General features: G+C 58.8%; 49 protein-coding genes (2 of these 49 only partly in view). 28 read left to right on the top strand and 21 right to left on the bottom strand.

All coding sequences use genetic code 11. From position 1 onward, the window contains the following. Window positions 1-10, top strand: the end of a protein-coding gene (locus tag BSG19_RS24175) for a PAS domain-containing sensor histidine kinase (RefSeq protein WP_092990570.1). 1,892 nt of this gene lie to the left of the window's left edge; 10 of the gene's 1,902 nt are visible here — the last part of the coding sequence; its start codon lies off the left edge, out of view; its stop codon occupies window positions 8-10. Next, window positions 1-620: the 3' portion of a response regulator transcription factor gene (locus BSG19_RS24170; protein WP_092990569.1), read on the top strand. It extends 1 nt beyond the left edge of the window; 620 of the gene's 621 nt are visible here — the last part of the coding sequence; only part of the start codon is in view: it crosses the left edge, with 2 bases visible at window positions 1-2; it ends in the stop codon at window positions 618-620. Before BSG19_RS24175 ends, BSG19_RS24170 begins: the two co-directional genes overlap by 11 nt. A 279-nt stretch (window positions 621-899) precedes the next feature. Here BSG19_RS24170 and BSG19_RS24165 read toward each other — a convergent pair whose 3' ends face one another. Then, the gene (locus tag BSG19_RS24165; protein WP_139274822.1) at window positions 900-1,217 is read right to left on the bottom strand and encodes a hypothetical protein; all 318 of its coding nucleotides are present in this window, start codon (window positions 1,215-1,217) and stop codon (window positions 900-902) included. Between the two features lie 85 nt (window positions 1,218-1,302). Here BSG19_RS24165 and BSG19_RS24160 point away from each other — a divergent pair, with 85 nt between their 5' ends. After that, window positions 1,303-2,202: an Abi family protein gene (locus tag BSG19_RS24160; RefSeq protein WP_092990567.1), complete on the top strand. Its 900-nt coding sequence runs from the start codon at window positions 1,303-1,305 to the stop codon at window positions 2,200-2,202. 273 nt (window positions 2,203-2,475) lie between these two features. Here BSG19_RS24160 and BSG19_RS24155 read toward each other — a convergent pair whose 3' ends face one another. Then, a complete protein-coding gene (locus BSG19_RS24155; RefSeq protein ID WP_092990566.1) occupies window positions 2,476-3,390 on the bottom strand; it encodes a LysR family transcriptional regulator in 915 nt (304 codons plus the stop codon). A 138-nt stretch (window positions 3,391-3,528) separates the two neighbouring features. Between BSG19_RS24155 and BSG19_RS24150 the strand changes: the two genes are divergently transcribed. From BSG19_RS24150 to BSG19_RS24135, 4 genes are all read left to right on the top strand, one after another. Then, on the top strand, window positions 3,529-4,008 hold the full coding sequence (locus BSG19_RS24150) for a carboxymuconolactone decarboxylase family protein (RefSeq protein WP_092990565.1): 480 nt from the start codon (window positions 3,529-3,531) through the stop codon (window positions 4,006-4,008). A gap of 67 nt (window positions 4,009-4,075) precedes the next feature. Then, window positions 4,076-4,828 (top strand): SDR family oxidoreductase, encoded by a 753-nt coding sequence (locus BSG19_RS24145; RefSeq protein ID WP_092990564.1) that lies wholly within the window; start codon window positions 4,076-4,078, stop codon window positions 4,826-4,828. A gap of 33 nt (window positions 4,829-4,861) precedes the next feature. Beyond that, on the top strand, window positions 4,862-5,287 hold the full coding sequence (locus tag BSG19_RS24140; RefSeq protein WP_092990563.1) for a cupin domain-containing protein: 426 nt from the start codon (window positions 4,862-4,864) through the stop codon (window positions 5,285-5,287). A 117-nt stretch (window positions 5,288-5,404) separates the two neighbouring features. After that, window positions 5,405-6,385 (top strand): mechanosensitive ion channel family protein, encoded by a 981-nt coding sequence (locus BSG19_RS24135; RefSeq protein ID WP_244529414.1) that lies wholly within the window; start codon window positions 5,405-5,407, stop codon window positions 6,383-6,385. Here BSG19_RS24135 and BSG19_RS24130 read toward each other — a convergent pair. Together BSG19_RS24130 and BSG19_RS24125 are read right to left on the bottom strand one after the other, a co-directional pair. Then, complete coding sequence (locus BSG19_RS24130; protein WP_092990561.1) at window positions 6,368-6,856, bottom strand: RrF2 family transcriptional regulator; 489 nt, start codon at window positions 6,854-6,856, stop codon at window positions 6,368-6,370. The two genes, BSG19_RS24135 and BSG19_RS24130, sit on opposite strands and share 18 nt — an antisense overlap. 284 nt (window positions 6,857-7,140) lie before the next feature. Beyond that, window positions 7,141-8,118, bottom strand: coding sequence for an oxidoreductase (locus BSG19_RS24125; RefSeq protein ID WP_092990560.1), 978 nt, complete (start codon window positions 8,116-8,118; stop codon window positions 7,141-7,143). 91 nt (window positions 8,119-8,209) lie between these two features. On the opposite strand from BSG19_RS24125, the gene BSG19_RS24120 reads away from it, so the two are divergent. The 5 genes from BSG19_RS24120 to vsr all read left to right on the top strand — a co-directional run bounded on the left by BSG19_RS24120 (window position 8,210) and on the right by vsr (window position 14,794). Next, window positions 8,210-9,151 (top strand): AraC family transcriptional regulator, encoded by a 942-nt coding sequence (locus BSG19_RS24120; RefSeq protein WP_092990559.1) that lies wholly within the window; start codon window positions 8,210-8,212, stop codon window positions 9,149-9,151. A gap of 559 nt (window positions 9,152-9,710) precedes the next feature. After that, the gene (locus BSG19_RS24115) at window positions 9,711-10,793 is read left to right on the top strand and encodes an AAA family ATPase (protein WP_092990558.1); all 1,083 of its coding nucleotides are present in this window, start codon (window positions 9,711-9,713) and stop codon (window positions 10,791-10,793) included. Then, window positions 10,699-13,140, top strand: a complete 2,442-nt coding sequence (locus BSG19_RS24110) for a S8 family peptidase (RefSeq protein ID WP_244529413.1) — start codon at window positions 10,699-10,701, stop codon at window positions 13,138-13,140. Before BSG19_RS24115 ends, BSG19_RS24110 begins: the two co-directional genes overlap by 95 nt. Window positions 13,141-13,370: 230 nt before the next feature. Next, window positions 13,371-14,288, top strand: coding sequence for an HNH endonuclease (locus tag BSG19_RS24105; protein ID WP_003501657.1), 918 nt, complete (start codon window positions 13,371-13,373; stop codon window positions 14,286-14,288). A 2-nt stretch (window positions 14,289-14,290) separates the two neighbouring features. Further along, a complete protein-coding gene (vsr, locus tag BSG19_RS24100; protein WP_092990557.1) occupies window positions 14,291-14,794 on the top strand; it encodes a DNA mismatch endonuclease Vsr in 504 nt (167 codons plus the stop codon). Here the strand turns inward: vsr and BSG19_RS24095 are convergent. The 5 genes from BSG19_RS24095 to BSG19_RS24075 form a co-directional block, all read right to left on the bottom strand. Continuing rightward, window positions 14,714-20,587: a DEAD/DEAH box helicase gene (locus BSG19_RS24095; protein ID WP_092990556.1), complete on the bottom strand. Its 5,874-nt coding sequence runs from the start codon at window positions 20,585-20,587 to the stop codon at window positions 14,714-14,716. The two genes, vsr and BSG19_RS24095, sit on opposite strands and share 81 nt — an antisense overlap. 2 nt (window positions 20,588-20,589) lie before the next feature. Continuing rightward, window positions 20,590-22,509 (bottom strand): hypothetical protein, encoded by a 1,920-nt coding sequence (locus BSG19_RS24090; RefSeq protein WP_092990555.1) that lies wholly within the window; start codon window positions 22,507-22,509, stop codon window positions 20,590-20,592. 125 nt (window positions 22,510-22,634) lie between these two features. Then, window positions 22,635-25,004: a hypothetical protein gene (locus BSG19_RS24085; RefSeq protein WP_244529411.1), complete on the bottom strand. Its 2,370-nt coding sequence runs from the start codon at window positions 25,002-25,004 to the stop codon at window positions 22,635-22,637. Window positions 25,005-25,144: 140 nt separating this feature from the next. After that, the gene (locus BSG19_RS24080; RefSeq protein WP_092990553.1) at window positions 25,145-26,989 is read right to left on the bottom strand and encodes a DNA cytosine methyltransferase; all 1,845 of its coding nucleotides are present in this window, start codon (window positions 26,987-26,989) and stop codon (window positions 25,145-25,147) included. Window positions 26,990-27,100: 111 nt separating this feature from the next. Then, a complete protein-coding gene (locus BSG19_RS24075; RefSeq protein ID WP_092990552.1) occupies window positions 27,101-28,240 on the bottom strand; it encodes an RHE_PE00001 family protein in 1,140 nt (379 codons plus the stop codon). Between the two features lie 188 nt (window positions 28,241-28,428). Between BSG19_RS24075 and BSG19_RS24070 the strand changes: the two genes are divergently transcribed. Further along, window positions 28,429-29,577 (top strand): site-specific integrase, encoded by a 1,149-nt coding sequence (locus BSG19_RS24070; protein WP_092990551.1) that lies wholly within the window; start codon window positions 28,429-28,431, stop codon window positions 29,575-29,577. Window positions 29,578-29,753: 176 nt separating this feature from the next. Here the strand turns inward: BSG19_RS24070 and BSG19_RS24065 are convergent, their stop codons facing one another. The 5 genes from BSG19_RS24065 to repA all read right to left on the bottom strand — a co-directional run bounded on the left by BSG19_RS24065 (window position 29,754) and on the right by repA (window position 37,716). After that, window positions 29,754-32,990: a DEAD/DEAH box helicase gene (locus tag BSG19_RS24065; RefSeq protein ID WP_170866095.1), complete on the bottom strand. Its 3,237-nt coding sequence runs from the start codon at window positions 32,988-32,990 to the stop codon at window positions 29,754-29,756. After that, window positions 32,983-33,807 carry a hypothetical protein gene (locus BSG19_RS24060; protein WP_139274821.1) on the bottom strand — a complete coding sequence of 275 codons (825 nt, stop codon included), beginning with the start codon at window positions 33,805-33,807 and terminating at the stop codon, window positions 32,983-32,985. Before BSG19_RS24060 ends, BSG19_RS24065 begins: the two co-directional genes overlap by 8 nt. Before the next feature lie 238 nt (window positions 33,808-34,045). Further along, window positions 34,046-35,290 carry a plasmid replication protein RepC gene (repC, locus tag BSG19_RS24055; protein ID WP_092990548.1) on the bottom strand — a complete coding sequence of 415 codons (1,245 nt, stop codon included), beginning with the start codon at window positions 35,288-35,290 and terminating at the stop codon, window positions 34,046-34,048. A gap of 155 nt (window positions 35,291-35,445) precedes the next feature. Then, on the bottom strand, window positions 35,446-36,441 hold the full coding sequence (repB, locus tag BSG19_RS24050) for a plasmid partitioning protein RepB (RefSeq protein ID WP_092990547.1): 996 nt from the start codon (window positions 36,439-36,441) through the stop codon (window positions 35,446-35,448). 84 nt (window positions 36,442-36,525) lie between these two features. Then, entirely contained in the window at window positions 36,526-37,716 is a 1,191-nt protein-coding gene (repA, locus tag BSG19_RS24045; protein ID WP_092990546.1) for a plasmid partitioning protein RepA, read from the bottom strand. Between the two features lie 377 nt (window positions 37,717-38,093). On the opposite strand from repA, the gene BSG19_RS24040 reads away from it, so the two are divergent. Genes BSG19_RS24040 through trbI form a run of 12 tightly spaced genes read left to right on the top strand, consistent with a single transcriptional unit; the run spans window position 38,094 to window position 48,422 of the window. Next, the gene (locus BSG19_RS24040; protein WP_092990545.1) at window positions 38,094-38,729 is read left to right on the top strand and encodes an acyl-homoserine-lactone synthase; all 636 of its coding nucleotides are present in this window, start codon (window positions 38,094-38,096) and stop codon (window positions 38,727-38,729) included. Continuing rightward, complete coding sequence (trbB, locus tag BSG19_RS24035) at window positions 38,726-39,697, top strand: P-type conjugative transfer ATPase TrbB (RefSeq protein ID WP_092990544.1); 972 nt, start codon at window positions 38,726-38,728, stop codon at window positions 39,695-39,697. The genes BSG19_RS24040 and trbB overlap by 4 nt, the downstream gene beginning before the upstream one ends. Next, a complete protein-coding gene (trbC, locus tag BSG19_RS24030; protein ID WP_092990543.1) occupies window positions 39,687-40,091 on the top strand; it encodes a conjugal transfer pilin TrbC in 405 nt (134 codons plus the stop codon). The genes trbB and trbC overlap by 11 nt, the downstream gene beginning before the upstream one ends. Next, window positions 40,084-40,383 carry a conjugal transfer protein TrbD gene (locus tag BSG19_RS24025; RefSeq protein ID WP_092990542.1) on the top strand — a complete coding sequence of 100 codons (300 nt, stop codon included), beginning with the start codon at window positions 40,084-40,086 and terminating at the stop codon, window positions 40,381-40,383. The genes trbC and BSG19_RS24025 overlap by 8 nt, the downstream gene beginning before the upstream one ends. 11 nt (window positions 40,384-40,394) lie before the next feature. Then, window positions 40,395-42,863 carry a conjugal transfer protein TrbE gene (locus BSG19_RS24020; protein ID WP_092990541.1) on the top strand — a complete coding sequence of 823 codons (2,469 nt, stop codon included), beginning with the start codon at window positions 40,395-40,397 and terminating at the stop codon, window positions 42,861-42,863. Next, a complete protein-coding gene (trbJ, locus tag BSG19_RS24015; protein ID WP_092990540.1) occupies window positions 42,835-43,644 on the top strand; it encodes a P-type conjugative transfer protein TrbJ in 810 nt (269 codons plus the stop codon). Before BSG19_RS24020 ends, trbJ begins: the two co-directional genes overlap by 29 nt. Then, window positions 43,641-43,868, top strand: a complete 228-nt coding sequence (gene trbK / locus BSG19_RS24010; RefSeq protein WP_092990539.1) for an entry exclusion protein TrbK — start codon at window positions 43,641-43,643, stop codon at window positions 43,866-43,868. The genes trbJ and trbK overlap by 4 nt, the downstream gene beginning before the upstream one ends. Then, window positions 43,862-45,049, top strand: coding sequence for a P-type conjugative transfer protein TrbL (trbL, locus tag BSG19_RS24005; RefSeq protein ID WP_092990538.1), 1,188 nt, complete (start codon window positions 43,862-43,864; stop codon window positions 45,047-45,049). Before trbK ends, trbL begins: the two co-directional genes overlap by 7 nt. A gap of 17 nt (window positions 45,050-45,066) precedes the next feature. Then, window positions 45,067-45,744, top strand: coding sequence for a conjugal transfer protein TrbF (locus BSG19_RS24000; RefSeq protein ID WP_092990537.1), 678 nt, complete (start codon window positions 45,067-45,069; stop codon window positions 45,742-45,744). 16 nt (window positions 45,745-45,760) lie between these two features. Further along, the gene (gene trbG, locus BSG19_RS23995) at window positions 45,761-46,612 is read left to right on the top strand and encodes a P-type conjugative transfer protein TrbG (protein ID WP_092990536.1); all 852 of its coding nucleotides are present in this window, start codon (window positions 45,761-45,763) and stop codon (window positions 46,610-46,612) included. Beyond that, window positions 46,612-47,088 carry a conjugal transfer protein TrbH gene (gene trbH, locus BSG19_RS23990; protein ID WP_092990535.1) on the top strand — a complete coding sequence of 159 codons (477 nt, stop codon included), beginning with the start codon at window positions 46,612-46,614 and terminating at the stop codon, window positions 47,086-47,088. The genes trbG and trbH overlap by 1 nt, the downstream gene beginning before the upstream one ends. A gap of 11 nt (window positions 47,089-47,099) precedes the next feature. Beyond that, on the top strand, window positions 47,100-48,422 hold the full coding sequence (trbI, locus tag BSG19_RS23985; RefSeq protein WP_092990534.1) for an IncP-type conjugal transfer protein TrbI: 1,323 nt from the start codon (window positions 47,100-47,102) through the stop codon (window positions 48,420-48,422). A 323-nt stretch (window positions 48,423-48,745) separates the two neighbouring features. Here the strand turns inward: trbI and BSG19_RS23980 are convergent, their stop codons facing one another. Continuing rightward, entirely contained in the window at window positions 48,746-49,663 is a 918-nt protein-coding gene (locus BSG19_RS23980) for an AraC family transcriptional regulator (protein WP_170866094.1), read from the bottom strand. Between the two features lie 135 nt (window positions 49,664-49,798). Here BSG19_RS23980 and BSG19_RS23975 point away from each other — a divergent pair, with 135 nt between their 5' ends. Then, window positions 49,799-50,539, top strand: a complete 741-nt coding sequence (locus BSG19_RS23975) for an SDR family oxidoreductase (protein ID WP_092990532.1) — start codon at window positions 49,799-49,801, stop codon at window positions 50,537-50,539. A gap of 138 nt (window positions 50,540-50,677) precedes the next feature. Here the strand turns inward: BSG19_RS23975 and BSG19_RS23970 are convergent, their stop codons facing one another. From BSG19_RS23970 to BSG19_RS23950, 5 genes are all read right to left on the bottom strand, one after another. Continuing rightward, the gene (locus BSG19_RS23970) at window positions 50,678-51,877 is read right to left on the bottom strand and encodes an FAD-dependent monooxygenase (RefSeq protein WP_092990531.1); all 1,200 of its coding nucleotides are present in this window, start codon (window positions 51,875-51,877) and stop codon (window positions 50,678-50,680) included. Between the two features lie 52 nt (window positions 51,878-51,929). Continuing rightward, the gene (locus BSG19_RS23965; RefSeq protein ID WP_092990530.1) at window positions 51,930-52,379 is read right to left on the bottom strand and encodes a MarR family winged helix-turn-helix transcriptional regulator; all 450 of its coding nucleotides are present in this window, start codon (window positions 52,377-52,379) and stop codon (window positions 51,930-51,932) included. 163 nt (window positions 52,380-52,542) lie between these two features. Then, the gene (locus BSG19_RS23960; protein WP_092990529.1) at window positions 52,543-53,433 is read right to left on the bottom strand and encodes an EamA family transporter; all 891 of its coding nucleotides are present in this window, start codon (window positions 53,431-53,433) and stop codon (window positions 52,543-52,545) included. 11 nt (window positions 53,434-53,444) lie between these two features. Continuing rightward, window positions 53,445-54,428 carry an alpha/beta hydrolase gene (locus BSG19_RS23955; protein ID WP_092990528.1) on the bottom strand — a complete coding sequence of 328 codons (984 nt, stop codon included), beginning with the start codon at window positions 54,426-54,428 and terminating at the stop codon, window positions 53,445-53,447. Beyond that, entirely contained in the window at window positions 54,425-55,366 is a 942-nt protein-coding gene (locus BSG19_RS23950) for an MBL fold metallo-hydrolase (protein WP_092990527.1), read from the bottom strand. Before BSG19_RS23950 ends, BSG19_RS23955 begins: the two co-directional genes overlap by 4 nt. Before the next feature lie 334 nt (window positions 55,367-55,700). Between BSG19_RS23950 and BSG19_RS23940 the strand changes: the two genes are divergently transcribed. Then, on the top strand, window positions 55,701-56,048 hold the full coding sequence (locus BSG19_RS23940) for a LysR substrate-binding domain-containing protein (protein ID WP_092990525.1): 348 nt from the start codon (window positions 55,701-55,703) through the stop codon (window positions 56,046-56,048). A 20-nt stretch (window positions 56,049-56,068) separates the two neighbouring features. On the opposite strand, the gene BSG19_RS23935 is transcribed toward BSG19_RS23940, so the two are convergent. Next, complete coding sequence (locus BSG19_RS23935; protein WP_092990524.1) at window positions 56,069-57,007, bottom strand: LysR family transcriptional regulator; 939 nt, start codon at window positions 57,005-57,007, stop codon at window positions 56,069-56,071. A gap of 473 nt (window positions 57,008-57,480) precedes the next feature. Here BSG19_RS23935 and BSG19_RS23930 point away from each other — a divergent pair. Beyond that, a partial coding sequence (locus BSG19_RS23930; RefSeq protein WP_139274820.1) for a helix-turn-helix domain-containing protein occupies window positions 57,481-57,671 on the top strand: 191 nt, incomplete at its 3' end.

The following is a 57,671-nucleotide window of genomic DNA, read 5'->3' as shown; positions in this document are numbered from 1 at the left end:
TGGTCGATGACAGAAAGAACAGGCGCCCAACAGTGATCGTCATCGATGACGATCAAAGCGTCCGCGAAGCGCTCAAGGGGCTGTTCGAATCCGTAGGACTAATTGCTGAAACACATGGCTCTGTCAGAGAATTCATGGCCGCAGACGATCCTGAAAAAGCCGGCTGCATCGTTCTCGACATCCGCCTTCCCGGCCAAAGCGGACTTGAGTTCCAAGAAGCGCTGGCGCAGAGCGATCTTCCTCGGTCTGTCATCCTGATAAGCGCTCACGTCGATGTGGCGATGGCAGTGCGTGCAATGAAGGCTGGTGCCATCGACGTACTGACGAAACCAGTCCGTGAACAGGATCTGCTGGAAGCCGTAAACCGCGCAATTGCCAATGATGCAGCGCGCCGAGAGGAAAGAACCTCGAAGACCGCCGCCCAGTTGAGATATACATCGCTTACCGAACGTGAACGCCAGATCCTGACCCTGGTCGTCGCCGGCAAGCTAAACAAGCAGATCGCCGCTGAGCTACAACTCGCGGAGCCAACCGTGAAACTTCATAGGGGTCACATGATGCGGAAGATGAAGGCGACGTCAGTCGCTGATCTGGTCAAGATCGTTGGTGGTCTGTTTTAACCCACTGACTTGACCGTATTGCCGAGAGGTTTAGCAAGATGCTCTCCGCGCCGAGCAATCTTGGCTGGAACGCCAAGGTCATGAAGGCATGTGATCCACCGACCCCGAAATTTGGCCAACCGACGCCTTGCTGGGGTACGTACCGCCGCCATTGTCTTAGCGGAAATAATTTCCGCTTGTTCTCCATCTCAGTCGCACGCGTTGACAAGACTCGAACCGCCGACCTCGTTGATGCAGCCTTCGCTCATCGTGAACGAGTGCTCTTGAAACAAATACTTACTAAGGATTGTCGTGGTCGCCGGCCGGCACCTCACACAGCTTGATTTTGCTGCTCATGATGGCCCCGGCCGGCCGAGGGCATGCCAGGCAGACGGCTTCTCGCTCGACAACTGTTCCATCGAACAATTGGCAGCCGCCTGTCGTTGGCCAGACCCCGAGGATACGCTCGATTTTCGTCAGATCACCCCCTTGCAAGAAATCTTGATTCAGCATCAATGGCTTGGCCTGCAACGCACATAGATGGGTACATTTTTTACCCTTCCATTGTTGCTTTCTTAACAGGATTGCTCCATATCGTTGCTCAACAACACCCGCCACGCCTCGGACGGAACCTCGGTTCCGAAACTGCGCACCCCGGCGGGTTTTTTGTTTTATAGCTATTCGAATCCGCCTATGAAATGGCATGAAGTTCGAAAAGCCCTCCGTCCCCATTCCCGACCAAATTGCCTTGCTGGAAGCAAGGGGAATGGCAGTGCCGGATTATGCCCACGCTGCCCATTGCCTCCAGCATATAAGCTACTATCGGCTACGGGCCTACTGGTTGCCATTCGAGGACGCGCCACAGGCTAGCGGTGCGCATGGGTTTCGAGCTGGAACATCCTTCGACCAAGTCCTGGAGCTCTACATTTTTGATAGGCGGCTGCGCCTCCTCGTGATGGATGCGATCGAAAGGATTGAAGTATCCCTGCGAGGCAGCTGGGCACATCACCTTGCCATGAAATACGGGCCACACGGCTATCTCGATCCTGGTCTCTATCACCGGCCCGATCGATATGCCCAAGCCTTCGCCAAATTGATCGAGGATCTGGCAAGGTCGAAAGATACGTTCATACTTCACTACAGGAACAAATACGACGATCCAGAGCACCCACCGATCTGGATGACAGCCGAAGTGATATCGTTGGGGCAACTCTCGATGTGGTATAACAATCTGAAGAACCGACCGGATCGACAGGCGATCGCCAAGGTTTACGGGTTGGATGAATCGGTTTTGGTATCGCTCGCCCATCACCTGACATATATCCGTAACATCTGTGCCCATCACGGCCGACTTTGGAACAAGCAGGTGACGGTGAAGATGATTGTGCCGACTTCTCCTGCGAGCTTAAAGTTGGCCATGAATGGGATTGCGCAGGGGCGAATCTACAATACCATTGCAGTTCTCGGCTATCTCATTGATATCGTTGCACCGAACAACCAATGGCGCGAACAGATTGCAGGACTGATGGATTCATGCCCGCTGGCAGACCAGGCTGCGATGGGCTTCCCGTCCAATTGGAAGAATCTCCTTGCTTGGAATTGACTAGCTAGGAGTGTCGGATAGCCTTCTACCATTGGCCCGAGCTTTGAGCGTGCTCTTGAAGGGATACGAACCGGCAAACCTCAGTTTCAGGCGATTTCAAGGAGAATTCCACGCTCTCATCTTCAGCGCATCTTTAGTGCCAGAGTCATCGCGCGGGTGGAGACTCGGCCTCGGCGAATTTCGCACCTTGTCTTGGAAAAACGTATCGCCACGGCCCGGCGTCAAGCTGATTCCACATCGCGGTTAGTCAGCCTTGACCGGTCTGCCGTGAGGTCAAGCAGCCGCCTCGGTCGTACCCATCAATACATCCTCACCAACGGCATCGACCAGGAAATCCAGAACAGCACGGACACGCAGCGGAAGATTGCGGCGTGAGGCGTAGACAATGGTGATCGGCAACCGCACTGGCGGAAAGGCCGGCATCACTTTGACCAAGCGCCCCGCAGCGATGTCATCGCCAGCAAGAATGTGAGACAGCACAGCCAGTCCGCCGCCGGCGAGCGCGGCGCGATGCACCGCTCCGGTATTGTGGAAGATCATCCTCGGGGTGACCTTGACCCTTTCGATGTCGGCGCCATTCAAAAAACTCCAGGACCGGCCCTCACCGCCACGATGGTAGCAGATGCAATCATGATCGGGGATCTCAAGCAGATGGCTGGGCATACCCCGCCTCTGGATATAGCCGGGCGCTGCAACAAGGAAGGCTGTCGTCCAGCCGATCCGGCGACAGATCAGACTGCTGTCGGACACTTCGCCGAGGCGGACTTCGAGATCAATCCCCTCGCCGATCAGGTCCGAAGACTGTTCGCAAAAGAGGACGTCAACGGACAGGTCAGGACAATCCTTCAACAAGGCAGGAAGCCGGTCGCTGATGTAGAGACCGAGGGCTGCCGGCAGACTAATCCTGACTTTTCCAGAAGCGATGGCGCCATCCGCCGACGCGGTTTCGCCCAGCGCTTCCACAGCATCGATAACCTTCTGCGCCATCGAAATCATCTGCTCGCCCTCGACGGTGAGGGAAAGGGCATTGGTCGAGCGGTGGAACAGCCGTGTGCTGTAGTGTTCCTCAAGCGACGAGACCTGCCGCGACACCGCCGGCTGGGTCAGGCCGCGATCCAGCGCCGCCGCCGAGAATGACCGTGTCTCGGCCACGCGCAAGAATGTCCTCAGCGCTGAAACGACGTCCATCCTGCTCCCCCCTCTGCCCCATAACATTTGGAATAGGCGTTATGCCGAAAGCTTAGGCTGGTTTTGGTTGCCTGTCCAGCAATTAAGGATATTACTTATCCATAAGGATATTTAGAATCCTTAATAAAGGAGAAAGCCATGACACAGCGCCTCAACTACGCCGCCCAGTCCCCCGAGTTTTTCAAGAAGATATCCGACCTCAGCATGTCGCTGCAGGACAGCGTCATCGAGCAGTCGATCCGCGATCTCGTCAATATCCGTGCCTCGCAGATCAATGGCTGCGCCTTCTGCCTCGACATGCACGTGAAGGAAGCCAAGATCCACGGCGAGAGCGAACTTCGCCTCTATCACGTTTCGATCTGGCGGGAATCCAACCTGTTCGCCCCCCGCGAACGCGCAGCCCTTGCTTGGACCGAAGCCGTTACCGAGCTGCCTGAAGGCGGCATTCCGGACGAGCTTTACGAACGTGTCCGCGGCCAGCTCTCGGAGAAGGAAGTCTCCGACCTCACCTTCTCCATCATGACCATCAACGCCTGGAACCGCGTCAGCATTGCCTTCAAGGCCGTGCCTGGCTCGGCGGACAAGCTCTACGGCCTCGACAAGGCTGGCCTAAGCTGAGGCCTGCCAGACATCTGCACCTCATCAACAATCACACGATGTCAGCACGGCTGACGGAGGAACGACCATGAAAATCGTCATCATCGGCGGAACCGGCCTGATCGGTTCGAAGACCACCGAACGCCTTCGGGCAAAAGGCGTTGAGGTGATCGCCGCGTCTCCCAATACAGGCGTCAACACGATCACCGGCGAAGGGCTGGCCGAGGCGCTGGCGGGAACGGACGTGGTTCTCGATCTCGCCAATTCCCCATCCTTCGAGGACAAGGCAGTGATGGAGTTCTTCGAGACCTCCGGCCGCAATCTGCTCGCTGCCGAAAAGGTGGCTGGCGTGAAGCACCACATCGCGCTCTCCGTAGTCGGAACGGAAAAGCTCCAGGAAAGCGGATATTTCCGCGCAAAGCTTGCGCAGGAAAAGCTGATCCGCGAGGCCGGAATCCCCTACACAATCGTCCACTCCAGTCAGTTCATGGAGTTCCTTGGTGGCATCGCGCAGTCTGCCCTGGTTGAAGGCAAGGTGCATCTGTCGCCGGCCTTCGTGCAACCCATCGCCTCCGACGATGTCGCCGACGCGATGGCCGACGTGGCGCTTGTCCCCCCGGTCAACGGTTTGATCCAGATCGCTGGACCGGAGCGTTTCCGGCTCAATGAACTGGTCGCCCGCTATCTGGAAGCGACGGGTGACGCCCGACAGGTCGTTGCCGATCCCGAGGCCAAATACTTCGGTGCGCGCCTGGAAGACCGCACGCTCGTTTCCGACAACAATCCGCGGCTCGGCAAGATCGGTTTTGAACAGTGGTTCGCCACCGCTCCTCGCAAGTGAAATCCCACGCCGCAATCACCAAGGAAGAATGTCATGATCAGAAGAACCATTTCCGCGGTGGCGATCGCCATCGTCACGTCAGTAACCGCGATTGCGCATGACGCACCGGGTGGCGGTTCAGCATCGAAGGTCACCCTCGTCTATGAACACGAGCTGCCGAATGTGCCGGGCAAAAGCCTCAAGGGCGTTCTGGTCGAGTACGGTCCGGGTGGGTATTCCGACGCGCATAAGCACCCGGATAGCGCCTTCATCTACGCCACCGTGCTGGAGGGATCGATCCTCAGCCAGGTCAACGACGGTCCGGTCAGGGAATACAGGGCTGGAGAACAATTTTCTGAACTCCCGGGCGATCGCCACGGCGTCAGCAAGAACGGCAGCGACACGAAGCCCGCCAAACTTCTCGCCGTCTTCGTGGTCGATACCAATCAAAAGGAACTGACCTACCCGATCAAGAAGTAGAGATCTCAACAAGGACCGGATGCCGTCGCCGCAGCCGGTCCTTGTTGTTCTTCGAGTCTGGAGTGACCTGCCATGGCCGTTGAATTGTCCGCACTGGCATTCGCAATCGTCGATATCATGGGCGTGATCGGCATCCTTGTCTGGCATGTTCAGGGCAAGGATCGACCAACAGCGCGCCTCGTCGTCCAGATCCTGTTCTTTGCGGCAATGACCGCGACGTTCCTGTCGCAGAGTATCCTTCCTTTTCGCGTGACAACAGGTGAGCTTGAAGGCCTGACCGCCTATCTCGGGAAATCCGCACGCGTTCTCTGGTGGATCCACCTTGCCTGGGCAACAATCGGCTTCGTACGCCTCTACATTGCGCTCGACCGCCGGCCGCAGGAGGCACGACTGATCCAGGATCTGATCGTCGCCGGCGTTTATCTAGGTGTTGCGCTTTCCATTATCGGCTTCGTGTTCGGCGCACCGATCGGAACGCTCGTCGCCACCTCCGGCGTGGTTGCCATCATCCTCGGCCTTGCCCTCCAGAACACCTTGGGCGACCTGTTCTCTGGCATTGCCCTCACACTGGGTCGCCCGTTTATGATCGGCGACTGGATCCAGCTAGGCGACGGCACAGAGGGACGCGTCATCCAAAACAACTGGCGCTCGACACAGATCCTGACGCCGGCACATAATGTTGTTGTTCTCCCCAACAGCGCACTCGCCAAACTCAGTCTGACCAACATGACGCGACCGGATGAATCGCATCTCGTCGAATTGGCCATCCGCATTGCAGCCGACCGACAGCCATCCGCCATTGAAGCAATTTTGGTGTCTGCACTGGAGGATTGCCGGTTCATTGTTCAGGAGCCCAAGCCCGTCGTGGCGTTCAAGGGCATTGATGCGATCGCAATCGATGTCGAATTGCTGTTCCGCGTGACCAGCCCTGCCAACCGAGTGCAGGCGCGCAACGAGATCATCAATGTCGTCAGCCAACAATGCGCGACCCACGGTCTTGGCTTTGCAATGCCGGCACAAGCCTATCACGTCGTGCCCAGCCTGGGCGACAAGATGGAGAAATCTGAATCTGTCCGCGCTCTACCCCGCGCGCTTTAGCACCCAGTCGAACGTTCCGGCCCAGATGCCCGGGTCGATCTCCTGCTCCAGCGTTTTCCCGAGGTCGGCAAACGTGACCTTGCGAAGCGCAGTGCGCCACGCTTCGTCGGCCTCCCACATGATCCGTGCGATCGCACACGAACCGCTCTCACAATAGTCCTTGGGTCGGCAGGGATTGTTGGCACGGATGTTCTGGCAAACGAAGGTCCGGCCGCTCCCCTCCACTGCTTCGACGACATCAAGGAAGGTCAGCTCTGCCGGTGCCCTTGCCAGACGATAGCCGCCCGAAGGGCCAAGCGTCGTATGGACGAGGCCTGCCTGCGACAGGCTCTGAAGTGCCTTTGAAAGATATTCCTTCGGAAGCCCATGCAGTTCTGCCAGCGCCTTGGTCGACAGATATCGCCCGTCAGGTAGGCCCGCGAGAATGGCGCAACAGTGGAGCGCCCATTCGACTTGGCTTTTGAGAATCATGCGGTGGGTGACCTTGGACCGGAATTAAGGATACATGATATCCCTATTTTGAATCGCTGTAAATACAGTCGATTGTTGGACGGACCATCTGGCCCGGCATGCCAAATGTCCATTATACGGCTATCGATTGATTTCGGTCGGGTGCATTGCACCGATCCGCGTCGGAACGGTACTCGAATTTATTGGTGAAATGGTGCGGCAGAACTGACTGATGGCATCTTCGAATAGCTGACAATCTTTCGGAGATACGGCCATCCCCAGGGGAATGGCCGTAAGTTGCCTGCTCAGCCCGGACGACCACCCAGCGACAAGCCGGTCAACTGCTCCGAAAGCAGCCAGAGCCGTTCCGCCGCCTGTGGATCCATGGCCCAAGACGCCACACCTTTGGTGCCGTCCGTCTCCGCTTGTGGCAGGGCGACCTCGCAATCTTCGCAATACACACCGCCGATACCGTCGAGTTCGGGCCGCGTTGCTGCCCAGACGCTCGTTGCTGCCCCTTGTTCCGGCGTCTTGAGATCGCGCGAGGGATCGACCCGGCGATTGCCATTCTCGTCATAGACATCAAAAGAGTTGATCTCGTCTTCGCTGAGATGGCGGGCGAGATCGGTCAGGATAACGCCAGGGTGCAGTGAGAATGCCCGCACGCCACGCCCTGCTCCACGCCGATCGAGCCCCAGCGCAAACAGAGCATTCGCCGTCTTCGCCTGGCCATAGGCCTGCCACTTGTCATAGGGGCGAGCCTTGAAATCAATGTCGTCGAAATCGACCGGCCCGATCTGATGGCCGCGCGACGATACAGAGATCACCCGCGCGTTGCCTGCCTTGACAAGTGCTGGCCACAGACCTGCAACCAGCCGGAAATGGCCGAGATGATTGGTGGCGAACTGGCTCTCGTGCCCAGCCTGATCACGGGCAAGCGGCGTTGCCATGATGCCAGCGCTGTTGACCAGGATTGAGATCGGCATGCCCGCCACAACGATCCTGCCAGCAAAGGCGGCAACCGATGAGGGATCCGCAAGATCCATCGCTTCGATGAGAACATTGTCGATACCGGCAAGTGTGCGTTCGGCCTTTTCGCGATTGCGGGCCGGTACGATGACACGAGCGCCGGCACCAGCGAGCGCCCGCGTCGTCTCGACGCCGAGACCGGAATAGCCGCCGGTGACAATCGCCGTCTTGCCGGAAAGATCGATGCCCTCGGTGACCTCGCGCGCCGTGCTGGATGCGCTGAAACGAGATCCAATAGGTTTCTGTTCGGACATGTCGTTACTCCTTCATTTATGGCTCTGGTGTCCCCTCCCTATATTGGATAGCCTCGCGGAGCCCCCAGCCTGCGGGATCCGGATTTCTGTCGTGATCGTCCAAAACATCCAGGATCCCCTGTCTGACGTGCTCAGCGCCATCGATGCGCGGGCGCTATTCTCCGTGCGATTTGCCGCCGGAGGCTCGTGGTCTGTTGCTTTTCCACCACCGGGCTACCTGAAGTTCAATGCGGTCCGCGAAGGCGGTGCCTGGCTGATCTCGGAGGGAGAGGCGCCGATGCGCATTGAAGCCGGCGATTGTCTGGTGGTCAGCGGCAAGGCGTTTACGCTTTGCAGCGATCCCGACGTGAAGCCGATAGCGGCGGAAGAGGTGTTCGCAGGCGGCAATCTCGATGTCTCAGTGGGCGATGGTCGGGATTTCGTGCTCCTCGGCGGGAGCGTCAACCTCGACACCGTCGACGGATCACTCCTCACCGACGCCCTGCCGCCTGTCGTGGTGATCGACCGCGAAGAGGCCGGACCGATTGGCTGGCTGCTCGAACAGTTGGACCTGGAGTGGAACAGCACCGCGCCGGGTGCTCGCATCGCCTGCAACGACCTGCTGCGTCTGGTGTTTATCCATGTCCTTCGTGCCTATATGGCACGTCAGACATCACAGCATCCCGGCTGGCTCGCCGGACTTGCCGATGTCCGCTTGGCGCCGGCACTGCGGGCCATCCACGCCGATCCGTCACGCCGCTGGACGGTAGAGGCACTGGCGGGGCTTGCTGGCCAATCCCGCTCCGGATTTGCCGAAAGATTTCGTGCCACCGTCGGGGCATCGCCGATCGACTATCTCGCGAGCTGGAGGATGCGGCTTGCCGCCGCTCGGCTGCGGCGTAGCAACGAGCCACTGCCACGGATTGCCCAGTCGCTCGGCTACGCGTCTGACAGCGCTTTTGCCGCCAGCTTCCGGCGCGTCCTCGGCCAGTCACCTGCACGTTATCGTGGCCTGTATCGCGACAAGACATGGAGTGAGGTTGTTAACTCCTGATTGCTGACTCGCCTATCGGCCCGTCGACTGTTCTGGACGATACAACGGCAAAGCAACTCACCACTATCTGTGACCGCATCCGGTCTGCACCCGCATGATGCGCCTTGAGAGGAATCGAACCGTCGACCCTATAAGTTGGCGTTTTCAACAAGGACAACCAGGCAACTGAAACTAAAAGGCTTTTGTTTATCCCGGCGCACCCGATCACCGAACGACGGGAAAGCCACTCTTCCTCTCTTTTCAGTCCTTGGAAGACATACACCCAAACACAGGGTGATCGGGGAGCGCAACCGACGCCGACGCGGAAGCCCTGTGATCATGTGCTTTCCCGCCGTTCTCCGCCTCTTTTCATTCTCCCTCAATCGGGTGGTGTCGGCCGACCCCGACTGCTATCAGCTTACGAACAACTATCGGGGCGGAGCGTTATGCCTGTGGCTCCTTCCGAGTCGTAAGGTCCGCGCGAGCCGATTCGGGCAGAATACAAGTAAATCTGTTCAGAAAGTTCCTGTATAATCGTTCCGGGCTTCCTAAATCCGGCAACACGCTTAGAGTTAAGACGATGGCATCGGCACAACAGATCATAGGGCTCGTCAAGAGCCATGCTGAAGGCGACAAGGATCGTTTCTACGACCTTGCGATGCAGCTGGCTGCCGCCGAATCCCAGAAGGGCCACAGCCGTCTTGCCGAACAGCTTCGCCAGTGGGCCGAGGCCGGCGCCAGTGCGCCGGAACAGAAACGGCCCAACCTGACGCCCCTTGCTGCCCCGCGCGGTGAACTGTCGGGTTTCCTCGGCGCCAGCTATCCGACGGCCCGGATGGCCGATGTGATCGTGCCGCCTGTTATCGAAGACGAACTCCGGCATCTGGTCGTCGAGATACACCATGCCGAAAAGCTCGAAGAGCGCGGCCTGCGGCCACGGCGGCGGGTGCTTCTGGCCGGCCCGCCTGGGACCGGCAAGACCCTGACGGCCGCGGCATTGTCCGCCGAACTTCGCTATCCACTCTTTACCGTTCTTCTGCACGGGCTAATCACGAAGTTCATGGGCGAGACTGCCCAGAAGCTTCGCATGGTTTTCGACGCGATCAAGACGACGCGCGGTGTCTACCTCTTCGACGAAATCGATGCGCTGGCCTCAAGCCGCGGCAACGAGAACGATATCGGCGAGGCAAGACGCGTCCTGAACTCGTTCCTGCAGTTCCTCGACGAAGACACTGGTCCGTCGATCATCATCGCAACCACAAATCTTCCCGAACTGCTCGACCGCGCGGTTTTGCGCCGCTTCGATCTGGTCCTGTCTTACGATCTGCCGAACGAGGACGCGATCGAAAAGGCGATGCGCCGCCGGCTGAACGGCTTCGACGTCGGTGCGATCAACTGGAGTCAGATCACCGGCTGCGCCGATGGTCTGTCGACGGCCGACGTGATCGCGGCTGCTGAAGACGCGGCGCGCCGTGCTGTCATTCTCGATTCGGGTGCCGTCGAGACTTCAGCCGTGGTGGCATCGCTGGAGCGTAGGCGTTCGCTGCAAGGCATAGGAACAGACAAGCATGGCTCGAGATCGGCGCCACTTCACACTGAGCGGGATCGGAAAGACGCGCCCGTTCGCAGCAAAAACCGGCGGATCGTCAAAACATCCAAGTGACGTCAACCACCGTGAGGCGCATGCGCAGGCGCTGCTGACTGCCCTCGACCACCTCCCGAACATCACCGAGAACAATCTACCGGGCGTCTACCTCGCGATCGAGGGACGGGCGCATGAGGTGATGGTCACCAAGAGCCTGAACGCCAGCGGGCTGACGCTTCTTAAAGTCGAGAAGCAGCCCGGCGCGACGGCGGCGGCGACGGTATTTGCGACCGAAAAAGGCATCGAGAAGCTTCGCAAGAAGATCGAGGATTTTGGCGGCGATCTACCGGTCAACGAAGACGGAAGCTTCAAACCGCCGAAGAACGCCGATTTGGTGCAAAGCATCAGCGCGATTTCCGAGGCCGGGCTCCGGGCCTTATGGCGCAGTCCCGGTGGCCGGTTTCCGACGCAGCCCGGCAAGCAGGCTTGGGAAGTTTGGCTTGGAAGGTCGGACGCCCCTGGCTTTCTCGCCAGTGCCGCGGACTACGGTGTTGCGGTCGGAACCGACAGGCTGGAATTTCCGGAAGATGTGGTGGTGATCGCGGTTGCGACTGCCGTCGAACTGGCAGCCGCAGTCCGAAATCTTGGCGGTGTCCGGGCGCTTGCGACGCCGACCCGCACCGCGGACGATTTCGATGCCATGCCGATCGAGGAACAGCATGAGTGGGTCGGTGATCTCGTCGGCCGCACGACATTTTCCGTCGATGCCGATCCGAACTACATCACGCTCCTCGATCGCGGCGTGACCCGGGCCCATCCTCTGATCCAGCCCGCACTGGCGGCAGCCGACCGGCATGCCGCGGAGGCGGCATGGGACGTCAACGATTTCGTCGGGCATGGCACGCAGCTGGCCGGCCTGGCGCTGTTCGGCGATCTGAGCACGGCCTTGCAGACCACCTTGCCGATCACCATCGGTCACCGGCTGGAATCAGCAAAGATCATGCCGGATGCCGGTCACAATCCCCATCATCTGCTCGGAACCGTGACCCGCAAGGGCATCAATGCGGCGGAGGCGGCTGCGGTCCGGCGGCGGACCTTCTGCCTGGCGAGCACCACGGAAGACGACACACCACATGACGGCGCGCCGACGTCCTGGTCGAGTGAAATCGATCAGCTCGCGTCCGGCGCATCAGGGCTGCAAAGACGCCAGAGACTTATACTGGTCTCGGCGGGCAACAGCGACCAGAACGCTTTCACCGGTGGCAATTATCTCGCCGTCTCCGATCACCCCGACAACGAGCTGGAATCGCCAGCGCAAGCATGGAATGCAATCAGTGTTGGCGCCTATACGCAGAAGGTCACGCTGCCGCCGGGGGAGCCCGGCGTTTGCGTTGCGCCCTTGGGCGATCTGGCGCCATCATCGCGGACCGCAAGCTGGCAATCCTACTGGCCGATCAAGCCAGACGTCGTCTACGAGGGTGGCAACTGGTTTATGCACGGCGCGCCGCCGCCGATGAAACATCCGGCCCTTGCGCCGCTCACCACCGATCACCAATATCCGGCGCGGGCGTTCACGACTTGCGGCGAGACCAGTGCGGCGACAGCGCTTGCCTCGCGCGACATCACCGCGCTGTGGTCGGACTATCCAGAGCTCTGGCCGGAAACCGTGCGGGCAATCTTCGTGTCGTCGGCCCGATGGACCAACCGGATGCTCAGCCACGTTCCTCAGCAGCCGTCGAAGACGGATCTCGGAATCCTCTTCAGGCGCTATGGCTATGGCGTTCCGGATATGGAGCGGGCACGGCGCAGCGCATCGAATGCCTTGACGCTGATAGTCGAGGACGCGATCCAGCCCTACAAGAAGAGCGCCACGAAGAATGCCGAGCACATCCATAACGAGCTGAAGCTGTTCGAGCTTCCTTGGCCGGTCCAAGAGCTGCGCCGGCTTGGCGCATCCGAGGTCAAGCTGCGTATCAGCCTCAGCACCTTTATGTTGCCAAACCCGTCAGAACCGGCCCGCGGCAACAAATACCGTTATGCGTCGCACAATCTGCGCTTCAAGTTGAACAGGCCTAATGAAAAGCCGGGCGCCTTTATTAAGAGGATCAGCAAGATTGCGGAGCAAACAGATGAAGGAACGATCGAGGAACCGGATGGCTGGATGTTTGGGCCGAACCGGCGCGATGTCGGATCGCTGCAGATCGATCAGCTGACATGTGCTGCCTCTGACCTTGCACGCCGCAATCTGATTGCAGTCCATCCCGTGACCGGATGGTGGAAAGCGAAGAGCATCTCCAATCCCCATAACCTTAATGCTCGCTTTGCGCTGGTCGTTGAAATCGACGCCGGCACTGTCCCGGCCGAGCTTTATGCCGAGGTACAGGTCGCTATTGACAACATGGCAGCGGCCGTGGTCGCGGTCTAAGTCGCAACCGAGTGACTGCGTATGATGGGGGAGATGAAGAGCGGCGGTAGAAGGACTGATGCGCGATCGGTGAGTGACCGTACTTGGAGAAGCGCGCCGAGCGACGGCGGATATCTGGCGCTGGTAAGCGGCAACGGAGATGAGTTGCCGAGCAAAAGTTGCTTCAATTGTGAAGATGGAAAGGTCATAGTAGCTCTGTGCGATATTGGTGGGTAAATCACGCGCAGACAATGCGCCAGGAGGTTGACGGCGGTTACCTATGGTCGCCGGTTAGAGAAGCCCATGGTGCCCGGAGCCAGTTCTACGACAATATGCGCCGCGCAGCGCCGGGTGATGTGGTGTTATCCTATGCCGCGGGGAAAGTGGGACGAGTTGGTATAGTCTCCGACTATGTTATAAGCGCGCCAAAGCCGGAGGAGTTTGGGAACATCGGGGTATACTGGAGCGACACCGGCTGGCTTCTCCCGGTGCAATGGCTTGAAGCGGTTTTCGCAGTCAGCCCTAAAGAACTCATAAGTGATCTCGCCCCGCTACTTCCAACGAAGCACTCTCCAATCCAACCGCAGAGTGGAAATGGCAATCAGAAAGCATATCTGGCCGAGGTCGATCGCCGCGTAGTTGATCTGGTTTTGGCCGCCGCACGGCTGCCTACCGCGAATCTGCTCGCTGCGCCCACCGGCACGGCAGCTGATTTCGCCACCACGCTTGATGATGTCGTTGAACGCAACATCCAGCGCGACATTTCGCTAGATGAGACGGTACGCGAGCAGTTGGTGCGAGCACGAAGGGGACAGGGCGTGTTTAGGAAGCGGGTGCTCGATTTCGAGCCTGTCTGTCGAATCACCGGCCTCGCCACACCAACCCTTCTGATCGCCAGTCACATCAAACCCTGGCGCGCATGCGGCACCGCGGCCGAGAGGCTTGATGGAGCGAATGGTTTGATGTTGGCCCCTCACGCAGACTTTCTGTTTGATCGCGGCCTGCTTGGTTTCGAGAGCGATGGAAGACCAATATTCTCCTCGCAGCTGACAGATGCCGACGCTGACAAGCTAGGAATGCATGTTGTGCAGCGACCACCACCGAGACCGTTACATAACGATAGCCGGAGCTACCTGGACCATCACCGCATGAATGTCTTTATCCCTTAGCAATGTCTCAGAATTTGCAAGCCACTGAAGCGGTACGCCGCCGAATGCAGCGCACTGCGCGCAAGGATAACCCCTTCGAGCGGGCTGTTCGATCGCAGCTCTATGCGCGCAGGTTTCGCTATCGGATCCATCACAAGATCCCGGGCTTGAAACGGACCTCATGTGACTTCGCCTTTCCGGGCTTGAAAATCGCGATCTTCCTCGATGGTTGCTTCTGGCATGGGTGCGAACTTCACCCGCCATCGGTAAAAAAGAATACAGACTTCTGGCTATCGAAGATCGCTCGCAACCGGGCAAGGGATGCGCGTGCGACGGCGCATCTGACGGAAATTGGTTGGACGGTGCTCAGATTCTGGGAGCATGGGGACGTGGCGACGATCGTTGAGAGCATCGCCGCCACGGTCGAAGCCAAGAAGGCGTCCGCGTCACCTCACCGCGGCGCGAGCACGCTGCAAGACGTGCAGCGGTCGCCGGGCAAGTTCGAAGCTGTCGATCGCGATGTGTGAGCGATCCAGCCCGATCCGGTCGAAGAGCTTCCTTGCATCCCACAGTGGATGGACCACGACACCCCAACGGCTACCGCTGTTGTCCAGAGAAAACGTGGGGATATCCGGTCTGTCCTTGGCATGGGCGACCGTGTTGCCGGGGATGAACGTCTTCGTCTGCTCCGCAAGATCGGCCGCAGATGCCTTCCAGTCCGAAACCTCGAAACAACCGAAGTCGCCATCGACCCCAGCTTGATAGGACGGATCTGCAATCGCCCTGAGATAGGCTAGCCCCAGCCGCCAATCGAGCAACCCGTGGAAGTTTCGATTGTTGTACCGCTGGAGGCAGCGGTAGCAAGAGGACCCGCAGCTCTTCCTGTGAGCCTCCACGGCAACGTCCTGCCGTGGCCATTCTTCGGTATCGTCAAGAATGCTCTTGATGAGACCGGAAACAGGAATAGTGCTGTCGCCGAGAAGGTGACGGCAGAACCCGGAGCCGTTCGGCAACGCGTCTGATATCTGGAGATATGGAAGCCGCTCGCCCGTAGCTGTCATCATGATGTTCGGCGCGAGGGCGTCGAACTCTTCCGGTGCGATGTCGAGATCCAAAGCAGCGCGCTGCACGAGGATCTCGGTTGCCGAAATCGCCGCTGCGCGGACACTGGTTCTTGTAGGCTCGCGACGTCCCATCGACAGCCCGACGTCCATGTCGAGCAGTCGCAGGTTCGGGTTCATCCGGATCGGGCTGATCTGGAGCGAGTTGGTGATCTTCGTTGACGCCAGCCACGCCTTGATCACCGTCTCGTCCGCACGGTAACGAACACCTTGGTCTTCGGCCACGACTTCGGCGCTGATGGCTTGATTCGCAAGCTTCACGACGGGTTTCGTGCTCGCCCACCAAGAGATCCGCTTCGCGTCCTGATCGACCGCTTCCTGCAACTGGAAGCCAGTGAAGTCCGTTTCGTCACGCTGACCGGGATTGACGAGGAAGATCTCTGACTGCTCGGCGAAGTTCACCTGCAGGTTAGCCTCAGTCTTCTCCTTGTCGACCTTGCCGATACTGGCAAGCGTCATCCGCTGACCAACCTTCGAAGCCAAATTCTCGTCCGTCGGACGGAACTCGGTGCGATAGCCCGCGGGCGTTATGCACCGGATACCCGGATCCGTCGTCGCTGCGCCGCAGGCTGGGCATTCAGACGTTTCGTTGCAACCTCGGCTCCACGCACCGCAGGTTCCGCAGAAGCGAAGCTGAAAGTCGTCCTTCCACCACTCGCCGAACGGCTTTATCGGGGTGCCGAAGTCCGTGATGTGCTCATTCGGTTTGGGAAGCGTTCCCGTGAAGCCGATGCAACGGTGGCGGAGCTTCTCGCGCGTGCGGACGCTGCCGGGCGCGAAATCGAAGATCGCCATGTCCTGGTCACGGTCGATAGTGTCCCAGTCTGCATCGAAGTCCTCCTTAGCCTTTGCCTTGGCCAAATCGACGTAAAGGTTTCGGGTGCGTGTCGGCATGCCATAGAGAGGAAGCAGCCCGCGCTCCGCCAGCGCGGATGCAATGCCGATAGGTTGCAGGCCCAGTTCATCGAATAGGCCATCGATGGCTTCGAGCACTTTTTCGGCAGTGACCGCGGACAGGATCCGGTCGACGTCGCACTTCGAAACGTCGGCAAGCACCTGCGCGAGTTTCCTGCGCTGATCGTCTGTCTCGTCCAGAGCTTCCGCAAGCTTTCCGGACCAGTTCCGGTCCGTGCGGAAGTATTCGCTGCAATAGAGGAACTCGCCGTGGATGTCTCCCGGCACCATGTCGTCGCCCGGCCAATCCTGATCGGCTTTCTCTCTCATCAGGCCAAATGCCTTCACCAGCCAGAACTTGCGAAGCAGGCGGGACGGAATATCTGTCAGCCCCGTCGTGATGAAGGGCGGAGGCGGTGCCGATCCAGTAATTTCGATCGGATTATGGAAGTAGTGGATGTCGTGGCTTTTGCTGCGGCAGACGGTGAGGACGGTCGAGAACGCCTGTCCTCGCCGACCTGCACGACCCACGCGCTGCTGGTAGTTGAACCGCTGCGGCGGCATGTTGGCCTGGTAAACGGCCTGAAGGGAGCCGATGTCGACACCGACTTCCATCGTGGTCGTGACCGAAAGCAGGTCCACGGTGTCGAAAAGCTTGCGCCACGCAAAGTCGGCGTCGTTCTCTTTCGCGCCCTTAACAAAGACGCCTTTGAACTGCTGGAGCCGTTCCGCCGGATCGCTCGTCTGACCCGTCAGCTCCTCGCACTTCAAGCGGAAGAGCGGCTCGTCAGCCTCGATCGTGCGCTTAACGCGGCGCCCGAGGAAGTTGCCCTTGGCAATGACCTCGGCCGTCAGATCGTCCGGACGCTTCAGCTCCTCGCCGCAGCGCGTGCACTTCCCGAAGCCCTCGTGCAGGTGAACTCGTCCACAGCGGTCGCATCGCCAAGCCGCCCCGGTCGGCTTCGCGGCCCTGAAGAAGAGAAGACTGATGTCGATAGATCCGGCCAGACGAGTCTGCCGGAGCTTAGTCCTGAGCTTTTCAAGGAAAAGATTGCACTCCGCCTCTGTCTGCAAAGGAAACAGCTTCGACATCAAACGACGCATGCGGTTGTCACCGCGGCCGAGCATCTCGTGAGCTGTCGACCAGACTGTCTTCACCTCGTCCATGTAGGGATTAGGCGTGATGCGATATGCGTCCGCAAAAATGCGGAGCATCGCATCGTCCTTCGACTTCTCGGGAGTGTACTCCTCTGACCCGTAAAAGCTCGGCCATCCCAGGCCCGTCTCTTCAAGGGCGAAATAGGTCTTGCTGAACAGAAGGTCGGTCGCATCCGGCGGCTGCTCGTCCTGCACCTTCTTTCTCGCCCTCGCGAGCAGATCGACCTTTTCGTTGAGCTCTTCCCGTTTCCAGGTGATGTCTCCGCTGTCGTCGCGATCGAAGAACTCGTACCACGACTTGTTGGAGACGCGGTTCTTGTAGGTGTCAGCTCCCTCGACGGGGGTCGAGCCAAGCTTCATGAGTTCGTTGAGGATCGGTCGAGTGTCGTACCGAACGTTCTGTCGAGCGAACTCGAAGAGGTCGCTCAATGGTACGCTCGGCTCCTTGCCGTCGGCGTTCCGCTTACGGTTGAGCACTCGTTGGCGGGGCATGAGATGGTCGAACTCATGCCCTTCCCCCATAAGGGCGGCAATTTCTGCGTTGAGGTCGGCGAGCTCCATCTTGTCTTCGTCGGTGTAGGTGAGATCCGCGGCGAGACGTGTGGCAGCAGCGATCAGGATCTCGCGCCTCAGGTCGCGCTGATGCTGAACTTCGACGTCGAGCACCAGGGTCGCCGCGTCTTCGCGACTGTCGGAGAAGGCTACGAGCTTTCCGTCGCCGCCCTGCGATTTCAGAGCCGCGACGAGTTCAGTCGCCAGCAGCTGCGAGGTCTTGCCGAAACCAGTCCTGAAGCTTCTGATAGGAGAGAGGCGGCCTTCCCTTCGCTTCGAGTTAGCCTGCCGATATCGGCCGGAGTAATCGGTGCCACACTTCGCGCAGCAATAGGGAACGGCAGTGCCGTCGTCCTCGATCGTGCGCTTGTGGAACTTGTCGTCACCACGCCACCGCAGAAGGTATCCTTTAACGCTCTCTTCGCTCTCCTCCTCTCCTACGACTCCTGTACGCGGATTCAGGTAACCGACGATCCATTCGTACGGCGTGTTGTCGACACGGATTTCACGCTCGGGAGTGCGCCCCTGCGGCCAGAACAATGCGAACTCGCGGAAGCTCGCATCCTCGAAGCGGAGTGACGAGGCGCTTTCCGGAAGCTTTTCGAGTTCCTGTGGCGCTGGCAAGAGCGATACCCGGCGCGACGAGCCCGGATCGTTCTCCCCGCGCTTTCCTCCGAGATAGAGGTCACCGCATGCTTCACAGTACAGCATCTCGAACATGCGTCTACGGCCTTCGGAAGCAGCCTTCTCGTCATAGTCCTGACCGCGCTCGATACTCGGGCAACCCCAGGCCACGGAGCCGCTGTCGTCGCGGCCGACCGAAGCGAACAAGCCTTCGATATTGCGGACAAAGCTGTGCATTCTGAAGCCCGGCAGGCTTGCGATGTCGCCACGGGATGGCCGGAGATCGTCGGCTAGGACGTCGTCCGGGAGATCTGGGATCGCTCGCAATGCAAGCAGTCCGCGAACTGCTTCCCTATCTGCTTCGTCAAAGAGTACCTCGCCGATCTGTGCGATTGATCGCGGTGTCTTTGCTCCCGGCTTGTCTCTGTCCTGCATGGCGAAGTCGAGCATGGCGGCCGCTGCGGCTGTCGCGTGCAGCATTACCGACCGCAAATCCTGGCCTGCCGCTCCTGGCAGGCTCAAAGCAGCTTCGAAAAATCGCTGACGCAGTTTCTCCGGCTGCTTTCTATAGTCTAGGTCGTCCAAAGCCTTCGCCAGAGCGACAAGGCTGTCACGTGACGGCGTGCGCTCGGGCCGCTCGACGACGATCGGCTTGCCCGTCACGACACTGGCCTTCCACGCAGCATCGACGTCGGAGGCACCTGCGGTTCCCGCGGCACCGAACATGTTGCGGAGATACTCGATACTTGCCGACGCGTTTTTCTCGTCCATCGGAAGCGATGCCGACGACGAGAGAATCCGGAGCTTGTGAGCATGAGCGGGATCTGCGAGCCCGATACGCTCGAGGAACACCTTGAGAAGCCCCGCCATTTCGGCGCCGGAGGAGCCGCGGACGAGATGGAGTTCATCGAGGACGAGGTAGAACCTGGCGTCCTCGTTCCCGATCAGCCATTCGCGAGTTTCCTTCAGGATGCAGTCCTCGACCTCGCGAACCAACATCGCGTTCAGTATCGACTGGTTGGTGACCAGAATATCCGGAGGCGTCTTCTGCATGTCCCAACGGGAGATCAGCTCGCTGCCGTCGGTCGTCGGGAAGATATAGTGTAGATCTGGATCGGCATCTGCATCGAGCCGGGAATGGATCGACTGGTATCGCTGCAGCTCCACCTTGAGATCGCGCCGCGCGCGGCTGTTGCGCTTCTTCCAGGTCTTGTCCTTGCTTCTGCGTGGATGATCGAGAAACCCGGTCACGGGAGACTTTCCCGTGTAGCGGCCAAAGAAGAGGCGGTTGCCCCTGAAGTGCTTCTGCATCACTGCCTGTGCCGCCGGGGAATCGAGCGCCTTGCGCAATCGCACCATCTGGTCTTCAACGAGGGCGTTGAGAGGATAGAGGATCATCGCCCGGACCGCTTTGGGACGGTCAGGATGCTCGTTGCGGCGATGGATCTGGAAGCTCTTGCCGTCTTCCAGCCAGTCGTCGTCTACAGGCCGCAATGGTGCAGGCCAACTCGTAGCCTCCTTGGCCAGTTGGGCAAGGATAGGAAGCATGAACGATTCCGTCTTGCCCGAACCGGTACCCGAGGTGACGATCCCAGGCGTCCCGTCCTGTACGCCCTTCGACAGCATCTGCACCTGATGAAGATACGGTTGGTAGGCGCCCTTGATTTCGGCGCTCTTCGTGTCGCGGTCGAACAGGCCTGACACGGCAAGTTCCACGAATGCCTGGCGCTCCGCCTTCAAGAAGCCCGGCAACTCGCCGTCCTTGTCCTCAATAAGGGCCTCCAAGCCGTAGCCTGCAGTCTCGTAGCGAGGAACGGCCTCGAATATGGGATCGAGAGCAAGCTCGCCGGGCGTCGACAGCAGCTCCCTGCGCATCGCAGATACATTCTGGTTATCGATGCGATATGCCGTATCGAGATACGACAGGAACTGTTCGATCATTCTGTTGAAGCCACCAATCGGATCGAACATGTTCAGCCCTCAATATTCTTGAAGCGATTTTTGAATTCGTATTGTCCGCCGCCGGAGACGCTCGCCAGCCACTGGGCCTGCCGGACGAGTGCCTGGGCGACCTCAGCCATCGCCATGCCCTGTGGCGTTCTCGACAGCGTCTTGGCGGCACGTTGGAGCGACCCGTTCTCGAATGCTTCCGACTGCGTGAGCACGTCGATCGCATCGGCGAGGTTCGACCGGTTGGCGTCGAACTCCGCGGGCCACGATCCGGCAAACAACCTGCGAACGGGCTTGGCGCTGTTCGTCACCTCGACAGGCATCAGGAAGCGAAGGACAGAGTCTGGTATCGAAACTCGCGACCCATCGATGCCCGCACTGGCCACTATTGCGAGGTTCCGCGGAAGACGCCCGATGCGCCTGGATTCCACGAACTGGGGAAGCCAGTACTCGCAGGGGCCATTGGTGATGCCGCATATCGCTATCGGGACGAGGATGTCCGGATTGGCCTTGGCCTTCGCCACCGCTGCGGCGAGGCCCGAAGTCTCGTCGTGCATGAGATCCTGCCACGAAATACGCGATGGATCGCAGAAGGCGACCGCACTGTCCTCACCACCGATGGCAGCCACGATATCGGCTGCCACGCCGGAAGCCCGTTCGCCGACAAGCAATGGGACCTCGTCTGTCGATTTGAGTAGGATCGCCATCAAATCGGCTTGCGAGATCCCGGTTGCAGATGCCAAGCCCGCGAGAATACTCTTTCGCGCGCCCTCGTCAGCCTTCGGCCCGACGGCCGTGCCATTGACGTCCGGCCGTTGCGGTTCCGGAATTTCCTCAGCCGCCGACACGACGACGGTTGTGGGATGGCTGGGCATTTGCAGTACCAGGTCTCGAAGCTCATCGAGTTCACGACGAAGATGGTCGGTCTGTTCTATTGCGCCGCCCTGCAGCTGTTTTGCAGCTTCCTCAATGCGCGCTTTCATGACCTCGTCGTGCTTTTCGGCCTCGTTCCGAAGAAGCAGTTCGCGCTGCCCGGCGACGGCAAGGCGAGCATCTGCTTCGGCGATTTCCGCTCGAATCTCCCCGAGACGAGCCTTCTCCGCTTCGATCTCGGACTCGACTTTCGACCGGAGCCTTTCCTTGAGACGTTCCTGCTCCTGAAGCTCGAACTCCTGAACCCGCTTCTGAAAGGCAGGATCCTTCGCGAGGATCTGTGGCATGATGTCGAGTATCGATTGGCGACCTGCAAGAAGTCGAGCCGCGGCGGCGATATCCGCTTTCTCGTCGTCATTGACTGTCGTCGCCACGTGGTGCCGAAGCAAGTCGACAGCATTAGCGTCGCCCGGCGCGCTTTCTACTGCGAGCGTTGAACGACCGAGCCAGCGCTCGGCAGACTCCAGCACCTCATGTTCGGGGCGGACATCCTTTTCTGTCTCGAGGCTCCATCGAGGCTCGGACAGGAAGATCAGCAGGCCCGACGGCAATTTCATCGAATCAGGCTTGTTCTCGATGGTTTTGACAGGAAGTGCTCGCGGATCCGCATCAGGCGAAAGCCCGTACGAACCGGAAGGAAGGCGAATGAAATGGCTAGTGAGCCAGTCGCCTTTGGACACCTCGATGGCAATGATCTCTCTCGATGGGATTTCGAGCCTGCCCTCCCGCAGTCGGCGAACGACCTCTTCGAAGTCGATGTCTCGCGCGCTATAGGCTGCAAGGATGCGCGTCACGGTGACGAAAGTGGTCGTCTTGAAATGTCCGGGGAGGTTGAATGCTTCGACGGTCGCCGGAAGCTCGAATTCAGAGCTGGCACGGATCGTCGACGACAGCGTCGAGACCATCGGCACGCTGAAATCTGGCAGCTCCTCAAGGTCCTCCAATACGTGTTTTGGCTCGTCCTTCTCTCCAGTGACCAGCCAGAGAGAGCCGACGCCATCGAGTACCATCCGCGGCTCTTTGGTTTCCCGTAGCCTCCCAGTCTGGGAGCTGCCCCCTCTTATCTCCACGACCAGGGCGGAGGAGTGATTCAATACCTTGACGACCTGGAATACTGTCTTGCTGGAACCCGACATTACTTCTTCCCGCGCATGCGTGCCGCCGAGCGAACCAGCCGCGAGCGGTTGTCATAGATTTTTCGATCTCGATTGGATGCAGACAGGACGAACCCATCCCGCCAGCTCTTGGTCAGTCCCGTGTCCATCGAAACTGGAACCAGTTTCGATATCGCGGCTACCGCTGCTTCTCCCACGGGATACTCATAGCGCCAGACACCTGAAGCGTTCGACAGGCCGGGATTACACAGTGAGAGGTCAGAAGCCCATCTTGCCCAGCTGGACGGGAGCTTTACCCTCGCCGCGCGAGCGAAGGCGATGCCGTCCTTGAACTCGAACACCTCCCCGCCGAGCCGTAGATGATGAGACAACAACGCCACGGATGGAGAAACGTAATTCTGATCAGGCTTTCCGGGGATTACCGAACGATAGTAGAAGTGCATTCGACCTTCTGGCCGTTCGATGCGGTACAGACCGTCGGTCATCTCTTTGTCGAAGGCTGTCGCAAAGAACCCGCGGTCGAGTGACAGTTTGCCGACGACGCGGAAGCCGTGGGGATCGCCATGGTCTGCGCGATCAGCCACCGCCGGGGCGCTTTTCGGCGCCAAGCTTAGTTCTGCTCTTCGCAGAAACTCCTGGACACCGCCGCTGCTCTGCGCGCGGAACACATACCGAGGAAGCGACCATGAGGAGGCGCCATTTCTTGTCTCGATCGCTCCGCCGGCGGCTCTTGCCGCAACTGTCAGCCTATCAACGACCGCCAGGGGCGTTGGGCCGCAGATAACTACTGTGGTCTCGTCGACAGGATACGCTGACAGTTGCAATTGAAGGAGACGTCGCGCCGGGAAATGTCTAAGGAAGGTTGGCTCGAGCCACCCGGCATCCGCAAACAATCGAACGATATCCCACTCGGACGGGCGATCTTCGAGAAGAGTAACCCCACGCCGGACGATGTCAACAGCTTCAGACAGCGGCAGACCGCGAGCCGTTCGTTCGTAGAGGGCTTCTCCGATCGTCAGCAGTTCGTCGCCAGGCGCCATGCGAACGCCCGACCAGACTTCTGTGTCGAGAGCGACCGATGGAGCTGTGCCATAGTGGAAGTCGTCTTCAGGAATATCCTTCGCTAACTCCACTGGCATCCGCCGCACCGAACTGACCTCGTTCGCGCGAGCAACCAGGAGCACTTCGTGCGACGCCCCAAGACTACGAGCGACCGCAGCACCAGTGTAGACACCTGGCGGTAGGGCCATGTCGTCTGCGACCCTAATCAGTCCAACTGATTTTCCACCCACCTCTACCTTGATCGCTTCAGGCACAGGCCCGGAGACGGTCGGCGTAAGTGGTGATCTTCCGAGGTAGGCTCCAGCACCGACTCTAATGCCATCATGCCACCCGAACTCCCTCTGACCGGAGGCACTGATCTCGGCCTCGCCCAGCTTCCCGCGAAGGGTCGCCACGACCCACTTTGAATTGATTGACGCCGAAGAGCGGATGTTCGACCTGTCGCATTGTGCAAACTTAGTCGCGTGCATCAGAAGAATATTGGAAGTCGCCTTCGCCTGCGCCCGGTATCGTCCATAGCCCAGACTCTCCAGGCAGACCAAACCTTTTGAAATCAACTTCGCGATTGGCTTGGGGACCAGCCTCAGTGCCTCTTCCGGCGCCGAGATCAGAACGCGATCCCCGACCGGAGGTACGCGGTAGAGTTCGTAACCACCAAAATCGCTTTCGATCACCTCGATGTACTCGGCGGCAGCTTGCGTGGCGACAATCGCGTACCATGCCTTCCAGAAGGGCGTTTTCTCAAACTCTCTGAAGCCACGCTTTCGAGCCTGATCGAATTCCTCGAAGTTATAGACGAACGACTGCATGGTCTCACCAAGCGAGCCTCGCGAAGTTCGAACAGTGTTTGCAACGACCAGTGGGTCGAGCAAGTGCTGTTCGGAAATCTGCCTCTTAAGCTTCCGCAAAGCCTCCCGGTCCCGCCAGGTCGGGAATGCCAACTGCAGAGTTCGACCGATTTGCGTGTATACGCGGTGGATGTCCGGCAGGACGAGAATAACTCCATGTTCCTTTTTCAAGAAGTCCCGGAAATGCTCCCACAGCCCGTTGAGCCCGCTCATACTCCAAGGGCGAAAGCCGATGTGACCCTCGAATATTTCGTGAAATTGGCGAGTGCCGCCCCAGCGTGTCTCCGTAGTCTGCATCCAGCACAGAAACATCAGCAGCCGGATGTAGGACGGGACACTGGCGCGGGTCGGCTGAAGCTCACCCGAAAGATAATCTCGAAGATTGGATCCAGCTGGCAAAAGCTTTATGAATCGGCGGCGCGCCTCTTCGATGTCGTTGACTCCGAGGATCTCCAGGAGATCTTCATCCGACAGGTACACGCTCCCGATCGGCCCAGCGTTACCGGGCGCGAGAAAGTACCTCTCGATACATTCCTCCTCGAAGCTAGCCAAGATCCCCCTACCCCGTCTCGTCCCCACTTACCTAAAGTCGAACAGCTTCTTTATCGGCGCAACCGAAATCATTGCTCCGCGTGAAGGTCTTGTCCAATCCGAATGGTGTCGGCCTCCATGTGCCGCCAGTGGAGAACAAGGTGTGGCCCCCGGACAGCGTCAGTGTCCGCCAGGTCGGAATCCTCGAATGCGAGCCGCGCAAACTGTGAGAGGGCGTCGGATTTGCCGAACCTGATGACCTCCTCGTCGTCAGCGATTTCCATGGCGGGTAGGTCGGCGGCCTGCTTCTCCCGCAGCTGTTCGTGCAGCAGCTTGGTCCGGGCGCGCAGGTATCGAACCGGGGCATCGACTTCCAGCGATCCGGGACGAGTGCCGACGACTGCAAGTATCTGAACAATTGCCCGATCGATAGCGTCGACGTCGTCCTGCTTGACGAGTGGAAATGCGACTGACCCTGCCGCCACGTGCTGCTGGCGCTGGGCATCGTAGACCTTGACGATGTCCTGGTCGATGAACCGGTCCCGGTTGGCTCGCCATTCGTCACGGCGCCGATAGCGAAGCGGCATGTCCTCCTTGAGGCGGTAGCCGTTCGCGGCCACGGCATCTGCGGCAATCGGCTCGCCCCAGCCCGCTGGCCAGTAGGTACCGCCGCCGTATCCGTCCCGCGAGCGCTCGGAATCGTTTCTCTTTGCCGTGAAGCGCTTCACCATGCTCGGCAGCTTCTTGCCTCCTTCGAGGGCCGCGGCAGTGATGCGTGCGGGCACCCCCTTTTCACCGGACATCAGGTGCTGGACCAGTTGCATCATGAAGAATGGAGGAACTGCGTTGCCTACTTGACGGTATTGCGCCTCCTTGGGGCCAAGGAATTCGAAGGAGTCTCTGAAGCCCTGCAGGCGGGCACCCTCGCGCACCGTCAGCGCGCGGTCGTGTATGGGATGCGTGAAGCAGCCGGACGTGACGTTGTTGAAGCCGGCCGAGATCGTGTAGGAAGGCGAAGCCTCGTGAAGGCGGCCATACAGGGTCGCGTAGTCGGTCAGGCGGACGCGGCGGAACCGATCTGGGAGAAGCTCCGGTGGAATGTCCTTCCAGCAGCCGCCCTGCGGCACGGTGGCGACCCGCTTCCTGTTGACCTCCGACAAGTGGTTGCCGTGATGGTTCGGCGCGAAACCGTTGCCGTCGCGAACATAAGACTGGAACCGCGTCGGGCGCCCGCGGTACGCCAGCTTGACGACAGCCTTGTCGTCGGCCTGACCGACTGCGAGATCGGCGATGGCCTCGCTGACGGAAACGTATTCCCTGAGTTCGCCCTTCTTCACCGGAGCATGCGTGCGCCGTGGGAAAGTCGGCGGCACCTCGTTGACAGTCGCGATCAAGATGAAGCGGTTTCGGAGCTGCGGAAGCCCGTAGTCCGCCATGTTCACGACGTCGGCGAACACATAATAGCCGCGCTCCTTGAAGATCTTGAACAGTTCTTTGACTATCACAAGGTTCTGGCCGTAAACCACACCGGGCACGTTCTCCATCACGACATGGCGCGGCTTCCTTCCGGCGGCGGTGAAGCCGTCGAGCAGCCGGATGAAGTGGACGAAGAGGGCGTTCCGCGGATCATCGAGATGGAAGACACCCATCGTGCTCACTGCCTGGCAGGTCGGCCCCGCGAAGAACCAGTCGATCTTCTCGATCCCAGCCCGCTCCACGACCTCGGCCGCCGACACGAGAGAAACGTCGCAACAGTCAACCACAGCTTCAGGGTGAGCATTTGCGAATGTCTTGGTGGCGTTGACGTCGATGTCGAGTGCCCACTTGACCTGCAGATCGGGAACGGCCGCCGCGGCTCCGGCTGACATCCCACCGCAGCCGGAATAGAGATCGATTGCGACTTGACCCATAGTTTTCCCCATGCATTTCAGCATACTTAGCAGCATGCAACGCACGCATCGATAGAAAAGATAACTTGCCCAAAACTATTTCTTGAAATCGTTCGAAGACACTCGCAGATGTTTTATGCGAGCCTGCCCTCTGCACTATACGATCCCCCATGCGCGAAACCTCCCCCTCCCCGTCATCTCTCTGAGTCCGAGCTCCGCCACGATCCGCCGCGCCGCCTGCGGCGTGACCTCCAGCGCCTTCGCCACCATCCCAGCCGACACCAATGGCTTCGCCATCACCAACTCGACCAGCTCGGGCAATTTTGAAGACGTTCGGCGTCCCTCCAGCTTTCGCTCGAACAGTGTCCGGGCCAACGCCAGCCGGTCATGTTCTTTTAGTCCGATCTCGGCGGCCGCGATCACCCCGTGGGCGATGGCGAGCAACCGGGTCTCCCGATCACGATGCCGGCGCCGATCGACGGGAATGGTTTTCAGTCCGAGGTTTATGGCGGCGAGATGGGCGCCGGTCGTGACGCCTGCCTGGCGCAGGATGGAGGCGGCCAATAGCCGGCCGAGCCAGGGCGCATGTTGCAGTACCGAAATTTCGTTCCAGGCATCGAGAGCAACGATGGCCTGCAGCACTGCGGGTAGATTTTCGACTTGGCGCAACACCGCACGCCATTCGTCGAGCCGGGCGTCCTCGTCCCAGTCGAGATCGTAGATCATCGGATCTTTCTCTGGGTCGTCCCTCCGGCCCGGCCGCGTAGCGTTCTCGATTGCCCCCTCCGATCGGGCGAGAACCGCATCGATGGCGGCATAATCGATGCCGGGGAGATGTTCGATGTCGTCGGCGTCGTCCCCCTCGCCGTCCGGATCGTTCGCGACCGCGCGCCGGATGGCGTCGGCGGGCGTCGCCTCGTCAGCGTCGACCGCCGTGATCTCCGAGGTTTTTCGCAGTGTGCGAAGTCCGTCTGCCGACAATGCCCAGCCGGGAAGTTGGGCGGCAATGCGCCGGCGGGTGCGCAGGACGTCGCGGGCGATGGTCAGCTCGTGGGTGGGTGTGCGAATATCTCTGACATGGTCGTGGAGAACGAGGTCTTCGAGATGTACCAATTCGCCGTCGATCCAGAGAGACGCGCAGGCGTCGGTGAAGTGAGAGCGTTCGACAAAGCCCTCGCCAACCGGTGAACGGGCGATGCGCTCGTCCAGACGCGTGAGAGCGAGGCCGGCGTCGAATGCCGGCCGCATCAAGGTAGATATGCTGATTTTCGCGAGATCGTAGGCCATTGAAATCATTGTAAATGATTTCTTATAAGAACTCTATCTCTATATTGCTATTCCTCACATGGTATACTTGCTAAATAGCGGTCTAACCATCGATAAGTAATGCTTATCGATGGTAGTTGATCTGGAGTCGCGAATCAGATAGAATCGGGGCAAATCACGGTCTTAGAGCCCGCCGAAACCGTCCTTTTGGAGCGTCCGTGGCTATACCCAAGACATCACTGTCCGCCGTCGAGCGGCGCGCCGAAGAGCTCGACACGATCGCCGCCGTGCTGCCGATGGAGCGGCGCAACGAACTTGCCGAACTGCTCACCGACCACGACGTCGAAACGCTGCGCCATCTCGTCAACCAGGGGATGGGCGACAACACGCTGCGGGCGCTGACCTCGGATCTCGCCTATCTCGAAGCCTGGGGATTGGCTGCGACCGGGAAATCCCTGCCCTGGCCGGCGCCCGAAGCGCTGCTTTTGAAATTCGTCGCCCATCACCTTTGGGATCCGGAAAAGCGTGCGGCCGATCCTGATCACGGCATGCCAACTGCTATCGATGAAAACCTCCGTATCCAAGGGTTCCTTAAATCCATCGGCCCGCACGCGCCAGCCACCGTGCGTCGGCGTCTGGCCAATTGGTCGACCCTGACGAAATGGCGCGGTTTCCATGGTTCTTTCGCCTCTCCTGCCCTCAAGTCGGCCATACGCCACGCCGTGCGTGCTGTTCCGCGGACGCGGCAACGCAAGAGCGCCAAGGCAGTCACCGGTGATATCCTGGCAAAGCTGCTGGCCACCTGCGCCACAGAAAGCCTGCGCGATCTGCGCGACCGGGCAATCCTGATGGTCGCCTTTGCCTCCGGGGGCCGTCGACGTAGCGAGATTGCCGGACTTCGGGTGGAACAGTTGACTGTTGAGCCGCCGATCGAGATGCCTGACGGCCCTCCCCTCCCCTCTCTTGCCATTCATCTCGGACGGACGAAAACCACAAGCGGCGAGCAGGATGATACCGTCTATCTCACCGGCCGACCTGTTGATGCTCTCAACGGCTGGATAACGGCCGCAAAGATCGAGAAAGGCAGTGTGTTTCGGGGTATCGGGCGATGGGGCACTGTTTCGAAGCGGGCGATTGATCCGCAGTCGGTCAATGCAATTCTGAAGCAGCGTGCCGAGATGGCTGGGTTAAAGCCTGCGGAGTTATCTGCGCATGGGCTGCGATCGGGATATTTGACTGAAGCTGCCAACCGCGGCATCCCCCTCCCAGAGGCCATGGAGCAGTCGCGTCATCGATCGGTGCAACAGGCATCCAGCTACTACAACAACGCCAGCCGACGAACCGGGCGTGCCGCTCGCATGTTGTAATGACGCCAGCGTTCGGTAAGCTTAAGGCGATGAAAAGACACTACGAGAGACCAACAAGGGCGCGGAAAAAGACGGCTGAAGATAAGATAACGTTTTTACTGGACGATATCACAGGCTGCTGAGCTACGCGGTTCTTCATCTCATTGCTTCTAGGGCTGTGTGGAGGACCCCGGCCACTACAGCTCGTCGTCAAGGTCCAGCTCAGGGAAGGAATAGGTCTCATGATAGAATCGATGCAGCTGAACTCGTCCTAAGATCTCCCGATGTGCGTTTGCAAACTGAAGCTTCTCGGCGGTGTCAAATCCTCGACGAACGGTCCCAGAAAGGCTTTGCAGAAGTTCCAAATTTAATGTTGCCTGGGCGTCCGCGGCGGCCAATTCCTCAGCCATCCTGCCAACGACGCCGATCGCAAAAGAGAGGCCTCTCGGGATGAACGAAGAGATCAGCTCCCTCGCCCGCAGACAAATTCGCGAGTTCTTCTGCCCCCCATTCGGATCACCGCCTAAGGCACGTTCAATTTCATTGAGCGGCTTACCCTCGATCCAAGCTAGCGTTCCCGAGCAAAGGCGATCCAGAACACTGTTATCAATCGGCTGGTCTGCCGCTTTGCCAGCTGCTGCCAGAGCGGTTCTTTCGACGTCACCCAGTAAATATTCCCGTGCGCGAGCATCGCTCTTTAACCACAAGAATGCCCACTCCACCCATGCTTTAACGGTGGTCGGCAAGTCTCCCAGGGACTTGGCGATCCGCGCCCGCAATGCTTCCAGCAGGTCAACAGGAAGCCCACTTTGCGTCGCTAGTAGAATCACAACAGCATCGGGCTCAGCGTCAACCGCTTCTTTCACAACGGCCCAGAGCTGCTCTACCTTCTTCTCGTAGTCCTTCTGTTCATCTCGCTTCCGGGCGAGAAAGGCGCCGAACGATCGGGACATGAGACTGTGTGCTGACCCCGTGTCCGTATCCGTGATGTTGAGCGAGACAAGTCGGTTTATCGTGTAGTTTACCTGACGGTCATCGATTGCCCCGGCCATGACCCTGTCGAGCACCATTTCCAGTGGGTCGGTGATCGTGACGCATCGATCATCTTCCGGGAGAACTGACTTCAGCTTGTCCTTGAGCTTGGTACTTAGTGCTACTCCGGGCTTGAATGTCATAATCGGCTCCGGGATCAGGATGACCACGCCATTTGCCAAATGCCCTGCCCTGCCGGCTCGCGCGGCAGCATTTAACAGCTCGTGGGCTTCAAGCGGCTCTCTTGCTCCCTTCTTCTTACCGGAGCGTTTGTCTCCAGCCAGAATTGCGAGATGTGCCGGCAAATTGAGACCTTGAGCGAGGGTAGGTGTCGCGACGATGACTTGCGCGCCATCGGGGCGCCGAAAGAGCCTCTCGGAAAGACTGCGCTCAAGGCGAAGCATTGCCGAATTATGAGGGACAGCCCCGAAATTTCCGTCAGGGAAGATCGCATGCTTGGCGTCCCCAAGCTCCAGCACGAGAGCGTCCCATAGCCATCCCTCGCTTTCGTTTAGGACGACCGTTTTACCCAGCCGTTCAGAGACGCTTGCAGCGGTCCCGACAGCGTCGGCCTTGGTATTCACGAAGATAATTGTCTTGAGGCCGGTGCTGTATGCCTTGATAGCGATTGAGGCCGCGACGTCATTTGCGTTTGGGGTTGCCCAAATTCTCCCATCTTCAAACCCTCCGGCCAGTTGAAACTCACCGTCCGAAATGGTCGTGAATGCATGCGATCTTGTCGACTTGTGCCAATTGTGCTGGAGGCCCCACACCACATAAGGCTGGGCCACCAACTCGCGTTTCGAGGCTGCACGGAGCGTCGCAGAAACCTTCCCTTTCTGGTCATCCAGCTCGGTTTGCGTGTCCTTGGCGCGCTGAATAGCCTGGTTGATCTCGCTCTTTTCAAACGCGATGACGCCACGTGCTTGCCGGCTCGGTTTCCAGAGAAGGTCGACGGGGACGCAAGTCCGTCCGGTTAGATCCTCGATCCATTCTGCAAACTTTGGGCCGTTCTCAAGCATCGCAGAAAGAAAGAGCATGTCCGCCTTAGGTGCAGCTGCATGGAACGCCAGAAGGCACAGCATTCCATCGAGCGCTCGGCCGATTTTGCCCGACTCCGGACTCAGTAGGTGACACTCGTCAAAAACCAGCAACCCGACCTTTTGGAAAGAGGCGGGCGAATAGGACAACATCGCAAGACATCGCTCGGGTGTCATGACCTCGATGTCTTGCAACTGCGCCTCTTCAAGAAGCAGTGAATCGAAGTCGCTTGAAACTTCCAACCCGAACTTGTCCTTCGGAAAAAGCTTCTGCAGATCTTCGGTGAGCTGCTCCACGAGCGCATGCGTTGGCGCAAGAAACACCACTTTCTTGCCGCTCGAGAGGCATGCCGCAATTTTTAGAACGCTAACTGTCGTCTTCCCAGCGCCAGTCGGCAACACCAGGACCGCGGAATTACCGGTCTGATGAAACCCTTTGCCTATAGCCTCTCTGTGATTTCGCCACACGTACGGCGCTTCTTCCGCACGAAACCTTAGCCAATCTCCCCAGAACTCGGCTTTCGCTCCATTGGGGGGCGGCAGCCTGGAGAGGGCAGCCTCTTCGATTCCTTCAGAAGCCGAAAGGAGCAGCGAAGCCAGATGCGCTGGCCCCGGATAGTTTGTCCGCAGAGGCCCTCCTAACATCTCGGCGCTACCACCGTCAGTGTACGATGCAAGTTCGATGACAGTTGCAAACGCGTGCCTGGCGGAATCGAAACGAGAAGGTGTTGCCGCTGGGACATCGACGGACATCATGTTTGCCGCCAACCTTTCCACACCCTCGATCAAAGCCGAAACGAGGTTACGAAAGGCACGCGTCTGGATGGTGCCTAGTATTGGTTCATCGCGGCGCCAGCGCTCGGCTCGCGTTAGGATCGCTACCAGCCTTCCTTGTGCCAGATCGCGTAGATGGTCTCCGAGGATTCTATTCTCGTAGGGACCCCGCGCGCGCGGAATGGAGCTACCCGCCTCGTAAGCGTCCGCATATTGTTCGGCCCCCAGGAAAAGAACAGCAGCAGCAGCGGTAGGATCAAGCCCGTCTCGACTAAGAGGAATTTGTCGCTCGATCCCCTCTGCAGGCGGCGCTCGCCGCGCGAGGATTTGCTGAGCTGTTCCGGCGACGAAGGCTGCAGCTCGCCGCAAGTCAACATCGCTTTCGATTGACGCAACTATCTCGTACGCATCCGCGATTCGGTCGAGCGTCCATTTTCCTTCGATGGCTGGCTCGTCGACATCGCCCCGGAGCCTCGTCGATACCAATTCTGCATAGTGCCGAGTTAGCATCTCAGGGAGTTTATCCGCCTCAAGTTCCGGCAGGTTAGGAGCTGAGCGAAGCAGTTCCGCGGTCCGTACGTCAAACATCGGCATCCTCGTATTCATTGAGGGCGACGATGACCTCATCGGCCAACCCCTGAAACCATTCCCGGAGTTCTTCCACGATCAAGGTTGCTCCAATACGTTGCCCTTTTTTGATCTCATCAAGGTCATTGTACCCTTTAAACAGCCTCTTCCGCCTCTGCGTGGTCGAGATTTCAGAACCTACAGTGAGCGATGCCCTATAGGTTCGAAACGACCGATCAAGCACTCTTGCCGCCGCCTTAGTCGCTTCTGATCCGTTGAGTCCGCTCTCCCTTATGAGAGACACCGCATTGGCAACCAAGTCTCGGACCCGTTTGCTCGTATGATGCTCCCCGAAGGTCACCATCACCTCGCTATGGAACTTCTTCCTAGGGTTATCCGTGCATTTGTCCTCGAATATGGTTGCCCCGATCATCACGTCTTTCTCGGAGTCCATTTCTATCGCCAGGCCATCCAGACCTTGCGTCGTCGCTGCGATATGCGGATCTTTCATGAAAGTGCGCGCTGAGCTCGACTGGCGCGCGACGATCCATGAGATGCACTCGAATAGGAAGCCATCTCGATGGTAGCGCGATGTGTCTCTCTGTTCCTCGGTCGTCCCCCTGATAAGCATTTGGCCCCTGGCTCCCCGAAAAAGCTCTGCGGCTGACAGGGCAGGGGTGAGGGGCTCGAGCTCGTCGATTATTCTCGCGGCGTGCTGTGCTTGACCGAGTGCGATCACCGCGATCAGTTGCGCCAGCGTCGTCGTGTCTTCCACCGTCCACAGTTGCCCGGTGACGTCTTCGTCGACCTCAACTTCTTCAGATAGCACCGCAGTCATTTTCGAGATCCCCAAGTCCCCTCCCCGACGAACGATCAAGCTATGCTTCTCCGCGACATGACCATTAATCCGCTCAACTTTCGCACTCTATATTGTCTAAGTTTGGGATGTACGTTCAAAGCTGACAACCGTTTGTATAAAAAGAGAAAAACACGAAAAAAAACGGCTGACAAGTGATCTCCTGCCCTAAAGGGCCCGAAGCCACGGCGGACTTTTTTGCCCATCGTCGGCTGTGACATCACGCAGATCTTTGACTTCCATGATCATTTGCCTTCACGAGAGCCATTAGCATCGGCCCGAGCGAAAACTCGCCGCGCTCGGCGCGTCTGGTCAGATCGCGCAGATAGCCGCCGGCGGACGTTATGAAATTCGAGCGCTCGAGAATGCAAGCCATAGCAACTGCGGCGTTTTCTGGCCCCATCGCATTGCAGGCTTCCTCATAGGCTGACGGGCTGACACCTAACATCGAGCGGACTACTACAGCTGCGGTCATGAGCTCCCGCCAATGTGCAATGCCGCCACCCGGCCCATAGTCAGCAATCTGCGGGCAAGCTCGAAGAACCATTCCCAGCGGGAACGCCTTGATCTGTTCGAGCTTTGCCTTTGTTCCTCCAATGGTCACGCTCTTCACATGCGGTTTCTCCGACACCCTTTCGCCCTGCTCTTTTCCAGAGCTAGGTTCAAGTTCATTTATAGATTCGGTTTTTGAACTCTGTATGTGACGGTCATCTAGACTGGCATTGCCATGCATATTTTTAGTTTCTGCCTGCATTTCCAGAAGGTTGAGTACCTCCGTACGCAAGAGCTCCATCTCATCGAGTGTTGCTTCGACTTGGCTTCTGTCCGCATAGCGAGGATGCCGCCCGAGAATTCCAACAAATATCGTTTCGACATGCGCCCAATTGCCGGGAGCGCCTTCCTCAATCGCGGCTGTAATCAGCTTACGGACATCTCGGCGGCAGATCGTGAGTGCTTCTTTGGCCCGGCGAAAGCGCATACGCTCCGCGGCCACGTCCTGCGCCAGCAAGGCGAGCTCGGTGGCACGCGCAAGTAGCGGGCTCAGATCGAAGCCGTAAGCGTGTTCGATTTCACCAGCTCGATCGCGATGTGCGTAACGTTTGCCGTTGGGACTATCACGACGCTGTATAAGTCCCGCATCGACGAGCGCACCGAGCTGGCGGCGCAGTGTACTTTCTGTAATCCCATGGGCGCGGACGGACAGCTGCGCATTGGATGGAAATACAACAAGCCCGTTCTCGGCGTCTAGCTGCGGATTAGGGTAGAATGTCAGAAGGGCATCGAGAACGGCAAGCGCTCGATCTTGCAGGCCAAAGCGTTCCCTCGTTTCGCACACATCGCGAAATACTTTCCACTTTTCGACACGCGTGCCTGGTGCTGGTGCCGCGATCGCCAATTGCCGTTTCACCAAGGCAAGCGTCGTCGGCCGCCGCCCAAAGGGCGTCGTTACATGTCCCGTCTGCATTTTTCTCTCACCTTTCTTCAGGCAAAGGAAATCCGCTCACCAAATCGGTGCCAAGACTCTTGACTGTGATTCCGGGAAATGCGATTCTCAATCCTGCGAGAGATACGAGAGAGGCTTCCACGGTTTACCGTTTGGGGGCCTTTTTCTTTTGCGGTTTAGTCTCCGTTGTTTTCCTGCTTCGATCCTTTGTACTCATCGTACAAACGATCCATGTGGGCTGACAGCCACTCGCTGAAGGGCTTCGCTTCGACATTCGAAAGCTCGATCGCAACCTTCTTCGATTTGGCATTCATCACGAAATTCAGTGACGTATCGCTTGAAGTCCAATCCCTCCCGGACACACTGGCCTTGGGCTTCCTTGCAGACGATTTGGCCTTGTAGCGCTTCAGGTAGTCATGGAGCTCATCGAACCGCTTGTCTTCAGTTAGCTCAACGAAGCCTGCCGTTTCGACATGCTCCATGGCAACCTTCAGGAGGGCAGGAGCAAGAAGCAATTGACGGAGGCTAAGCCACCGGTCGCGCCCGATCTTCTTGGAGGCCCCGAGCACCTTGAGGATCGACGCCGGGACGGTCTCCACGACACCGAGCATTTTCGAAAGCATCGCCTCATCGATCGCGAGCGACGACCGAACCACATCCTTTGTCATTCCAGACGTAAGCAGGTTCTGTGCGAAGTATGCACGCTCTATGAACGACAGGTTGGAGCGTGCGGAATTTTCCTGCCCCTGGGCAATTGCGGACGTGATGTCATCAAGCTTCTTGACAACTGCCTTTACCGGAATTCCAAGCTCCTTAGCGACTTTGAGACGGCGGTGACCGAAGACGACCATGAAGCGTTGATTATCCGACGAACTGGGTCGAACCAGAATCGGTGTCGTCTGGCTGGACGATGCGATCGCCTGCTTGAGCTCTTGGTACTCCTCGCCATCGTCGGAAAGGCGATCGGCGACAAAGGAGACGTCAATTAACCGTGGATCCAGATCCACGATCACCTCGCCATCCATCAGCTTCTTTGTGTTCTCCGCGAGATCCTCGATGGACCGTACGACAGTCTTGGCTGCCCCAGTCATGCCGTAGCCAGGCTTTGTCGGTGTCTGGTTAGACGCGATGGAAGCCATGTCCAGTTTAGAAAAAGGATTTTCACGTGCCATAGCCGGCCTCCTCGCTCGCTCTCAACGTTGACAAGCAATTGATATGGTTTATCAAATCCCGCGAAAAAACGGCTGACAAGTATCTCATTTTCGCCCCCATGCGCCGTGGATTAGTTCCATGATTTCGCCGTTGGCTGCGTTCAGGCTTTCCATCGCCCGGTCATAGGTAGAACGGACGAAATCGCCTCGCTCTACCTCGTACAAAGTCTGCTTCTTTATCGAAGCATCAGAAATGGCTGTCGATTTGAGCACATGATTTCGCAACATTTGCTGGGCGAACATCGATTGCATAAACCCGACCATCTGCGCCTGCGGGATGTCCGTCGGCTCGAAGCGAGTTACGAGATACCGGAACCATTCGACGCGCATCTCGGCACCGGCCTCGGCGACCGGACCCATTATGCCGCCCAACATCATAAGGAACTGGCTCATCGACATGATATCCAGCATCTGGGGATGGATAGTGATCAAAATGCCTGTCGAAGCCATAAGCGCGGTGATCGTCAGGTATCCCAGCTGTGGCGGGCAATCGATAACGACCACGTCGTATTTGTCGTCCACCTGCTTCAGCGCATTGAAGATGCGCATGTAGAATAACCGACCGTCCTCTCCCTTCTTGGAGGAGATCGCCAAGGGCACATCATACTCGTATTCCTGCAGGACCAGATTTGCAGGAACCACATCAAGACCGGGAATGTTTGTCGGCTGGATAACCTCCGAGATGAATTTCCGCTCGTCGTCGAAACGAAGCGCTTCGTACAGCGACGCGGTATCATCAAGTTCGGGCTGGATTCCAAAGAGGGACGTCAGTGACGCCTGTGGATCGAGATCGACCGCCAGTACGCGATGACCGGTGAGGGCGAGATATTGTGCAAGGTGCGCAGCGGTCGTCGTCTTTCCGCTTCCGCCCTTGAAATTCACCACCGACACGACCTGCATAGGCTCGCCCTCACGGCGCCGGGGAACGTAGTATCGCTTGTCCGATTTTTTGTTGGATTCGAGATAGTCTCGAAGCTCTAACATCTGATCAGCTGTATAGTAGCGTCGGCCACCAACGGACTCAACCTCCGGCCCCTTGCCCTCCAAATGGATTTGCCGCAGATGGCTCTGGGTGACCCCTATGAAGTCGGCGACTTCTCCCAGCTGGAACTTGCGCAGTCCCTTCTTGGCGTCCGGGGGATATTGTTGGCTGCGGAGCATATGCAACGCATTTGAGATCTTCGCTCCCTGCTGGGCAATCTCGATATCAAATCTGTTGGGCTGCGGATCGCTCATTTTGCAAACTATATCCCGGAGGGCCTCATTTTCGAAAAAATGGCCACAAAGCCATCATTTGCGAAACTATCCCGCGATTCCCAACTCTGAGCAAGGGATTTAAGGTTAACAAGGAGTTAACGGATATTTCCCGATTCCATCTCCCAAGGCGAATCTGCGATCATTTACCGTGAGTTAGTCAGATTTACTCCCTTTCGCCTAGTCATTGCAAAATGCAGATTTGCACATGAATCTCCTCAGCCTGGCCCACCACACGCTCACTTTCTGAGAGCCGGACCAGCGACTCGCTAGAATCACCTGAGGTGCAGATCTGCACATAGGCACACGCTGAAGGAGATGATTTCTGTCCGCATGACCTTGTTCAAGCGGAGATCATCATGCGGATATTGACCATCGCGCCCGAAAAATACGAGCGCCATCGCGACTTCCTGAGACAAATGCACCGTCTTCGCGCGGCGGTATTCGGCGGACGTCTCGCCTGGGACGTCTCCATCGCCGCGGGAGAAGAGCGTGACCAGTACGATGAGTGCAGACCGACTTATCTTCTGGCAATTGCCGACGGTGGGAAGGTCGCAGGTTGCGTTCGTCTCCTTCCAGCTTCGGGTCCCACAATGCTGGAGCAGACCTTCCCCCAGCTTCTCGATGCAGGTTCGCTTCGCCCCCACGCGGGGATGGTCGAGAGTTCGCGCTTCTGCGTCGATACCTCACTTGTCTCGCAGAGGAAGGCTAGCCAACTGCATCTTGCGACGCTCACCTTGTTCGCCGGTATCATCGAATGGTCGATGGCGAACGGCTACAGCGAGATCGTCACGGCCACCGATCTCCGCTTCGAGCGCATCCTGAAGCGAGCGGGATGGCCGATGCAGCGTCTCGGCGAACCGGCTCCAATCGGTAACACCATCGCTATCGCCGGAAGCCTGCCGGCCGACCGTGGCAGCTTTGAGCAGGTTTGCCCACACGGTTACCATTCGACCCCGCAGATCGATGGGTCATTGCTCAGGAGCGCTGCGTGACCCAATCCCGCTCGCATCCTCGCCTCGTCCGCAAACTGCAGGACGCACTCGGCGACCAACTGTGCACTGCCCTCGATGACGCCACCGTCGTCGAGATCATGCTCAACCCCGACGGCCGCATTTTCATCGAGCGGCTTGGGCACGGCGTGGCACCGGCTGGCGCGATGAGCTCTGCTGCAGCCGAAGTTGTCATCGGCAGCGTTGCGCATGCGCTGCAGTCGGAGGCCGACGACGAGCGGCCAATCATCTCTGGCGAACTGCCGATTGGTGGACACCGCTTCGAGGGGCTGTTGCCGCCGGTGGTCTCCGGACCGGCATTCACCATTCGCCGTCGTGCCTCGCGTCTCATTCCACTGACAGAGTATGTGAAGTCGAAGGTGATGACGCAAGCACAAGCGTCCGCCATTCGAAGCGCGATCGATGCGCGGATGAACATCGTCATCTCAGGGGGCACGGGGTCGGGCAAGACCACACTCGCCAATGCCATCATCGCCGAGATCGTGGCGGCGGCCCCGGACGACCGAATGGTTATCCTCGAAGACACGGCAGAGATCCAATGCGCGGCCGAGAATGCCGTGTCGCTGCACACCAGCGACACCATCGACATGGCTCGTCTGCTGAAAAGCACGATGCGCTTGCGTCCCGACCGCATCATTCTAGGCGAGGTCCGCGACGGCGCGGCGCTAACACTGCTCAAGGCCTGGAACACCGGCCACCCCGGCGGCGTCACCACGATCCATTCCAACACGGCGACGTCAGCCTTGCGCCGGCTCGAGCAACTGACGGCGGAAGCCAGCCAGCAGCCGATGCAGGAGGTGATCGGCGAAGCCGTCGATCTCGTCGTCTCTATCGAGCGAACGGGGAAGGGGAGGCGGGTCCGTGAGGTGATCCACCTCGGAGGATACCGCAACGGCCGCTACCAGACCGAACATTATGCTCGAATCGATGAGGACAGCCATGTCGCGTAAACTCTCCATTCTTCTCACCGGCGCGACGCTTGTTGCCATTTCTATCGGCTTTACGGATTCTGCACTCGCATCCTCGGGCGGCGGCGGTCTTCCCTGGGAATCGCCGCTGCAACAGATCCAGCAATCAATCACGGGGCCAGTCGCAGGGTTCATCGCACTGGCCGCGGTCGCGATCGCCGGCGCCATGCTGATCTTCGGAGGCGAGCTGAATGATTTTGCGAGACGGCTTTGCTATGTCGCGCTGGTGGGCGGTGTGCTGCTTGGAGCCACCCAGATCGTCGCTCTCTTCGGTGCGACCGGAGCCTCGATCGGCGAGGGCCACGCACAGGCCGAGCAAGGTACTCCCGAACCGAAGGCGACGCCGCCCACAGTGGGGGAGGGGGCTCATGGCTGAGGCCGGCTCTTCTCTGGCACGCTCGCGTGTACACAGGGCGTTATCGCGTCCGAACCTGTTGATGGGCGCCGACCGCGAGCTTGTGCTGCTGACGGCGCTTGCCGCTATCATACTGATCTTCGTCGTCCTGACCTGGTATGCGGCACTGTTCGGCATCGCGGTCTGGCTGGTAGCCGTCGCGGCGCTGCGCATGATGGCCAAATCCGATCCACTGATGCGCCGAGTCTATCTCCGGCATATTTCCTACAAGAACTTTTACCGCGCGACGTCGTCGCCGTGGCGCAAGTTCTGAGGTGATTGGAGATGGTCGCCCTCAAATCATTCCGCCATTCCGGACCGTCATTCGCCGATCTGGTGCCTTATGCGGGACTCGTCGATAATGGGGTCATTCTGCTGAAAGACGGCTCCCTGATGGCCGGCTGGTATTTTGCCGGGCCGGATAGCGAGAGCTCGACCGACGCCGAGCGCAACGAGGTATCGCGACAGATCAATGCCATCCTGTCGCGGCTGGGCTCGGGATGGATGATCCAGGTCGAGGCGGTGCGAGTGCCGACTGGCGATTATCCCACAGAGGCTGAATCCCACTTTCCTGATCCGGTCACGCGCGCCATCGACGACGAGCGGCGGGCGCACTTTCAGACGGAAAGGGGGCATTTCGAGAGCCGGCATGCTCTGATCCTGACCTGGCGGCCGCCGGAGCCGAGGCGCTCCGGCCTGACGCGGTATATCTATTCCGACGCGGCGAGCCGCTCGGCCTCCTATGCCGACAAGGCACTCGAGAGTTTCCTGACCTCGATCCGGGAGGTCGAGCAGTATCTCGCCAATGTCTTGTCGATCCGTCGGATGATGACGCGGGAAACCTCGGAGCGCGGCGGCTACCGCGTCGGGCGCTACGACGAGCTGTTCCAGTTCATTCGCTTCTGCGTGACCGGAGAGAACCATCCGGTTCGCCTGCCAGACATCCCGATGTATCTCGACTGGCTGGTGACGGCCGAGTTGCAGCATGGCTTGACCCCAATGGTCGAGAACCGCTTTCTCGGTGTGGTGGCAATCGACGGCCTGCCGGCGGAAAGCTGGCCGGGCATTCTCAACACGCTCGACCGGATGCCGCTCACGTATCGCTGGTCGTCCCGCTTCGTCTTTCTCGATACTGAGGAAGCACGGGCAAGGCTCGAACGCACCCGCAAGAAGTGGCAGCAGAAGGTGCGGCCGTTCTTCGATCAGCTTTTCCAAACCCAGAGCCGCGCGGTCGATCAGGACGCCATGCTGATGGTGGCGGAGACAGAGCACGCCATCGCCGAAGCGTCGTCGCAGCTCGTCGCCTATGGCTATTACACGCCGGTCATCGTCATCTTCGAAGCAGATGCGATCCAGCTCCAGGAAAAATGCGAAGCGATCCGCCGCCTGATCCAGGCCGAAGGTTTTGGCGCACGCATCGAGACGTTGAATGCCACGGACGCTTTCCTCGGCAGCCTGCCTGGAGTTTCCTACGCCAATATCCGCGAGCCGCTGATCAACACTCGCAATCTCGCCGATCTTATCCCGCTGAACTCCGTCTGGTCCGGAAGTCCGACCGCGCCTTGCCCATTTTATCCGCCGGCCTCGCCGCCCTTGATGCAGGTGGCATCCGGTTCGACGCCGTTTCGACTGAACCTGCATGTCGATGATGTTGGACATACTCTGATTTTCGGCCCAACCGGATCGGGCAAGTCGACGCTGCTGGCTCTGATTGCCGCGCAATTCCGCCGATATGCAGGCGCGCAGGTGTTCGCCTTCGACAAGGGCGGCTCGATGCTGCCGCTGACGCTCGGTCTCAACGGCGATCACTACCAGATCGGCGGCGATATCGGCCCGTCGCCTGGTGGTGAGGTGAAGGCGCTTGCATTTTGCCCGCTCGCTGAACTGTCGACTGATGGCGACCGCGCCTGGGCCTCCGAGTGGATCGAGATGCTGGTGGCGCTGCAAGGTGTGACCATCACTCCGGACTATCGCAACGCTATCTCCAGGCAGCTGGCGCTGATGTCAGAATCCCGCGGTCGCTCGCTGTCGGACTTCGTTTCGGGCGTGCAGATGCGCGAGATCAAGGACGCGCTGCACCACTACACCGTCGACGGCCCGATGGGCCAGTTGCTCGACGCCGAAGAGGACAGTCTGGCGCTTGGCGCGTTCCAGTGCTTCGAGATCGAGGAACTGATGAACATGGGCGAGCGCAATCTCGTCCCCGTTCTCACCTACCTGTTTCGTCGCATCGAGAAACGCCTGACCGGCGCGCCTAGCCTAATCATCCTCGACGAGGCCTGGCTGATGCTCGGTCATCCAGTGTTTCGCGACAAGATCCGCGAATGGCTGAAGGTGCTGAGAAAGGCCAACTGTGCTGTTGTGCTCGCCACCCAGTCAATCTCGGATGCGGAGCGCTCCGGCATCATGGATGTCCTGAAGGAAAGCTGCCCGACGAAAATCTGCCTGCCGAACGGGGCGGCACGCGAACCGCGCACGCGCGAGTTCTATGAGCGCATCGGCTTCAACGAGCGGCAGATCGAGATCGTCGCAACCGCCATTCCCAAGCGCGAATATTACGTCGTCTCACCGGAGGGCCGAAGGCTCTTCAACATGGCGCTTGGTCCGGTCGCGCTCTCGTTTTTCGGGGCGACCGGCAAGGAAGACCTCAAGCGCATTCGAACCCTTCATTCCGAACACGGGGCCGCATGGCCTCGTCCTTGGCTCCAGCAAAGGGGGATCGCCCATGCCGAGACACTTTTCCCGGCCGAATAGCATCGCGCGCGCAACTGCCATAGCGGCCATCATTCTCCCCGTCGTGTTTCCGGCTTCAGTTCAGGCCGGCGGCGTGACGGGCCAGGCGACCGAATGGACCCAGATCGCCAACAATACCGAACTGATCTCGCTGGTCGGCAAGTCGGCCGAGCAGGTCAACAACCAGATTACCCAGATCTCGCAGCTTGCCGAGCAGATCCAGAACCAGATCAACATCTACAACAACATGCTGCAGAACACGGCGCAATTGCCAAACCACATCTGGGGCCAGGTCGAGAGCGACCTCAAGACCCTTCAGAACGTCGTGGCGCAAGGCCAAGGCGTCGCCTTCTCAATGGGCAATATCGACGACGTGCTCAATCAGCGTTTCCAGAGCTTTGCCGAGATGAAAAGCAACCTGCCCGACGGTGCGGGCTTCTCGTCCACCTATCAGAACTGGTCCGACACCAACCGCGACACGATCGCCGGTTCCCTGAAGGCCGCAAACCTGACGGCCGACCAGTTCTCGAGCGAGGAGAGCACGATGTCGTCGCTACGCTCCATGTCGGAATCGGCCGACGGGCAGATGAAGGCGCTGCAGGTCGGACACCAGATCGCCGCCCAGCAAGTCGCGCAGATGCAAAAGCTGCGGGGCCTCGTCTCCCAACAGATGACGATGATGGGCACCTGGTTCCAGTCTGAACAGGCGCAAAAGGATCTCGCCCAGGCGCGCCGGGAACAGTTCTTCAGCGGAAGCGAGCATGACATCCGCGGCGGGCAGACGATGGAGCCCCGCTGGTGAGCCCGCGCCTTGTCATTATCCTTGCCGTCGTGGGGATCATCGCGTCCGGCGTCGTCGTCGCCAGGTGGGCGTTCCAGCCGTCTGCGGCACACCTGTCCGGAGCGGGCGAAGCGTCACCGCAAGCTGCATCCGACGACGACCGCCGTGCTCACCGGGAAAAGTTCTTTGGTGGAAATGCCGAGCGCGACATTCGCGGCGGCCAGGAGATGGAGCCGAGATGGTGATCGTTCCTCGTTTCCAAAAGCCCAACCTTGCCTTAGTCGCGATCGGCATGGTCCTGATCGCGAGCACGTCGGCTCTGGCGCAGCAGGGTCAAGTGCTGACCACGCTGGAGAACTCCGTCGTAGCGGCGGCCAAGGGCTGGGAAACGACGGTCATGAATGCGGCGCGGTCTTTGTTCTGGATCCTCGCCGGCATCGAGGTCGGCATCGCCGCTGTATGGTTGGCGATCAATGCTGCCTCGCTCGACAGCTGGTTTGCCGAGTTGGTGAAACGCATCATGTTTATCGGATTGTTCGCCTTCATTCTCAATGAGGGCCCCGCATTTGCAAAAGCCGTGGTCGATAGCCTCTACCAAATCGGCGCCGGCGGTGGCTCGGCCTCGCCGGCCAATATTTTTGACGCCGGCATTCGTGTCGCGACCAAGATGTCGGAACAGGCGAAGTTTGGCCTCTTCGAGGATAACTCCCTAGCGATCGCCGCCGTCTTCGCCATGGTCGTGGTCGTCGTCTGCTTCTCGCTCGTTGCCGCCATCTTCGTCTCGGTCATGGTGGAGATGTATGTCGGCCTCCTCGCGGGCATGATCATGCTCGGGTTGGGCGGCACGTCCTACACCAAGGATTTCGCCATCAAATATCTGGTCTACGCTTTCTCGGTCGGCTTGAAGCTGATGGCGCTGGTGATGATCGCCAAGATCGGCTCCGACATCCTGCTGGGCCTGGCCGAGGCACCAACCGCATCCTCGGAGCAGTTCATCACGACGCTCGCGATCGCCGGCATATCGGTCGTGGTCTTCGTCATCGCCATGTATGTACCGCCGATCCTTCAAGGCGTGGTCCAGGGTGCCTCCGTTTCCGGCGGTATGGAATCGATCCGTCACGGTGGACAGGCCGCATCCTTTGCGGCCGGCGCAGGCTTTCTGGCGACGGCAGCAGCAAGCCGAGGTTTTCAGGCAGCAGGCGCGGCAAGGGCAGGCGGAGCATCCCTTGGCAGTGCCGCCATGCGCGGCATGGAGGCCGGCATCGGTGGTGCTGCGGGCGCTGTCGGCTCAGCCGCGAAGGACAAGGCAGTCGGATCACCCGGCGCCTATGCCGGATCGCTGCTGGGGCTTGCCAATGCCAAACTCGACCAGCAATCGGGTCGGACCGCATCGCCTCCACCACCGCCACTTAACGAGACCAAATAACTGGAGGCCGATCAGCCATGGCCGGACACAATCCGCTCGATAATCCCGATCTTGCCAATCCGTATATCGCCGCCCGCAACGAATGGAACGAGCGTTATGGCTCCTACGTCAGATCCGCTGCCGCTTGGCGTATCGTCGGCATTGCCGGCATGACCATGGCCGTGATCGGCTTTGGCTACGCGCTGTATCAAAGCGCGCAGGTCAAGCTCGTTCCCTATATCGTCGAGGTCGACAAGCTCGGCACATCAGTCAATGCCGGCTTCCCGCAGCAGATCGAGTATGCCGATCCTCGTGTGGTGCGTGCGACCCTCGGCAGCTTCGTCTCGAACTTTCGCAGTGTGACGCCGGATGCGGTCGTGCAGAAGCAGTATATCGACCGAACCTATGGGCTGCTCAGGACATCCGATCCGGCGACCGAAAAGGTCAATGCCTGGTTTCGCTCCAACTCACCGTTCGAGAAAGCGAAGAATTCGACGGTGGCCATCGAGGTAAACAACATCGTCGCGCTGTCGAACCAGAGCTACCAGGTGGACTGGACCGAATTCGAGCGCGACCGGCGCGGCAAGGAAACCGCCGTCCGCCGCTTCCGCGGAATTGCCACGGTGACACTCACCCCACCACAGGACGAGGGCGTCATCCGCCTGAACCCCATCGGCCTCTATCTCCGCGACTTCGAGTGGACTGCACAGCTTTGAAAGGCATGGCCCGAACATGATCATCCCACGCAAAAGAACACGGGCCACGCTGACAAGCGCTCTCGCCTCGGCGACGTTGGCGTATTCACTGGTCGTTCCTGTCCATGCTTTTGCTGCCGATGGCGTCACCGCCAACGAAGCAAAAGGCATGGGGATTTCCACACAGTGGCGCGGCTCGCGCGGTCTGGTCACCAAGGGCGCCGACGGCAAGGTGATCTTCCTTTACGGCGAGGTGCAGCCATCCGTCGTCTGCTCGCCGCTGCAGGTTTGCGATATCGAACTGCAAGGCGGCGAGGTGGTCAGAGACGTGCTGGTCGGTGACACCGTACGCTGGAAGGTCGAGCCGGCGACTTCAGGGGCTGCTGGCGGTCAAGCGATCCATCTGATCGTCAAGCCGTCGGAGCCAGGTCTTGTGACCTCGATGGTGGTGACGACGTCGCGGCGCACCTACCACATCCAGCTCAAATCGCATTCGACTCAATATATGGCTCGTGTCGGTTTCGAATATGCGGAGGATGTCTCGGCAAAGCTTGCCGACGTCAATGCCCGGATCGAGGCGACCACCATCCCAGGCGCAGGCGTCCCCGCCGAGCAGCTGAACTTTTCCTATTCCGTCTCGGGCAACGCCGGCTGGCGGCCGACACGGGTCTATTCCGATGGGCTCAAGACTTACATCCAGTTTCCGCGCTCCATCTCCGGTCAGGACGCTCCGGTTCTATTCGTCACATCCGGTGGGCAAAACCGGATCGTCAACTACCGGATGAAGGGCGACGTGATGGTCGTCGATTACCATGTCGATCGCGCGGTGCTCGTGTCGGGGGTCGGCTGGAAACAGGAAAAGATCACCATCAAGCGGGGAGGGCGGTAATGAACATCCCTCTCTCCCATTCGCGCGCCTTGCAACGCCTCCGCAATTTTGCCGCAGCCTGCGCCCTAGCCGCCCTTCTTTCCGGGTGCCAGTCGATAGGGACTGACAGTGTCGTGGCCAGCAGCGCGCCGCCGGAAATCTCCGGTCCTGCGGCCAGCGCAATCGCCGGCGATATGGTGAGCCGCCTTGCCGAACAGATTAGGCCGGGAAAGGCGACCGTTGCGCTCAAGACGGATACTTCGCCCTTCGGACAGGCGATGGAAGCGGCGCTGAAGGGATGGGGTTATGCCGTCGTCACCGATCAGAAGATCGATAGCGGCGCAACCGTCATCCCGCTGGCCTATGTGATCCTGGCCATAGATGGTCAGGTGCTGGCGTGTCTTTCGACAAACAGCGTTGAACTCGGACGTGCATACACGGTCACAGCCAACGGCGCGACGCCAGCAAGCGCCCTGTCGCTCATGCGGCGCGGATAAGGGAGGATCCAATGGTGCAATCCCTCAATCTTGGCGGCGCGCAGAATAGCCAGGCGCAATCCGGCATCAAGCGGATCAACCGCCTGCCGATTATCGTCATTATCGTCTTGGCGCTCGCGTTCCTTGGCGTCATCTTCTACGGGCTTGCATCCCGCGGACTGTACTTCGGCAAGGACACCGGCCCGGAAACAAGTTCGGGCAATCCGGCCTCAACCTATGCCGACCAGATCAAACGGGGCGTTACCGACGGTATTATCGGCGAACCGCAGCAGCAGACCACCTTCCAACCGACGCCGGTCGAGACCAAGCAGGTAGAAGAAAAGACGAACAATCCCTTCACGCCGCAGCCGGGGCAACGCGAGGTGCAGCAGCGCGGTCAGGACCTCGAAGCGGAAGCGGTCTGGCGGGCTCGTCTTCAGCGAGAACAACAGGAACAGCTTCTCCGTGAGCAGCAGCGCCAGCGGATGGCCCGCCTGCAGGCAAACAACGCTGCCTATGATGCGCCGCTTGCCATCGATCGCGGCAAATTGGACGGGCGTGCTGAAACGCATGATGCGACCGCAGACACGGCGGCAAGAGCCGCAACGACTTCAGCGAACACGGCAAGTGGTCCCGATCTCTATGCGGTCGCGTTGCGCGCCGGGCTCAGTGGTCAAAACGTTGATCCCAATACCCAAGGCGCCAAGGAGGACTTTTTTAACGCCGATCTGAAAGAGCTTGGCTACCTGCCGAACCGTGTCGTGCCTCAACAATCGCCCTTCGAACTGAAGCGCGGTTCGGTGATTCCGGCAACTCTGATCACGGGCATCAATTCCGATCTTCCGGGCCGGATCACCGCCCAGGTGAGCCAGAGCGTTTACGACAGCGCCACCGGGCATCGTCTGCTGATCCCGCAAGGTACGAAACTGTTCGGTCGCTATGACAGCAAGGTGTCCTTCGGACAGAAACGCGTTCTCGTCGTGTGGACCGACATCATTTTCCCTGATGGATCTACACTGCAAATCGGCGGAATGTCGGGGACGGACGCGCAAGGGTATGGCGGTTTCGACGACAAGGTGAACAACCATTATTTGAAAACGTTCGGCTCGGCCGTGCTGATTGCCCTGATCGGAACAGGGATCGACATGGCCGTCCCGGAAAGCTCGACGCTTGCGACCCAGGACACGGCCTCGGATGCGACGCGGCGGAATTTCGCAGAGACGTTTGGGCGGGTTGCCGACCGGACTATCCAGCGGAATATGGATGTTCAGCCAACCCTCGAAATTCGCCCGGGCTACAGGTTCAATGTCCTTGTCGATCAGGACATTATTTTCCCGGGTCAGTATCGAAACTGACCGCAATCGCGTCGATAGGAAAATATTCGACTTACCGCCTTCCAATTGTTGCCTGTATTTTTCTGGCGAAGGTGTAGATGATCTGATTGTCCGCTGCAGTAGCAAGCTGACACTCATCCGGCCCTCTGGGATGAACCGTGGTCGTCTAAGCTACACCACGTCGTGGGACACGATCGCACCGTCAACCAATAGCTTCACGACGCATGATGCATCTGCTTGATCGATATGGCCGCGTGAGCGGATAAGAGTCGAGGTTGTCAAACTCGATCGCGTCGAACCCTTTATCGGCGCAAACGTCGACGAAGCTCCTATTAGTGAAATGGTTACGAATCCTCTGTTTCGCGACTACACCATTCCGCTCTCCGGGATCGATCGTGTCTCGTGCTATCGTGCCGGGGCGTAACGCCAAACATCTGCTTATACTCTCGACTGAACTGCGAGGCGCTGGCATAGCCGCTGTCAAACGCAATCGTTGTGATCGTGTCGCCTTGCGTGACAACACGCTCGCGAGCGGCGAGAAGTCGGATATGGCGTTGGTAGGCCAAGGGGCTTTTCCCAGTAATCGATCGAAAATTTCTGTGAAGCGATGTCACACTCATCCCAACCCGTGACGCCAGATCGCTGACACGCATCGGTTCGTAGCAATGGTTGCGGATCCATTCTGCTGCGGCTCGGACCTGGTCAAAGCGCCTGTGGCCTTTCGCTGCCATATGCAGCGTAGATCTCATAGGTCCCTTTGCCAGACGATAGACAAGTTCACGGCCCAGCAAAGGGGCCATAACCTCGATGTCGGAGGGTGAGCGCGAGAGGGCAAGCAAGCGAGCAACTGGATCGACAACGTCACGGTCAGCTCGACCAGATGAGAAAGCCGAACCGTCAACATCGTAGAAATTCGGACAGGCAAGCAGGATTTCGGCGACCATCGCCTGATCCAGAGTGAACGCGACACCCAGGTAGGGTTTCTCCAGCGAGGCCTCGATCACCTCCGTTTGGAATGGAAGGCCGAGCGATGACATTGCATAGTCCCCTGGGCGTATGACAATGTCCTGCCTCGCGATGACCATACGTTTTGCGCCTTGAAGGAGCAGATAGAAACGCGGTTCGAAAAGCGCCGGCACTAAGCCAGCCGGCTGGCATCCGCTGTAGATTGTTAAACCTGGAATGGCGCTTTGCGTGGATAAGCAGACGCAATTCAGGTTCGCGATACTCCTTGCATCGGCAGTCATCTGTTCGCTTATCATCGTTACCTCCCTCAAATGTATTGATAACGAAATGGAAGGATCAGGCAAGTCTCTGGCAGGATCGCTGAAGCCGCTGGGCAATTTCCAGCACATTCTAGAATGCAGATGCATGCTGAAATGTAGGAGACGAGAGACATGGCTCGGCAGACAGCCCTTATCACAGGTGCCAATAAAGGCATCGGTTTCGCCATCGCGCGGCAACTCGCAGAAAGAGGATTTTCAGTATGGCTTGGATGCCGCGATGAGAAGCGCGGCGAATTGGCTGCGCAGATGCTGCGTGATCTTGGTCATGACGCACAATCCATCGTGTTGGATGTTGTGGATGACGAGAGCGTTCGAGCTGCGGCTGAGAAAATTGGAAGAACGGTTGCATCTCTCGACGTTCTTGTGAACAACGCCGGTATGCACTTTGGTTATCCGCCACCGGCAAGCGAGGAGCCGATTGAACAGATGCGCGCTATGCTAGACGTTAACGCGCTCGGTCCTGTGCGTATCACACAAGCGTTCTTGCCGCTTTTGCGCAAAGCTCAAAGTGCGCGTATCGTTATGATGTCGAGTGGCCTGGGCTCAATCGATGGGACTGCCGACATGACCAGTGAGAACTGGACGGTCGGGTTTGCGGGCTACTGCGCGTCTAAGGCAGCGCTCAATATGTTCATGCTGAAGTTTGCGAAGGATCTCATGAACGAGGGCATCAAGGTGAATGCTGCCGATCCGGGGCTGACAGCCACCGATCTCACGGGACACATGGGTGAGCGGACACCGGCTCAGGCGGCGGCGATTGCAGTTCAGCTCGCTACGTTAGATGCTCTCGGCCCGACGGGCGGTTTTTTCCACGATGGCACCTCATCCACGCTGGTGCGCCACCGATGGTAGGAAGGTTGCAGGCCCGATTGATGACATTCTCAACGGTCGTTCGGTCTGGGCAATAGCTAGCGGCCAGCGGACGCTTTACCCTGCTCAAAACAATGCAGCCGCCGACGGCCAGATGGAATCCAAGCCATGTCTTCCACGTCAATTCGCTGGCATCGGATAGCTTGCAAGGTCAGGCGACTTCGGCTGGTTGGAAAGGAACTTCGATGCGAAGAAGTCGCGAATGGTCGGCTTGCTGGCGACGTTGAGCGTGCTGTGAAGCAGATGGATTCCGAGACGGCTGCGGGGATGCATCAGACGTGTTCCAATCTTGGGAACGCCTTGACCATCTTCAATCATGGGCCTTAACGCCTGTTCATAGGAAGAGAGCGCCTCTGCCGTATCGCGATTGAGTTCTAGTTCACCGGCCAGCACGCATGCGCCTGTCAGAGACAGTGTCGCACCAATGCCTGCCAGCGGGGTGGCGCACCAAGCAGCGTCGCCGGTAAGGACAACACGTCCTTTCGACCAGCTTTTCATTCGAACTTGCCGTAGTACGTCGAAATAGAAGTCTTCTGTCTCTTCCATCCCGGCGATGATGCGGTCGGCTTGCCAGCCTGCGTCCAAAAAGCGGTTACGCATATAGGCCTTCTGTCGTGCTTGATCCCATTTCTGCTCGCCATTGGCGACTTCTTGAATGGCAAAGTTTGCACGGGTGGTGCCGTGTGTGTCGGGTCGAAGCGAAATGCTACGACCACCTGGTGCATTGTACCAACGCCATAGCCGATCATCCTGCGGCGAACGCGGGATAGTGAAATAGGCAATCGTAAGGTCCATCCAGCGAGGATCGTTTTCTCCTTTGAACACCAGTTCGCGGGTTGCAGACCCGACACCCTCAGCGATGACCACCAGATCGAAAGATTCAGTCTCACCGTTGGAAAACGTCACCGCAGCACTGTCAGCACCATCCTCGACATTCTCGATTGTCATGCCAAAACGATATTTGACATGTGCGCTGGCGGACTCGTACAGCAGCTTTGCAAGATCCCCGCGCAGGATCTCCAGCTCTGCCGTTGGCCCATCACTTTCCAGTTCCTTATTGGCAAATTCGGCGGCGATGCTGTTGTCGGAGTTTACCCAAGCGGTCCCTTCCTCGCCGGTCCCGCGTTCAAGCGCCTCACTGTCCAGACCCATTCGCTTCAAAACGTCTCGGCCGACGCCGCGCACATCGATGTTTTGCCCACCGTCTCGAAATTCGGCGGCACTTTCAATGACCGTTACGTCATGGCCGTAGCGGCCGAGCCACCAAGCAGCAGCGTTACCGGCGACGCTGGCGCCGGAGATAAGAATACGTCGGGACATGGATAGATCTCCTTTGCCCCAGAAACATCAGACGTGATGTATTTGTTCCGTGTCAGCGCTCGAAATTTTCAATTAGTCGCTGAAATAGCTGGACCATCATCGCTGCTTCTTGCGACGAAAAGCCTGCGGTTCCTTTCGCATTGGCGGCAAGAAGCGCATCGCGTCCACGCGCAGCGGCGTCGTGGCCCTCACGTGTCAGTTCCACCATAGCGGCTCTTCCATCGGTCACTGAAGGCGAGCGCTGAACCATGTTCATGGCTTCTAATTTATCGAGAAGTGCGACCATCGCGGGTTGTTTAACCGCCGATGACCGCACCAGATCGCGCTGCAACATTGGTCCCTTCCACGACAAAAGCATGATAGGACCAATGAGCGAAAGCGAGAGCCCGTGCGGTCGAAGATCCGCATCCACCAACCGGTTGAAGACCCGAGCGGCATGATTTGCTAGATAGCCCGGTGCAACTGCCGCCTCCGGATGAATTTGGTGCTCGTGTTTTGGCATAAAACTCTACTATGCCAAAAACGAGCCGGTAGCCAGCGCACTTCTCAGGAAGGCCCGTCCTTCAAACCGGCTCGGATAGGGCGCGACGGCTACTTTGCCATTGCGATAACTGCTTCATATTCAAAACGGTTGCGAATTCGTCAGAGAGACACGAACGTCGTTCTCAACAGCGTCTCTTGGACAGATCGGCCATCACCGCAAGAGAGATGATCCCGATGCCAAGTGCTGTTTGCCAATGTACGGAATTGTAGGGCAACGCGCTTTGTATGGCGAAGGCGAAGACAGGTATCATGGCGAATAGAACGGTGACTGTGTGCGTGTCGGTGCGCTTGATGCCGATTTGGTTAAGGTAGAGAGGCAGGATCACGCCCAAAGCGGCGATAGCGACGCCGACTAAAATAATTGTCCAACTCCAATGAACGGTCGCCAGATCATAAGTCCCGTGAGCCATCGCCAGGGAAAGGGGTACGATTAGATAGAACCGATGCGCCAGGACCGTGCCGGACCTCCAACCGCGATCGAGTAGCGTCCTGGACGACAGGGTGACGATCACCACGCCGCACCCCGTCACGACGCTCGCCAGCACCCCCAACCAACGCAAAGCGACTGCTGCCTCGGTCAGGGGACCACTATGCGTCGCGGCAACCGCTAGCACCGTTCCACCCACAAGGACGCCGAGGCAAACCGCAAGTCGGCGAAAGCTGGGAACTGATCCGGTCATAGCAGTGCCGATCAGCGTTGCAGCAAGCGGCCCCACGCCGACGTTGATCGCGCTGGCTGCCGCCGACTCTATGAGCTGCAAGGCGTAAAAGAACGGCACGAAGGTTAAAACCGTGCCAATGTTGAGCACCAGAAGCGGCTTCCATGCTGCAAGACGTACGCCCCGTCCCGAAAGCGCGAGAAACAGGATGGCTGCGGCGAGGAAGCAATAGGCAACGAATGCCGGTGAAGGAATGGCAGCTAGGAACGTGCTGTAGGCCACCTGACCAAAGGCTTGCAGGACGGCGGACAGCAGGATCGCTGCCCGCCCGCTTAGTTGAGCGCGTGGTAACATTACCGCACCGTCTAAAGTGATGGCTCGGTGAACACCTTGGTAAGGAAGCCGACGATCTGCTTGAACGCGAGCTGGCGTGTGGGCTCCATCAGAAGCATGTGCGTGCTGTCCGCGATCTCGTTATAGACGCGCTCGCTGGTGCCCGTCAGACGGTCGAACAGGTCGAGCGCCATGTCCCGGCGCACGTCCACGTCCAGGGTCCCGCGCAGGATCAGCGTCGGCGCGGTGATTGTGGACGGATCGTAGAGGGGCTTTCCGGCGGTCCAATGTTCACGCACGTCAGCTACTGCGCCGCTGGGCGCGCGAATGAACCCGTGAGGTGCCTGCGGGTCGGTCGCCTCCGTTACCGCCTCCCACCGGTCGAACCATCCGTCCGGCAGGAACGTGGCGCGACGATCCTCGGGAACGGGGGCAAGCCACGCCTGCCGATAGGCGGCCACCTCGACATTGCGATGCGTAGCGATCGGGGCACCGGAATCGAAGCGCAGCGGTGTCGCCGACAGCCAGAGCGGAGCGGCCAGCACCAGCGCATCAAGCGGAGCCTGGCGGCTCGCGTAAAGTCCGGCAATGGACGCACCCCACGACATGCCGAACAACCCGAGACGGACAGGTCCGTGGTTGGTTCGGATATGGTCGAGGGCCGTTGCGACATCGTCAACGGCCTCAACCGCTCGCACCAGGGGCTCCTCAGTGCCGGGATCTTCAGCCATCCGCTGTGGCCGGGTCGAGCCGCCATAACCCCGCACGTCGAGCGCCCAGGCGTCGATCCCCGCCAACGCCAGGGCGTCCATCAGCGATTGGCCGCCGACGTCTACGTCGAACAGGCTGACGGAGGGAAACGTGGCCCCGTGCACGAGAAGAATGGAACCGATCACGTCGCGGTTGGCCGGTGCCTTGTTGCGCAGGAACAGCTCGATCCCATCGGTCTTGCCGGGAATCAGCGTATCGGTTCTTGTGACACCAACGTGGTGTGCCGTCTGCGGCTGCTGGCTCATGCGACATCTCCTTCGACAAAGGTCCAAACAAAGGCGTCACCGTCGCGCGTCACGCGGCCCGCCGAACTCTCCGCGAAATGCGTCGTGAACACTGTAGCGCCGGTGTCAGCAGCCCAGGCCAACGCCTTCCGCCGGGCCGTCACCGCAGCGTCCGGGAACTCGCAGTAGATGGAGTTCCATTCAGTGGCCTTCACCTGGACAGGGTGGTGGAGGACATCACCCCAGAACAGTGCGTGGTGTCCTTTCGAGTTTAGCAAGATCGCGGCGTGGTCGATGCTGTGCCCGGGCAGGGCATGGTAGCTGAAGCCCGGCAACACCTCGCCATCGCCCACCTTGACACGCTCGAGCAAACCGACCGAGGACAACGGCGCGATGCTGTCGGTATAAATGCCAGCGGCCGGAAGATGGCTCATGCGGCCCAAATCAGCGACTTGCTGCAAGGCGTTCACCTTGGCTTCGTCGTCCGCATCCACGGCCGCGCCGTAGTCCAGTTCCACGCCGGAAGCAAGGTAGCGGGCATGGGGGAAGGTCGGGACCCAAGCGCCGTCCTGGAGGCGTGTGTTCCAACCAACGTGATCGACGTGAATGTGAGTCATTAGCACGGCATTCACATCGTCCGGCTGGATACCGGCCTGCGCCAGCCGCTCAAGGTAGGGCTCGTTCAACAGGTGGAGCGGGGGTATCGTGGGGCGCTGCTTGTCGTTGCCCGTCGCCGTATCAATTAGGACCGTCAGCCCACCGATCTCGACAAGCCAAGTGTGGATGCTCTGCCGCAGCGTGCCTGTGGCTGGGTCAAAGGAGCCGGCCGAAAAAGGCCTTGCGCCGATACGAACCTGTTCGGGATCGACACCGGGGTAGAGAAAGGCTGGGTCAACACCGGTGAGATCGAGTTCGCTTATACGGGTGATTCTGGCGTCACCCACCTGAAAATGTCGCATTGCGGCTCCTTGCTGTTACCTTGGCGAAGGTACGCCGAATAACATTCATCAATCAAATCGATGGAAACAATGTAGCCTATCGACAGCTTCGATTTACGCTGATTTTTATAACTATTTCAATGGCGTTCGACGCGCTCATATGCGAGCGGTCGGTCACCAAGGCGGCGAAGCGCGTGAGGTAGGCCAGCCCTCCATGGGGCCATTTACTGGCGACGCTAAGCGTTCTTCTGCGAGACGAACTGCTGGTGCTCGTTGGCCATAGCGTGAGCCCACACCCCATTCGCTTCCGCTTCACGAATGGGTCGCCCAAGCTGAACGTGCGATTGAGAAACGCATGTTCCGGCTCGGCTTTGCAAGTGACTTGGAGCTGACGCTGATGCCACAACTGATTGCTGTGCTTCGATCCGAAGCACCGGGCGTGCGAGTGGTCGGTCATTTGGCCGATCCACGCGACGTTGAGAACGCCCTAGATGAGGGACGGCTAGACCTGGCGCTCGGCTGCTTCAACCCTCGTGGCAACCGGCTTCTCATCCGGATCATATATCAGCAGGAACTACGCTGCGTCTGGCCCCCGGACCAGCTTCCGATCAAACCACCGCTCACGCGATCGCACCACCTGAGCGCTTCCCATGTCGCGGACGGCCCGTCGAAGATCGCACTGGATCTTCAGCTTTTTGTATGATCCGAGCATTTTTGCGAAGTCTATTCTATCACCGCCTGAACCAGACCTGCTACCTGCGAACGAATCCATTCTGTGGCAGGCTCACGATCTAGGTGGGCTGACCATACCATAGCGATAGGACTTACCGTAAGTTCAAGCGGCACAGGGCTCTCGGCTAATCCGAACAATGAGGCGTACCGTTTGACAATTCGTGTCGGTAGCGTAGCAAGAAGCGGCGCGACTTTTGCAGTAGACAGAACGGTGAGAAACTCGGGCGCTGCCATCGCTACGTTCAACCGAACGCCGATTTTATCAAGGGCCTCGTCTAAGCATCCTTCAATGGCATCTTTTTGCGACACCATAACGTGTTCGGCTCTCAGATACGCATCTCGGCTGATTGGGCCCCGAATTGGAAGGAGATTTTCATTGTAGCAACACGTCAATGATTGTTCGAACAACTTTCGGTGACGGTGGCGACTGTTTCCTTTCCCGTAGCAGCCGACGCCGAGATCAACGACGCCCTCGTCCAGCAAACGATGGACCTGCTCGGGAGAAACTGCGCGAGCAAGTAGTTTAACCCCCGGTGCTTCCTTCCGTAACTTAGCAGTGAGCTCTGGCATCAAGATTACCTCGAGCTCACTCGAAAACCCAATGCGAAATATCCGCGACTCCTTCGACGGATCGAAGCTTTCCGAGATAATCAGTGCATTGTGCGCCTGCGCAAGAATTTGCTGGATGGTCGGGGCGAGAGCATGCGCCCTCGGTGTGGGCTGCATCACCTGACCTACTCGGACAAACAGCTCATCCTGAAATAATGCTCTTAGAGTTGATAGATTGTGGCTCATTGCAGGCTGTTGGATCTTTAGTCGCCCAGCAGCTTGCGTCACGCTCCTGTCGCGCATCAGAGCGTCAAAAACGACAAGAAGATTAAGGTCGAAAGACCACAAATTGAAATGATCAATGGCGACTATATCGTTCATCGATTTGATTATTAGCCTGCCTTGTTCTTAAAGTCTAGGACTCTTGCGGCAGCCGAGTTTCCATCAAAACAAGGTCATCATGACTCATCAAGGCGAGTCCATCAAATCGGCGACGTGCAACAAAAGGTCACGGAACAGCCACTTCGCGACGGCCCCCAAAGTTATCTGAACCGTCGGCGACGACAGAGGATCTCAACGGTCTTCAGGCTCATCTAAGTTCCGGTTGAGGCTCGCGTTGCTACGGGTCGCGAGCCAAAAAGCTTTTTAGTTTGGTGTCTTTAAGATCGCGAATGCCACCATGTTCCATAATAAAGGTTATGCATCCTAGAGTTGTAGCGGCTATTTAGTAATGCGACAGTCGGGCCAGTTAGAGATGCGACAGCCTCGCCTCTTGATGCACTGGTCAAAGCCAACGTCGGGAGCAAGGATGACGACTTCGAGCTTGGTCGAGACCATGAGCGGTTGGAGTCGTCATGTCCTGTTTGATCACCATGTCGCAGAAAGAATTGCATCGCCTCGAAGTCATTCAGAAGATCCGTGACGACCGCCTGAGCGTCGTCCAGGCTGCCGAGCAGCTTGATCTCAGTCGAAGTCAGGTCCATCGGCTTTTGCAGGCCTATGACCTTTATGGTGCAGCTGGTCTTGTTTCAAAGAAGCGATCTCG

The organism is Rhizobium sp. NFR03 (genome assembly GCF_900111275.1).
Classification (GTDB): domain Bacteria; phylum Pseudomonadota; class Alphaproteobacteria; order Rhizobiales; family Rhizobiaceae; genus Ferranicluibacter.
The sequence above is the reverse complement of the archived record's forward strand: the minus strand, read 5'-3'. Positions and strand labels throughout refer to the sequence as shown.

Bases quoted from the DNA above. Each gene is read 5' to 3' on its own strand.
- BSG19_RS24160 (WP_092990567.1), top strand. From the start codon at position 1,303: ATGAAGTTCGAAAAGCCCTCCGTCCCCATTCCCGACCAAATTGCCTTG.
- BSG19_RS24155 (WP_092990566.1), bottom strand. From the start codon at position 3,390: ATGGACGTCGTTTCAGCGCTGAGGACATTCTTGCGCGTGGCCGAGACA.
- BSG19_RS24150 (WP_092990565.1), top strand. From the start codon at position 3,529: ATGACACAGCGCCTCAACTACGCCGCCCAGTCCCCCGAGTTTTTCAAG.
- BSG19_RS24145 (WP_092990564.1), top strand. From the start codon at position 4,076: ATGAAAATCGTCATCATCGGCGGAACCGGCCTGATCGGTTCGAAGACC.
- BSG19_RS24140 (WP_092990563.1), top strand. From the start codon at position 4,862: ATGATCAGAAGAACCATTTCCGCGGTGGCGATCGCCATCGTCACGTCA.
- BSG19_RS24135 (WP_244529414.1), top strand. From the start codon at position 5,405: ATGGGCGTGATCGGCATCCTTGTCTGGCATGTTCAGGGCAAGGATCGA.
- BSG19_RS24130 (WP_092990561.1), bottom strand. From the start codon at position 6,856: ATGATTCTCAAAAGCCAAGTCGAATGGGCGCTCCACTGTTGCGCCATT.
- BSG19_RS24125 (WP_092990560.1), bottom strand. From the start codon at position 8,118: ATGTCCGAACAGAAACCTATTGGATCTCGTTTCAGCGCATCCAGCACG.
- BSG19_RS24115 (WP_092990558.1), top strand. From the start codon at position 9,711: ATGGCATCGGCACAACAGATCATAGGGCTCGTCAAGAGCCATGCTGAA.
- BSG19_RS24110 (WP_244529413.1), top strand. From the start codon at position 10,699: ATGGCTCGAGATCGGCGCCACTTCACACTGAGCGGGATCGGAAAGACG.
- BSG19_RS24105 (WP_003501657.1), top strand. From the start codon at position 13,371: ATGCGCCAGGAGGTTGACGGCGGTTACCTATGGTCGCCGGTTAGAGAA.
- vsr (WP_092990557.1), top strand. From the start codon at position 14,291: ATGTCTCAGAATTTGCAAGCCACTGAAGCGGTACGCCGCCGAATGCAG.
- BSG19_RS24095 (WP_092990556.1), bottom strand. From the start codon at position 20,587: ATGTTCGATCCGATTGGTGGCTTCAACAGAATGATCGAACAGTTCCTG.
- BSG19_RS24090 (WP_092990555.1), bottom strand. From the start codon at position 22,509: ATGGTACTCGATGGCGTCGGCTCTCTCTGGCTGGTCACTGGAGAGAAG.
- BSG19_RS24080 (WP_092990553.1), bottom strand. From the start codon at position 26,989: ATGCTGAAATGCATGGGGAAAACTATGGGTCAAGTCGCAATCGATCTC.
- BSG19_RS24075 (WP_092990552.1), bottom strand. From the start codon at position 28,240: ATGATTTCAATGGCCTACGATCTCGCGAAAATCAGCATATCTACCTTG.
- BSG19_RS24065 (WP_170866095.1), bottom strand. From the start codon at position 32,990: ATGTTTGACGTACGGACCGCGGAACTGCTTCGCTCAGCTCCTAACCTG.
- BSG19_RS24060 (WP_139274821.1), bottom strand. From the start codon at position 33,807: ATGACTGCGGTGCTATCTGAAGAAGTTGAGGTCGACGAAGACGTCACC.
- repC (WP_092990548.1), bottom strand. From the start codon at position 35,290: ATGCAGACGGGACATGTAACGACGCCCTTTGGGCGGCGGCCGACGACG.
- repB (WP_092990547.1), bottom strand. From the start codon at position 36,441: ATGGCACGTGAAAATCCTTTTTCTAAACTGGACATGGCTTCCATCGCG.
- repA (WP_092990546.1), bottom strand. From the start codon at position 37,716: ATGAGCGATCCGCAGCCCAACAGATTTGATATCGAGATTGCCCAGCAG.
- BSG19_RS24040 (WP_092990545.1), top strand. From the start codon at position 38,094: ATGCGGATATTGACCATCGCGCCCGAAAAATACGAGCGCCATCGCGAC.
- trbC (WP_092990543.1), top strand. From the start codon at position 39,687: ATGTCGCGTAAACTCTCCATTCTTCTCACCGGCGCGACGCTTGTTGCC.
- BSG19_RS24025 (WP_092990542.1), top strand. From the start codon at position 40,084: ATGGCTGAGGCCGGCTCTTCTCTGGCACGCTCGCGTGTACACAGGGCG.
- BSG19_RS24020 (WP_092990541.1), top strand. From the start codon at position 40,395: ATGGTCGCCCTCAAATCATTCCGCCATTCCGGACCGTCATTCGCCGAT.
- trbJ (WP_092990540.1), top strand. From the start codon at position 42,835: ATGCCGAGACACTTTTCCCGGCCGAATAGCATCGCGCGCGCAACTGCC.
- trbL (WP_092990538.1), top strand. From the start codon at position 43,862: ATGGTGATCGTTCCTCGTTTCCAAAAGCCCAACCTTGCCTTAGTCGCG.
- BSG19_RS24000 (WP_092990537.1), top strand. From the start codon at position 45,067: ATGGCCGGACACAATCCGCTCGATAATCCCGATCTTGCCAATCCGTAT.
- trbG (WP_092990536.1), top strand. From the start codon at position 45,761: ATGATCATCCCACGCAAAAGAACACGGGCCACGCTGACAAGCGCTCTC.
- trbH (WP_092990535.1), top strand. From the start codon at position 46,612: ATGAACATCCCTCTCTCCCATTCGCGCGCCTTGCAACGCCTCCGCAAT.
- trbI (WP_092990534.1), top strand. From the start codon at position 47,100: ATGGTGCAATCCCTCAATCTTGGCGGCGCGCAGAATAGCCAGGCGCAA.
- BSG19_RS23980 (WP_170866094.1), bottom strand. From the start codon at position 49,663: ATGATAAGCGAACAGATGACTGCCGATGCAAGGAGTATCGCGAACCTG.
- BSG19_RS23975 (WP_092990532.1), top strand. From the start codon at position 49,799: ATGGCTCGGCAGACAGCCCTTATCACAGGTGCCAATAAAGGCATCGGT.
- BSG19_RS23970 (WP_092990531.1), bottom strand. From the start codon at position 51,877: ATGTCCCGACGTATTCTTATCTCCGGCGCCAGCGTCGCCGGTAACGCT.
- BSG19_RS23965 (WP_092990530.1), bottom strand. From the start codon at position 52,379: ATGCCAAAACACGAGCACCAAATTCATCCGGAGGCGGCAGTTGCACCG.
- BSG19_RS23960 (WP_092990529.1), bottom strand. From the start codon at position 53,433: ATGTTACCACGCGCTCAACTAAGCGGGCGGGCAGCGATCCTGCTGTCC.
- BSG19_RS23955 (WP_092990528.1), bottom strand. From the start codon at position 54,428: ATGAGCCAGCAGCCGCAGACGGCACACCACGTTGGTGTCACAAGAACC.
- BSG19_RS23950 (WP_092990527.1), bottom strand. From the start codon at position 55,366: ATGCGACATTTTCAGGTGGGTGACGCCAGAATCACCCGTATAAGCGAA.
- BSG19_RS23940 (WP_092990525.1), top strand. From the start codon at position 55,701: ATGTTCCGGCTCGGCTTTGCAAGTGACTTGGAGCTGACGCTGATGCCA.
- BSG19_RS23935 (WP_092990524.1), bottom strand. From the start codon at position 57,007: ATGAACGATATAGTCGCCATTGATCATTTCAATTTGTGGTCTTTCGAC.